Below are 54,080 nucleotides of genomic sequence, written 5' to 3' on the forward strand. Positions count from 1 at the left end.
CGGGGGGGGGCCGGGCGCCGGGGGGGGGGCCGGTTGGGGGGGGGGGGGGGGGGGGGGCGCTGCGGCCCCCCCCCACCGCCCCGGGAGGTCACTTGACCCGGCCGTACCAGACGCTCTTGGTCCAGATCTTCTGGAGCCGCACCACGTCCCCGGTCTTCGGGGAGTGCCAGATCTTGCCCTTACCGGCGTAGATCCCGACGTGGTAGACGTTCGACCCCGAGTGGAAGAACACCAGATCCCCGGCCTTGCGGCTGCCTGCGGAGATGTGGCGCGTCTTGTTGTACTGCTGGGCGGCGGTGCGCGGCAGCTTCTTGCCCGCCTTCTTGAACGAGTACAGCGTCAGCCCGGAGCAGTCGAACCTGTTCGGCCCGGCGGCCCCGTACCGGTACGGGGAGCCCTTCTTGGAGGCCGCGATCTGAAGTGCCTTCGTCGCCGGCGTGGCCGCCGCCGCGTCGGAGGCGACACCTGGGACCACGATCGAGCCGCCCACGGCGGCGATGGCGAACGCCGAGGCCGTACCGGCCCGAGCCATGAGCGACGGGACACGATTGAGCGCAGTCATGCGCAACCCTTCGTCAGCCGCCTGTGAAGGATGACCTGTCGGATTCGGGCTGGCGAAGTTGCCCGGCCGCTGCTGCGGCTTCACCCCAAGGGCTGCTCGGCCCGGCGCCTCCCCTTTCGGGGACGATCCGGTCCGGCGACCCGTCTTGCTCGGGTCCTCCACTCCTGCCGATGCACTTCTGTCGACTCGGGCATCCGGGCGGCGGCAGGACTCGGCGTCCGCCCGGACCGCCCCGCCGCTTGTGGCGGGGGCTTGTCGTCAGTCAGGGATCTTGGCGCACCGATGTCCGAAAATCCCAACGGAACCGGGGATTTGTGGGGTTACTCACCACTCACCCGTTCGGGTGGACACCCTGATGTTCGATCAGATGTCAAGGTGCCACAAGGCCTCCGACCAGCGCAGGAACCCTGGATTCCGCCCACTTCCTCCCCGCTCCGCGCAACTTCTGGGGGTCGGAGAAGCAGCCACCGGTACTCCGAACAGGGGTACGCCATTTGGTCCGTTTGAGTCGTGGCCCGGACGTCACGCACGTGGCGCCGACCGTCCGGACCGGACGGACACGGGTCAACTGTCGGAGAGCGGCGGCATCGTGACGCGCGCCGTGCGGCGCTCCCCGTCGAGCACGCGCAGCGCCCGCGCGAGCGTCGGCGCGTGCAGTTCGCTCTCGCCCCGCTGATGCATCAGCGTCAGCGCGTCCCGCAGCGCGGTCGCCCGGCTCACCAGCGCCTGGGCGGCCCGCAGCCCGCCGTAGGTGTCTCCGCGCCGGGCGGGGTTGATGCGGCCGAGCAGGTCGACCACCTCCAGGTAACGGTCGATCAGTTCGGCCTCGGCGCGGGTCAGCGCGGGCAGCGGCGGCAGGTCGGGAAGCATCGCCGGCTCACCTCGCGTCCGGCGCGCCGCCGGTGACCCTGCGGCCGGGCGCGACCCGGTCCACCAGGCCGTACTCCACGGCCTCCCGCGCGTCGAGGATCAGGTCCCGCTCGATGTCCGCGCTCACCTGCCGGGGGTCACGCCCGGTGTGCCGTACGAGCATCTCCTCCAGGCGGGATCGGGTGCGGGCCAGCTCCTCGGCCCGGACGACCAGGTCGCTCGTCCGCCCCTCGACCGGCTCGGGCAGCGCGGGCCGGCGGAGCACCACGCGGGCGCCCGGCAGCGCGGACCGCTTGCCCGGTGTGCCCGCGGCGAGCAGGACGGCGGCGGGGGAACCGGCCCGGCCGAGGCAGACGGTCGCCACGTCGCAGGCGATGTGGCGGAGCGTGTCGTAGACGGCGGACATGGCGCTGAACGAGCCGCCGGGGGAGTTGACGTACAGGGAGATGTCCCGGTCCGGGTCGCGGTGCTCCAGGTACATGAGCCGGGCCATCAGGTCGTTCGCCGCCGCGTCGTCGATCGGCGTCCCCAGGAGGACGATCCGCTCCTCCAGAAGCTTCGCGCAGGGGTCCAGCGTTCTGTGTCCCGCGCTCGTGCGTTCGGTGAACTCGGGCAGCACGGGGCGGGCGGACGGTCGGGTCATGAGAGCCCCTCCTTCGGCGTCTGTAAAAAATGTACAGGACGTACGTGACGTTAGAATGGGGTCATGGCCTACGAGATTCCGGTGACACAAGCCAGGGCTGAGCTCGCCGACCTGATCAACCGGGTGGTGTACGGCGGCGAGCGCGTCGTCGTGACGCGCCACGGCAAGCCCCTCGTCGCCCTCGTCTCCGCCGCCGACCTGGAGCGACTCGATGCGCTGGACGCGCTCGAGGCCTCGGCCGGGGAGCAGGTGGTCAGCTCCGTCTCGGCCGTCCGGGAGGTGGCGTCCGCTGCCCGTGAACGGCAGCGGTTCGGGATCGCGGCGGAACACCGCAGGCCCGATCCCTCCTAGGCGCCCTCCCAGGCACACGCAAAGACCGTGCGCCTCCGTTCGCTACGGCGGAGGCGCACGGTCGGTCCGTGTGGCGTACTGGGGGCGGGGGCGAGGGCGGTGCGGGTCAGCCCACGAGCGCGGGCTCCCGCTCCGGGGCCGGTCCGGCCTCCTTCCGCCGCTTCTCGAGCGCGTCGCCCAGCATGACCGCCCCCAGGCCCAGCACGGCCCACCAGGTGAGGGTCAGGGCCGGGCCGGTCGCCGCCGCGCCGTCGAAGAACGCCACGGAACGCAGCAGCGTGCTCCCCGCGCCCGGCGGCAGCCACTGGCCGATCGCCCCGACCGGCTCGGGCAGCATCTGCGGCGCCGAGGCCGCCCCGGAGAAGGGATTGCCGAGGAACATCAGCACGAACGCCATCGCCCCGATGCCCGCCGTGCCGAGAAGGGCGGCGCACCCGGCCACGGCCGCGCCCACCGCCAGCGTGGACAGTCCGAGGGTCGCCGCCTCCGCCCACCAGTCACCGGTGAGCACGCCGAGCCAGCTGTCGGCGAGGGCCGCCGCGACCACGCCCACCAGGGCAGCCGCGCCGACGAGCGCGAGCGCGGCGCGGAATCCGCGGAGCCCGAGCAGGGTCACCACCGCGCCCGCCGCGATACCGGCGATCGCCAGCGGCAGCACGCTCGCGTTGAGCGCCGCGCCGCGGGGATCCGCGGCCGGCGCGGCGACCACGTCCACCGTCCGCACCTCACCCCCGTCGGCGGCGGCCTGCCCGGTCACCGCCTGCTGCAACAACTGGGCGACGACGGGGCTCGCGGCCGAGGCCGTCAGCAGTTCGGGGCCCCGGGCGGTCACGACCACGGCGCCGTATACGGTCCGGTCCTCGACGGCGGCGCGGGCGGCGGCCTCGTCGGCGTAGTGGTGGATCTCGAAGGCGCCCTCCTGTCGCGTCAGCTTCTCCTCGATGCCCGCCGTGGCGGCGGGCGGACCGGCCACGCCGAGCGGGAGGTCGCGGGGCGCGGTGCGCGCCGCGGGCCACGCGAAGGCCCACAGGGCGAGCGCGGCGAGAAGCGGGACGAGGACGACGACCGCGATCGCGCGCAGGGCGGGGCCCCTGGGGGCGGGGGCGGAAGCGGTGGACATGGGGTTCCTCCGGAGGGCCAGGCATAAAGAAGGATCGTTCGTTTTAGATGGGCCACCACCGTGCGCCGCGCGAGCGGGACTTGTCAAGAAGGAACGTTCGTTTTAGCTTGGGAGTCATGGCACGCGTATCCCAGGCCCACCTCGACGCCCGCCGCCGGCAGATCCTCGACGCCGCCGCGCTCTGCTTCGCCCGCAACGGCTTCCACGCCACGTCCATGCAGGACGTGCTGAAGGAGGCCGACCTCTCGGCCGGAGCGGTGTACCGCTACTTCAGCGGCAAGGAGGAACTGATCGCCGCGATCGTCTCCGAGGTGCTCGGCGGGGTCCGGGCGGCCTTCGAGGAGGCCGCCCGGCAGAGCCCGCCGCCGCCCCTCGACCTCCTGGTGGCCTCGGTCCTCGGCCGCACCCTCGCCACCCGCGCCACCCTGATCCTCGATGGCGCGCCCGCCTTCCCGCGCCTCGTCGTCCAGGCATGGTCGGAGATCCCGCGCAACGCCGAACTGGCGGCCGTCCTGCGCGAGGGCTACGACGCGGTGCGCGCGGCCTGGGGGCGGATCGTCGAGAACCACCAGGAAGCCGGCCGGATGCGCGCGGACATCCCCCCGGACCACGTGGCCCGGACGATGATCGCCGTCGTCATGGGCTTCCTGGCCCAGCAGGCTCTCTTCGGCCCGGCCCCCGTCGACATCCTGCGTGACGGCCTGCGCGCCCTGATGAGCGTGCCGGGCGAGCAGCCGCAGCCTTCGCGATCACCGCTGGGTTAACGTCGTCGAAATGCGGTCCAACTAGCCTGCCCCTCCACGCCACCAGGCACTTTGCCGGATGGCCGCGGCAAACCGGGCCCCGCACGGTCCGGAGCGAGGATGTGAGGTGGGACGTGCAACTGACCCCGCACGAGCAGGAGAGGCTGCTGATCCATGTGGCGGCCGACGTCGCCGAGAAGCGCCGGGCCCGTGGGCTCAGGCTCAACCACCCCGAGGCCGTCGCCCTCATCACGGCGCACATCCTGGAGGGCGCGCGGGACGGCCGTACCGTCGCCGAGCTGATGGCCTCCGGCCGCAAGCTGCTCACTCGCGACGACGTCATGGAGGGCATCCCCGAGATGATCCACGACGTCCAGGTCGAGGCGACCTTCCCGGACGGCACCAAGCTCGTCACCGTCCACGACCCGATCGTCTGAGGGGGGCGTCGATGATTCCCGGAGAGTTCCTGTTCGCCTCGGGCCCGATCGTCTACAACGCGGGACGCGAGGTCACCCGGCTCACCGTCCTCAACGCCGCCGACCGGCCCGTCCAGGTCGGCTCCCACTACCACTTCGCCGAGGCCAACCCCGGACTGGAGTTCGACCGCGCCGCCGCGCGCGGCAAGCGGCTGAACGTCGCCGCCGGCACCGCCGTCCGCTTCGAACCCGGGATCCCCGTCGACATCGAACTCGTACCGCTCGCCGGCGCCCGGATCGTGCCCGGACTCCGCGGGGAGACCGGAGGTGCCCTCGATGCCTGAGATCTCGCGTGCCGCGTACGCCGACCTGTTCGGCCCGACCACCGGGGACCGCATCCGGCTCGCCGACACCGATCTGCTCATCGAGATCGAGGAGGACCGCTCCGGCGGGCCCGGTCTCGCCGGGGACGAGGCCGTGTTCGGCGGCGGCAAGGTCATCCGCGAGTCGATGGGCCAGGCCCGCGCCACCCGCGCGGAGGGCACCCCGGACACCGTGATCACCGGTGCCGTCATCGTCGACCACTGGGGAATCGTCAAGGCCGACGTCGGCATCCGCGACGGCCGCGTCACCGGCATCGGCAAGGCCGGCAACCCGGACACCATGGACGGCGTCCACCCGGACCTGGTGATCGGGCCGGAGACCGAGGTCATCGCCGGCAACGGACGGATCCTCACGGCCGGCGCGGTCGACGCGCACGTCCACTTCATCTGCCCCCAGATCGCCGACGAGGCGCTGTCCTCGGGCGTGACCACCCTGGTCGGCGGCGGCACCGGACCGGCCGAGGGCTCGAAGGCGACGACCGTCACGCCCGGCCCCTGGCACCTGGCCCGCATGATGGAGGCGATGGAGCAGTACCCGCTCAACATCGGCTTCCTCGGCAAGGGCAACACCGTCTCGCACGAGGCGATGCTCTCCCAGATCCGGGGCGGCGCACTGGGTCTGAAGCTGCACGAGGACTGGGGCTCCACCCCGGCCGTCATCGACGCCTCCCTCACGGTCGCCGACCGGACCGGCATCCAGGTCGCCATCCACACGGACACGCTGAACGAGGCAGGGTTCGTCGGCGACACCCTCGCGGCGATCGCCGGGCGGGGCATCCACGCGTACCACACCGAGGGCGCGGGCGGCGGGCACGCGCCCGACATCATGACCGTCGTCTCCCAGCCGCACGTGCTGCCGAGTTCGACGAACCCGACCCGGCCGTACACCGTCAACACCGCCGAGGAACACCTCGACATGCTGATGGTGTGCCACCACCTGAACCCGGCGGTGCCGGAGGACCTCGCCTTCGCCGAGTCCCGGATCCGGCCCTCCACGATCGGCGCGGAGGACATCCTCCACGACCTCGGCGCCATCTCGATCATCTCCTCCGACGCCCAGGCGATGGGCCGGGTCGGCGAGGTGATCCTGCGGACCTGGCAGACGGCGCATGTGATGAAGCGACGCCGGGGCGCACTGCCCGGGGACGGCAGCGCCGACAATCACCGCGTGCGCCGTTACATCGCCAAGTACACGATCAACCCCGCGCTCGCGCAGGGCCTGGCGAGGGAGATCGGCTCCGTCGAGACCGGCAAGCTCGCCGACCTCGTCCTGTGGGAACCGGCGTTCTTCGGCGTCAAGCCGCACCTCGTCATCAAGGGCGGACAGATCGCGTACGCGCAGATGGGCGACGCCAACGCGTCCATCCCCACCCCGCAGCCGATCCTGCCGCGTCCCATGTTCGGGGCGATCGGGCGGGCACCGGCCGCCAACTCGTTCAACTTCGTCGCGCCGTTGGCGATCGAGGACGGGCTCCCGCAACGCCTCCAGCTCGGCAAGAAGTTCCTCGCCATCGACTCCACACGAGCCGTGACCAAGGCCGACATGCGGGAGAACGACGCCCGCCCGCGGGTCGAGGTCGACCCCGACAGCTTCGCCGTGCGCATCGACGGCGAGCTGGTCGAGGCGACACCGGCGGCGGAACTGCCCATGGCCCAGCGCTACTTCCTCTTCTGATGGGCCGTCCGATGAGCCGTACGGTGAGTCTTCCGGTGAGTTTCCGATGAGCAGGGCGGCGCTTCTCGTCCTGGCCGACGGCCGCTTCCCCGCCGGCGGGCACGCACACTCCGGCGGGGCGGAGGAGGCCGTCAAGGCGGGGCGGATCACCGACGCGGCGAGCCTGGAGGACTTCTGCCGGGGCCGGCTGCACACGGCCGGACTCGTGGCGGCGGCGCTGGCCGCTGCCGCGGCGGCCGGCGCCGATCCGGTCGAACTGGACGCCGCCGCCGACGCGCGGACGCCGTCGCCCGCGCTGCGGGTGGCCGCGCGCCGGCTCGGACGACAGCTGATGCGGGCGGCGCGGGCCACCTGGCCGAGTGCCGAACTGGACGCCCTGGCCCGGGAGTTCCCCAAGGGGGCGCATCAGCCGGTGGTGCTCGGGCTGACGGCCCGTGCGGCCGGGCTCGGAGCTCCGGACGCGGCGTACTGCGCGGCGTACGAGAGTGTGAGCGGGTCGGCATCTGCGGTGGTGCGGCTGCTGAGCCTGGATCCGTTCGAGGCTACGGCCGTGCTGGCGCGGGTCGCTCCGGAGGTGGACCGGGTCGCCGATCGGGCTGTCGTCGCAGGGGTGGGGGTGCTGGGGGAGGGCGTCGGTGTGCTGCCTTCCGCGTCCGCGCCGTTGTTGGAGATCGGGGCGGAGGCGCATGCGGGGTGGGGGGTGCGGTTGTTCGCTTCATGAGGGGGTTTCGCCCCCGCCGCCCCTTCCCGTCCCGTCCCGGGGGCTGCGCCCCCGGACCCCCCTTTCGGCCTGCACGGCCTCGTCCTCGAACGCCGGACGGGCTGGAAATGCCGAGTCAGTCACAAAGGAGTCGTCATGCATCTTGATCATTCCCATCACGGGCCCGCCGCCGTCAGTGCCGACGCTCGTCGGGCCGATGGGGCTCGTCGGGCTCTTCGGCTGGGGCTCGGGGGGCCCGTGGGGTCCGGAAAGACGGCGACCGTCGCCGCGCTCTGTCGGGCGTTGCGTGATGAGTTCTCGCTGGCTGTCGTCACCAACGACATCTACACCCGTGAGGACGCCGAGTTCCTGTTGCGGGAGGCCGTGCTGCCGCCCGAGCGGATCACGGCCGTCGAGACAGGGGCCTGTCCGCACACCGCCATCCGGGACGACATCTCCGCCAACCTCGAAGCGGTGGAGGACCTGGAGGACGAGGCCGGGCCGCTGGATCTGGTGCTCGTCGAGTCCGGTGGGGACAACCTCACCGCCACCTTCTCCAAGGGCCTCGTGGACGCGCAGATCTTCGTCATCGACGTCGCCGGCGGGGACGACATCCCCCGCAAGGGCGGTCCCGGCGTCACCACCGCCGACCTGCTCGTCGTCAACAAGACCGACCTCGCGCCGTACGTCGGCTCCGACCTCGCCCGGATGGCCGCCGACGCCAAGGCGCAGCGCGCCGAACTGCCCGTCGTGTTCCAGTCGTTGAGGAGTGAGGACGGGGTCCGGGAAGTCGCCGCGTGGGTGCGGGAGCAACTCGCCGCGTGGACGGCGTGACATGAGCGGTGTGCACGCCACCGCGCGGATCCGGGCGCGCGAGGACGGCCGCGGGGGCACCGCCCTGCCCGTGCTGGAGAGCGACGGGCCGCTCGCACTGCGGCGGACCCGCGGTGACGCCGGCGAGGCCCGCGTCATGCTGGTCGGCGCGATGAGCGGGCCCCTCGGCGGCGACCGCTTCGCCGTCGAGGCCGACGTCGGGAGCGGCGCCCGGCTGCGCGTCGGCTCGGCCGCCGCCACCATCGCCCTGCCCGGCCAGGTCAAGGACGAGGCCCACTACGCCGTACGCCTCGACGTCGCCGACGGTGGCGAACTGCACTGGCTGCCCGAGCAGTTGATCTCCGCACGGGGCAGCGACCTGTACGTCACCACCCGCGCCGACCTCGCCCCCGGCGCCCGGCTCGTCCTGCGCGAGGAGCAGGTGCTCGGCCGGGCGGGCGAGGAACCCGGCCGCCTCACCAGCCGGCTGGTCGTCCGGGTCGGCGGGCGCGCCGTCCTCGACCAGGAACTCAGCAGCGGGCCGGGCGCTCCCGGCGGCTGGGACGGCCCCGCCGTCCTCGCGGGACATCGCGCCGTCGGACAGATCGTCGTCGTACGGCCGGAGTTCACCGACGGGCCCGTCACCGCCCGGATGCTGGGCGAGAGCGCCACGCTCGTGCCGCTGGCCGGGCCCGCCGCCCTGGTCACCGCGGTCGCGCCGGACGGCCTGCGGCTGCGGCGTGTTCTGGACGAGGCCCTCAAGTCCCTGAGCTGACCCCGCCGTTCATCCGGTGAGCGGGACCCGCTTCTCCGGTTATCGGATTGGCAAAGAAGGTCAACGACACCTGTTCTCAGGCACCTCACAGCAGCAAGGATCCCCGTACTGACGTTCTGAAACCGACGAACTGAGATACGGGGAGGGCCCACTTGAGGGACATACGACCGACCAGACGGACGGCGGCGCTCGGCTCGGCCGGCGCACTCGTCGCCGCGACGCTGGTCGCCGGCGCCGTCATGGCACCGACCGCGAGCGCGACCAGCGACCGGTCGGGGCAGGACCGCGAGATGCGCGGCGCCGCGATCGCCGCCGAGCGGGCCGCGAAGGCCGGCATCGACTGGCAGGACTGTCCGGCCGACTGGGGGCTGGAGAAGCCCATCCAGTGCGGCTATGTGACCGTGCCGCTCGACTACGCCAAGCCCAACGGCAAGCAGATCCGGATCGCCGTCGACCGCATCGGCAACACCGGCACCGAGGAGGAGCGCCAGGGCGCCCTCGTCTACAACCCCGGCGGCCCCGGCGGCTCCGGCCTGCGCTTCCCGCGCCGGGTCACCACCAAGGCCCCCGTCTGGGCCAACATCGCCAAGGCCTACGACTTCGTGGGCTTCGACCCGCGCGGTGTCGGCCACTCCGCGCCCATCTCCTGCGTCGACCCGCAGGAGTTCGTCAAGGCGCCCAAGGCCGACCCGGTCCCGGACACCGAGGCCGACAAGCGCGCCCAGCGCAAGCTCGCCCGCGAGTACGCCGAGGGCTGCTACGAGCGCAGCGGCGACATGCTGCCGTACATGACCACGCCGAACACCGTGCGCGACCTCGACGTCGTCCGGGCCGCCCTCGGCGAGAAGAAGCTGAACTTCCTCGGCGTCTCCTACGGCACCTACCTCGGCGCCGTCTACGGCACCCTGTTCCCGGGGCACGTGCGCCGGATGGTCGTCGACAGCGTGGTGAACCCCTCGCGCGAGAAGATCTGGTACCAGGCCAACCTCGACCAGGACGTCGCCTTCGAGGGCCGCTGGAAGGACTGGCAGGACTGGGTCGCCGCCAACGACGCCACCTTCCACCTCGGCACCACCCGCGCCGCCGTCCAGGCCAAGTGGCTCGACCTGCGCGCCACCGCCAAGAAGAACCCCCTCGGCGGCGTCGTCGGCCCCGCCGAGCTGATCTCCTTCTTCCAGAGCGCCCCTTACTACGACTCCTCGTGGGTGCCGGTCGCCACCGTCTTCAGCAAGTACGTCGCCGGTGACACCCAGGCCCTCATCGACGCCGCCGCCCCCGACCTGTCGGACACGGCAGGCAACGCAAGTTCGGAGAACGGCAACGCCGTCTACACGGCCGTCGAGTGCGCCGACGCCAAGTGGCCCACCAGTTGGACCAGGTGGGACCGCGACAACACGCGTCTGCACAAGGACCACCCGTTCATGACCTGGGCCAACGCCTGGATGAACCTGCCGTGCGCCACCTGGCCGGTCAAGCAGCAGACGCCGGTGAACGTCAAGAGCCACAAGAACCTGCCTCCCGTGCTCATCGTGCAGTCCGAGCGGGACGCGGCCACGCCCTACGAGGGCGCCGTCGAACTGCACGAGCGCTTCAAGGGCTCACGCCTGATCACCGAGACGGACGCCGGCTCCCACGGCGTCACCAGCCTGGCCAACTCCTGCATCAACACCCGGGTGGACACCTACCTCCTCACGGGCAAGCTGGACACCGCGGACGTGACCTGCGCCCCGCACGCCACGCCCAAGCCGTGAGCAGCGGCTGACACGACAGTGAGGGGCGGCCGGATCATCCCGGCCGCCCCTCACCCGTACCGCTGTGCCGCCCTACCGTCCGTCCGGCGTCAACGCCTCGGCAGCCGGGGGAACCTGCGCGCCTTCTCCTTCGCCGCCGCCGCTTCCTCCGCCTTCACCTCGGCCGCGTACCGGTCGACGTACTCCTGTCCCGACAGCGTCAGGATCGCGTACATGATCTCGTCGGTGATCGCGCGCAGGACCGCCTTCTCCCCTTCCATGCCGGCGTAGCGGGAGAAGTCGAGGGGCTCGCCGAAGCGGATCGTCACGGGGTGGATGTTCGGGATCTTCTTGCCGGGCGGCTGGGCCTCGAAGGTGCCGATCATCGCGCAGGGCACGACGGGCACCCCGGCCCGCAGGGCCATCACCGCGACGCCGACCTTGCCCTTGTAGAGGCGGCCGTCGTGCGAGCGCGTGCCCTCCGGGTAGATGCCGAGCAAGTCGTCCCCGCTCAGCACGCCGAGGCCCTCACGGATGGCGGCCTGGCCCGCGTCCTTGCCGGAGCGGTCGACCGGGATCTGCCCCGCGCTGCGGAAGAAGGCCGCGGTCAGCCGGCCCTTGACGCCGGGGCCCGTGAAGTACTCGGCCTTCGCCAGGAACGTGATGCGCCGCTTGAGGATCGCCGGCATCAGGAAGTGGTCGGAGAAGGACAGGTGGTTGCCCGCGATGATCGCCGCTCCCGACGCCGGCACATGTTCGAGTCCCTCGATGCGGGGCCGGAACACCAGGCGCAGCAGCGGTCCCAGCACCACGTATTTCAGGAGGTAGTAGAACAACGGGTGGCTCCTCAATCCGGCGGATCGGCTCAACCGCCGTGTTCCAGCAGGTCAACCGGCATGGTGTGGGGTGCAAGTCTAGGCGGGGCCCGGTGCGGCCGGAACCCGCGCGCGGCGACGTCACGAGCCGTGCCGCACCCCGCTGTCGGCTCTCACCGCCGGACGATGACCAGGGACGTGTCGTCGGTCGCGCCTGGTGCACCCCGACGGCCGCGTGGAGTTCCTGGATCGGTCCCCCCGTTCGACGCCCGCCCCGCCCCCCGGCCGCAGGCGGTCACCGCCTACACCTCGGGCTCGCTGCTGACCCTGTACACCGACGGCCTGGTGGGACGGCGGCGCGAGGACACCGGCCTCGCCCGCCTCGCCGACTCCCCCACCCGGCACCGGGACGCCGCCCCGGAGGAACTCGCCGACGCCGTCCTGCTGGAGCTGCTGCCGCACGGGGGCCGGGGATTGCCGCGTCGCGGACCCGGCGCCGTCCACGACGTGGGCGTAGCGGCCCAGGCGTCCAGTGCCTGGGCAGGGCCTGGAACACCGCCGTGTAGTCGATCGCCGAGTCGTCCATGGCCGCGCCCCGTCTGCCGGCACTGCGCCATGTTCGTACGCTGTGCTGCGGAAGCTCCGTCAGACGCCGGGGTCGGTGAGTGACTGCTCGGCCCAGATGATCTTGCCGTCGGGGACGAAACGCGTGCCCCAGCGCCGCGTGACCTGCGAGACCAGCAGCAGACCGCGGCCGCCCTCGTCGGTGGTGCGGGGATGGCGCACGTGCGGGGTCGTGGCACCGCCGTCGTGGACCTCGCAGACCAGGGTGCGCTCGCGGATCAGGCGCAGCCGGATCGGGCCGCTGGCGTACCGGATGGCGTTGGTGACCAGCTCGCTGACGACCAGCTCGGTGGTGAACGACAGCTCCGCCAGGTCCCACTCCGCGAGCCGGCGGGCCGCGGCCTTGCGGGCCTCGGCGACCGCGGCCGGATCGGCGGGCAGCTCCCACTGCGCGACCCGGTCCGGGGGCAGCCGACGCGTGCGGGCCATCAGCAGGGCCACGTCGTCGTGCGGGCGGTCCGGGACCAGCACGTCGATCACCGTCCGGCAGCGCAGCTCGAGGGAGTCCGTCCTCGCCGCCAGCGCCCGCACCAGCCGCTCCCGTCCGGCGTCCGGCGTCCACTGATCACCCTGGGACAGCAACCCGTCCGTGTGCAGCGCCAGCGTGCTGCCCTCCGGCAGCAGCAGCTCGGCCGACTCGAACGGCGGTCCGCCCGCCCCGAGCGGCGGCCCCTGCGGCAGGTCGACGAACGTGATCGTGCCGTCGGGCAGGACGACCGCCGGGGCGGGATGTCCGGCGGCGGCCATGGCACACCGCCCGTCCACGGGGTCGTACACCACATAGAGACACCCGGCCCCCACGGCCCGCGCCGGCTCCCCGTCGCCGTCCTCCGATCCTCCTTCGTCCTCCTGGGCCGTGCGGGACACCAGGTCGTCGAGGTGGGCGAGGACCTCGTCGGGCGGCAGCTCCAGGGCGGCCAGGGTGCGGACGGCGGTGCGCAGCCGCCCCATGGCCGCGGCGGCGTCGATGCCGTGCCCCTGCACCTCGCCCACGACGAGGGCCACCCGGGCTCCCGACAGCGGGATGAGGTCGTACCAGTCGCCGCCGAGACCCGTCAGTACGTCGGCCGGCCGGTAGCAGGCGGCCACCTCGACCGCCTCCTGCTCGGGCAGCCGGTGCGGGAGCAGACTGCGCTGGAGCACCAGCGCCGCGTCGCGCTCGCGGGTGTAGCGGCGGGCGTTGTCCACGCAGACGGCGGCGCGCGAGACGAGATCCTCGGCCAGCGTCACATCGTCCTCGTCGAAGGGCTCCTGCGTGGAACGGCGCAGGAACGTGGTCACGCCCAGGATGGCGCCGCGCGCCCGCACGGGCACGACCAGCACGCTGGGCGGCCCCGCCCCGGTGCCCACCGGGGGCAGGTCGGGACTCCACTCCGCGGCTTCCGGCCCGAGCCGGTCCGCGCGCCAGGCCCGCCCGGTGACCAGACAGCGTGCCGCGGGTGACCCGGCCGGATGGGACACGACGACATCGGCGCCGGCGCCCGTACCACCGCCCGCCGACCGCAGCCCCGCCCGGCGCAGCTCCACGGACCCGTCCGGCCCCTCGGCCCGCCCCACCACGGGCTCGGCACCCCGCAGCACCGACTCCAGCAGATCCACGGCTACGGCGTCGGCGAAACCCGGCACCACCACGTCGGCGAGCTCCTGCGCGGTCCGGGCGATGTCCAGGCTGCGGCCGATGTGCCGGCCGGCCCGGTCCAGGAGGGCGAGGCGCTGCCGTGCGCGGTGCCGGTCGGTGATGTCCACGACCGTGTAGTAGACGCCCATCGGCCGGCGGCGGTCGTCGTCGAGGCGGGTGAACGACAGCATGTGTGCCGTCTCCCGGAACGGCGCGGCCCGCAGGCGCCCGACGTGCTCGTAGCCGACGACGGGCTCGCCGGTCTCCAGCACCTGCCGCATCCGTGCCTCGACCGCGTCCGCGTCGAAGCCCGGCTGGACGTCCGCCAGCCGCAGCCCCAGCCGGCTCTCGGGCGCGCCGCCGCCGAACTGGGCCAAGGTCGCGTTCGACCACACGAACCGCAGGTCCGTGTCCACGATCGCGATACCGATCGGCGAACCGGCGACCATCTGCTCCAGCACGGAGCGGCTCATGCTCCAGCCGTGGGCTTCGCCCATCTCGTTCACCAGGACCAGCCAGCGCCCCGGCCCGCCGGGCTCGTCCGCCGACGTGATCCGCGCCATCACCGGCACCGGATGCTGGTCCTTGCGGCGGGCCGACAGCAGTCCGGCCCACCCGCCGGACCGACGGCACAGCTCCAGTACGTCCGGCACCCGCGCGGCGTCCCCGACGGTCAGCAGCCCGGCCAGATCCTTGCCCACCGCCTCCGCGGCCGTATAACCGAACAGCCGCTCGGCGTCCCTGGTCCAGCTGGTCACCACACCCCGCGCGTCGAGCAGCAGCGGCACGGCATCCGCCACATCGAACCACCGACGGGCATCATCGCCCACGTCGTGACCGCCCACGGCCGCCCTCTCCGTCGCTGAGAGTCCTGAGAGTCCTCTACCACCTCTCGACTCCATCTTCACCCTGCACCCGCAGGAGGGCCCTCCGGCGGTCAGCGGAACACCACGATGAGCGGCCGGTGGGGGGCAGCGCATCTGCCTCCGGCGGAGAGCGGGGTACGGCGCGCACGGCCGGGGCGCGGGCCCCGGCGGGGCCGAAGGGCCGGCGCTCCCGAGGTGATTGCCGAACGGCTTCCGCGTGTCACGCCCGCCGGGGGCGTGCGCACACAACCCCATGGCGCCGCAGTGGGCGCAGCCCTTCGTGGCCGATGGGGCGAAGCCCCAGCGGCGAAGGTCAGGCGACCTCGCTGCCCCTCCCGCCGCAGCCGTGCGCCGCGCGCAACCCATCCCGCCGCAGCCGGGCTGCCGCGCGGTCCGCGTAGCCCTTCCGGTTACTGGGGGTGGTGTGCCTGCGGAGGTGAGGGGCGGCGATCCCCGTCGGCACGCCCGCCGTCGGCGTGCGCCGCGCGTATCCGTCATCGCGGCGCAGCCACACGCAGCCGGGCTGCCGCGCACCGGGCATAGCCGTTGGGGCTCCTGGGGGTGGTGTGCCTGCGGAGGTGAGGGGCGGCGATCCCCGTCGGCATGCCTGCCGTCGGCGTGCGCCGCGCGTATCCGTCATCACGGCGCAGCCACACGCAGCCGGGCTGCCGCGCACCGGGCATAGCCGTTGGGGCTCCTGGGGTGGTGCGCCTGCGGAGGTGAGGGGCGGCGATCCAAGCCGGCACGCCCGCCGCAGGCGATCCCGCGGCGCAGCCGCACCCCCTCCACTCCCGCCCACCGGGCGCAGCCCTCGGGGCCGAAGGGGCGGAGCCCCTGGGAGACGGGAATGGGCAGGGGCGGCGGGGGCGAAGAACCCGCGAGGGAGCCGCCCCGCGAGCCCTCGCCTACCCCCCCAACACCCTCCCCAACGCCCCCAGCGCCATCCCCAGCTCCTCCTCCGTGATCGTCAGGGGCGGGGCCAGCCGGATGGTCGAGCCGTGGGTGTCCTTGACCAGGACGCCCTCCGCCAGCAGCCGTTCCCCGATCTCCCGGCCGCTTCCGATCGCCGGGTCCACGTCGACCCCCGCCCACAGCCCACGCGCGCGGAACCCGACGACACCCCGGCCGACCAGCCCGGTCAGCCCGTCCCGCAGGACACCCCCGAGTGTGGCCGCCCGCTCCTGGAACTCACCGGTCTCCAGGAGCGACACCACCGCCGTCCCCACCGCCGCCGCCAGCGGGTTCCCGCCGAACGTCGACCCGTGCGAACCCGGTTGCAGCACGGCCAGCACGTCCCGCCGTGCCACGACGGCGGACACCGGCACGATCCCCCCGCCCAGCGCCTTGCCGAGCAGCAGCACGTCGGGCACGACCTCCTCGTGTTCGACGGCCAGCGTCCGGCCGGTACGGCCCAGCCCGGACTGGATCTCGTCGGCGATGAGGAGGCACCCCCGGCGCCGGGTCAGTTCCCGCACCCCGGCCAGGTAGCCGTCGTCCGGGATGACGACCCCGGCCTCGCCCTGGATCGGCTCGATCAGGACGGCCGCGGTCGTCTCGTCGACAGCCGCCTCCAGCGCCGCGAGGTCGTTGTACGGCACGATCCGGAACCCCGGCGTGAAGGGCCCGAACCCGGCCCGCGCCGTCTCGTCGGTGGAGAAGCTGACGATCGTCGTCGTACGGCCGTGGAAGTTCTCCGCGGCGACGACGATCGTCGCCCGGTCGGCCGGCACCCCCTTCACCTCGTAGGCCCACTTGCGGGCCACCTTGATCGCGCTCTCGACGGCCTCGGCGCCGGTGTTCATGGGCAGCACCATGTCGAGCCCGGTCAGCGCGGCGAGCCGTTCCGCGAACTCGGCGAGCCGGTCGTTGTGGAAGGCGCGCGAGGTGAGCGTCAGCCGGTCGAGCTGCCGGTGCGCGGCCTCGACCAGCGCCGGGTGCCGGTGCCCGAAGTTCAGCGCCGAGTATCCGGCCAGCATGTCGAGGTAGCGGCGGCCCTCGACGTCCTCCACCCACGTCCCCTCCGCGCGCGCGACGACCACGGGCAGTGGGTGGTAGTTGTGCGCGAGGACGGGCTCCTCGGCCCGGATCAGGTCGGTGGACGTACGCGTACGAGCGGGTGCGGTCATGAACGGATCTCCTGGGTGCAGCACTTGATGCCACCGCCGGCCTTCTGGAACTCGGAGAGGTCGACGGGGACGGGGACATAGCCGCGCTCGGCGAGCCGGCCGGCGAGCGCCTCGGCGCGCGGGGCGATGAAGACGTTGCGGCCGTCGGAGACGGAGTTCAGCCCGAACGTCATCGCGTCGTCACGGGTGGCGAGCACCGCGTCCGGGTAGAGCCGGGCGAGCACCTCACGGCTGCCGGGCGAGAACGCCTCCGGGTAGTACGCGATGTTCTGATCGTCGAGCACGAACAGCGCGGTGTCCAGGTGGTAGAAGTGCGGGTCCACCAGCGTCAGGCTGACCACCGGGTGCCCGAAGAACTCCTGCACCTCCCGGTGCGCCTCCCGGGTCGTACGGAATCCGGTGCCGGCCAGCATGTACCGGCCGGTCCACACCAGGTCGCCCTCGCCCTCGCAGACGGACTCCGGCCGGTGGACGTCGAAGCCCGCCGTCCTGAACCACGTGTCGTAGTGGCCGGACTCGGGGCGCCGTTCGGGCGCGTGGAAGAGGGAGCCGAAGACGCGGCCCCCGACGACGACCGCGGAGTTCGCGGCGAAGACCATGTCGGGCAGCCCGGGGGCGGGCTCGACGGTGTCGACGGTGTGGCCGTGCGCACGGTAGGCGCGGATCAGCGCCTGCCACTGCTCGTGCGCCAGGTCGATGTCGACGGGGGAGTCGGGACGCATCCAGGGATTGATCGCGTACTGCACGGCGAAATGTCTGGGTTCACAGACGAGGAAGCGCCGAAGGCTCGGCACACGGCTGACGGTCACAGAGGGGTTCCTCCGCTGTTCCTGCGCTGTCGACTTGGGGTGACACCACGGTAGAAAGCGACCGCGACGCCCGACAAGGAAGAAGGGCTGCGTGTTCGCGCAGGAATGCTGCGTGTTTCGCGCGCTCAGCGCATGTCTGCTGCGTCGTCCGGGTCGGCGCTGGGTGCCGCGTGGGTCGCGCCCGCCTCCGGGCTCTCCGGCAGCAGGTGCGACAGCACCATCACACTGATCGTCTTGCGGATGAACGGCTCCACCCGGATGCGTTCCAGCACCTCCTCGAAGTGCCCCACGTCCCGCGCCCGCACATGCAGCAGCGCGTCCGCACCGCCGGTCACCGTCATCGCCGCGGTGATCTCGGGATGGTTGCGCACCACCTCCGTGAGCCGCCGAGGCGGCGCCGCCCCCTCGCAGTACACCTCCACGTACGCCTCCGTACGCCAGCCCAGCGCCGACGGCTGCACCGTCGCCGTGAACCCGGTGATCACGCCGCTGTCCCGCAGCCGGTCCACCCGGCGTTTGACCGCCGTCGCCGACAGCCCGATCGCCGTGCCGATCTCGGCGAAGCTCGTCCTGGCGTTCGCCATCAGCGCGGTGAGGATCTTCCGGTCGAGTTCGTCGAAAGGGGCGGGGCCGCTGTTCATGCGGGCACTGTATCCAGCGGATACGTCCGCACCCCGGTACATGTCCAGCCGTACGGATCGCCCCTACACTCCACCTTCATGCTGCGCGCCCTCGCCGTCGACGACGAACGCCCCTCGCTGGAGGAGCTGCTGTACCTGCTCACCGCGGATCCCCGGATAGGGAGCGTGGAGGGCGCCGGTGACGCGACGGAGGCGCTGCGCCGGATCAACAGGGCCCTGGAGTCCGGCCCCGACGGCCCGGAGGCCATCGACGTCGTCTTCCTCGACATACAGATGCCCGGCCTCGACGGCCTGGACCTGGCCCGGCTGCTCACCGGTTTCGCCCGCCCGCCCCTGGTCGTGTTCGTCACCGCCCACGAGGACTTCGCCGTCCAGGCCTTCGACCTGAAGGCCGTCGACTACGTCCTCAAACCGGTCCGCAAGGAACGCCTCGCCGAGGCCGTCCGCCGAGCCGCCGAACTGCGCGGCACCGCCCCGCGCATCCCCGTCCACGAGCCCGACCCCGACCAGATACCCGTCGAGCTGGGCGGGGTCACCCGGTTCGTCTCCGTCGACGACATCACCCACGTGGAGGCCCAGGGCGACTACGCCCGCCTGCACACCGACCGCGGCAGCCACCTCGTCCGCATCCCGCTGTCCACCCTGGAGGAGCGCTGGCGCGCCCGCGGCTTCGTCCGCATCCACCGCCGCCACCTCGTCGCCCTGCGCCACATAGGCGAACTCCGCCTGGACGCGGGCACCGTCAGCGTCGTCGTCGGCGGCGAGGAACTCCAGGTCAGCCGCCGCCACGCCCGCGAACTGCGGGACCTGCTGATGAGGAGGCCGTGACGGTGCCCCACCAGGACCCCGCCGAGCGCCGCGTCGTCGTCACCGGCCCGCCCCGCCGCACCCGCCGTACCTCCGGCTACTACCGCCCGCGCACCGAGATCGACGAGCAGACCACCCTCGGCCACACCTACGTCCGCTCCCTGATGCGCACCCAACTGCGCGCCGCCCTCACCGTGTTCGCCGTGCTCGTCCTCCTGGTCGGCCCGCTGCCCCTGCTGTTCGCGGCGATGCCGGACGCCCGCCGCCTGGAATGGGCGGTCCTCGGCTTCGGCCTGTACGCCCCGCTGGTGCTGCTCGCCCGCTGGTACGTCCGCCGCGCCGAACGCAACGAACGCGACCTCGTGCGCCTGGTCGAGGACCGATGAACTCCACGTTCGCCGTCCCCGCGGTTGCCCTGGTCGTCGTGGCGACCGTCCTCGTCGGCGCCTTCGGCCTGCGCATCTCCCGCACGACCTCCGACTTCTACGTCGCCTCCCGCACCGTCGGCCCCCGCCTCAACGCGGCCGCCATCAGCGGCGAGTACCTCTCCGCGGCCTCCTTCCTCGGCATCGCCGGACTGGTCCTCGTGCAGGGCCCGGACATGCTCTGGTACCCGGTCGGCTACACCGCCGGCTACCTGGTCCTGCTCCTCTTCGTCGCCGCCCCGCTGCGCCGCTCCGGCGCCTACACCCTCCCCGACTTCGCCGAGGCCCGCCTCGCCTCCCAAGCGGTACGACGGCTCGCGGGCGCCTTCGTCGTCGGCGTCGGCTGGCTCTACCTGCTGCCCCAGCTCCAGGGCGCCGGACTGACCCTGACCGTGCTGACCGGGGCGCCCGACTCCCTCGGCGGACTGATCGTCGCCGTCGTCGTCACCGCGACCGTCGCCGCCGGCGGCATGCGCAGCATCACCTTCGTGCAGGCCTTCCAGTACTGGCTCAAGCTCACCGCCCTCCTCGTCCCCGCCCTCTTCCTAATCCTCGCCTGGCAGGCCGACGGTGCGCCCCGGCACGTCTTCGAGGAGCCGCCCGCCTTCCGTGACCAGCGGGCCGTCCGCGTCGACACCACCCTCGACCTGAAGCTGGACCGGCCCCTGACCGTGACGGTGACCGGCACGGTCGACGGCCACCGGCACGAGCAGGCCGCCCTGCGCCTCCCCGCCGGCACCCACCGCATCGAACAGGGCGCGCGCCTCACCTTCACCCCTGGCACCCCCGTCCCCACCGCCGAGCGCGGCAGCAACGGCGGCATGTCCACCACCCTCGCCGCGGGCCGCGAGGAACGCCCCCTGTACGCGACGTACGGCCTGATCCTCGCCACCTTCCTCGGCACGATGGGTCTGCCGCACGTCGTCGTCCGCTTCTACACCAGCCCGCACGGCGTCGCCGCCCGCCGCACCACCGTCGCCGTCCTCGGCCTGATCGGCGCCTTCTACCTGCTGCCGCCCGTCTACGGCGCCCTCGGCCGGCTCTACGCCCCGGAACTCGCCCTCACCGGCGACGCCGACGCCGCCGTCCTGCTGCTGCCCGACCGCATGATCGGCGGCCTCGGCGGCGACCTGCTCGGCGCGCTGGTCGCGGGCGGCGCCTTCGCGGCGTTCCTGTCCACCGCGTCGGGCCTGACCATGGCCGTCGCGGGCGTCCTCACCCAGGACGTCCTGCCCACCCGCGGCGTACGGCACTTCCGGCTGGGCACCGGCCTCGCCATGGCCGTACCGCTCGCCGCGAGCCTGCTGGTGGGCGGGCTGCCGGTGGCCGACGCGGTGGGACTCGCCTTCGCGGTGTCCGCGTCCTCGTTCTGCCCGCTGCTCGTCCTCGGCATCTGGTGGCGCCGGCTGACCCCGCCGGGCGCGGCCGCCGGGATGCTCGTGGGCGGCGGCTCGGCCTTCGTCGCCGTCGCCGCGACCATGGCGGGCCTGCCCGTCACGGGCGGCCTGCACGCCCTGCTGGCCTGGCCGGCGCTGTGGTCGGTCCCGCTGGGCTTCCTCACCATGATCCTGGTGTCCCTGGCGACCCCGGGCCGCGTCCCGCCCGGTACGGCGTCGATCCTGGCCCGCTTCCATCTGCCGGAGGAACTGCGCGCGGCGGAGGTCAAGGCATGAGCGGCTTCCTGGCGGGCCTGTGCATCGCGATCCTCCCCTGCCTCGCCGTCGGCTTCTGGCTGGGCCGGCGCACCGCCCGCCCGCAGAGCCTCGGCGACCTCGGCACCCCCGTCGAGCACGCCACCTTCCAGACCCTGCACACCGCCTCCCTCGCCGCCCCACCGCTGCGGGCCGGCCTCACCGAGGAGACGGCCCGCAAGTCCGCCGGCCGGCTGCGCACCCTGCTCGGCACGGACGCCCTCTGCCTGACGGACCGCGAACAGCTCCTGGCCTGGGACGGCGTGGGCGCCCACCACCGTACGGAGATCATGGCCCGGCTGGCCGGCCCGCTGGACACCGGCCGCGGCGAGGCCTTCCCGCTCACCTGCGACGCCCCCGACTGCCCGGTCCGCTGGGCCGTGCTCACCCCGCTCACCGTCGACGACCGGGTGCACGGCGCCCTCGTCGTCTGCGCGCCCCGCGAGTCGGCCGTGCTGGTCCGGGCCGCGGGGGAGGTGGCCCGCTGGGTGAGCGTCCAGTTGGAGCTGGCCGACCTCGACGACTCGCGCACCCGCCTCATCGAGGCCGAGATCAAGGCCCTGCGCGCCCAGATCTCCCCGCACTTCATCTTCAACTCGCTCGCGGTGATCGCCTCGTTCGTCCGCACCGACCCGGAGCGGGCCCGCGAGCTGCTCCTGGAGTTCGCCGACTTCACCCGCTACTCGTTCCGCAGGCACGGCGACTTCACCACCCTCGCCGACGAGCTGCACGCCATCGACCACTATCTGGCGCTGGTCCGGGCCCGCTTCGGCGACCGGCTCTCGGTCACCCTCCAGATAGCCCCGGAGGTCCTCCCGGTGGCCCTGCCCTTCCTCTGCCTCCAGCCGCTGGTGGAGAACGCCGTCAAGCACGGCCTGGAGGGCAAGTCGGACAAATGCCATATCCAGATCACCGCGCAGGACGCCGGCGCCGAGGCCCTGGTCGTCATCGAGGACGACGGCGCGGGCATGGACCCGGCCCTGCTGCGTCGCATCCTGGCCGGCGAGGTCAGCCCGTCCGGCGGCATCGGGCTGTCCAACGTCGACGACCGGCTCCGCCAGGTGTACGGCGACGACCACGGCCTCGTGATCGAGACCGCGCCGGGAGCGGGCATGAAGATCAGCGCCCGGCTGCCGAAGTACCAGCCGGGCGTCCACTCGGCGGCCCGCCTCACACCGGGGTGAGCCGCCCGCCGATCACGTCGCTCAGTCGCTCACGTCGTGCGTGTGGCGACCATCGCGAGCGTGATCAGTCCGAGCACGACCCAGCCGAACCACAGCCAGCCGTTGCTGCCGAGCGCCACCGTGTAGGCGGTCACCACGACGAGGCCGCCGATGGTGAGCACCCCCATGGTCCTCGTGGAACCGTCCGCCGAACCGTTCATGGAACCGGGCATCGTGACACCCTCCTCCGGCACACCCCCCACAGGGTGTGTCCCCCTCCATGGTGCCCTGGTTCCGGTCCTTCAGCCCCGGCGAACGCTCGACATCGTCCGTTCAACGGCGTCCGCTCAGCGAGGCCAGGTAGGCGTTGTACGCCTCCAGCTCCTTGTCGCCGTCCCGGTCGGCCGCCCGGTCCTGGCGCTTGGCCTGCCGCTGCTCGGAGCGGTACCACTGGAACAGCAGTGCGATCAGTACCAGTACCGAGGGGATCTCGCTGAACGCCCAGGCGATACCGCCGGCCGCGTTCTGGTCGGCGAGGGCGTCGATGCCGAGGGAGGCGGGCGGGTTCTCGAACGTCTTCACCATCGGCGTGGACGCCATCATCAGCGCGATGCCGAAGAACGCGTGGAACGGCATCCCGGCGAACAGCTCCAGCATCCGCATCAGGTAGCCCGGCCGGTTCGGCCCCGGGTCCACGCCCATGATCGGCCAGAAGAAGACCACACCGACGGCGAGGAAGTGCACCATCATCGCCGCGTGCCCGATGCCCGAGCCCATCAGGAAGTCGAAGATCGGCGTGAAGTACAGCGCGTACAGGCTCGCGATGAACAGCGGAATGGTGAACGCGGGGTGTGTGACGATCCGCATGTACCAGCTGTGCAGCAGCATCAACAGCAGCTCACGCGGTCCCTTGCGGCCCTTGCCTGCGGTGGGCAGGGCGCGCAGCGCCAGGGTGACCGGGGCGCCGAGCAGGATCAGGATCGGCGTCAGCATGCTGATCACCATGTGCTGCACCATGTGCACGCTGAACATGACCATGCCGTAGTCGTTCAGCTTCGTGCACATCACCAGCATGATCGTCAGCACACCGGTGACGTACGCCACCGTCCGCCCCGCGGACCACGCGTCCCCGCGCCGCCGCAGCCGGACGACACCCCAGGCGTACAGCCCGAGCGCGGCCAGACAGGCGACGAGGAAGAACGGGTCCGGTGACCACTGAAGACCCCGCCCCAGCGTGAACGGCGGCAGATCCATGGTCATGCCGTGCCCGCTGTGATCCATCCGCCGGCTCCTGATTCGTGGGGGGTTGTACGTTTCCTGCGCCCCAAGACTAGAACCGCCCCCGGCGACGCACGTCACCGGGGGCAGAGACAGGGGCACCCACCGGGAGCCCGGACGGCTAGAGCACGCACTCCGCTTCGGCGTACCGGTCCTCGGGCACCGTCTTCAGCGTTTCGACGGCTTCCGCCAGTTCCACCATCACGATGTCCGTCCCCCGCAGGGCCGTCATCTTCCCGAACTCGCCCCGGTGCACGGCCTCCACCGCGTGCCACCCGAACCGGGTGGCGAGCACCCGGTCGTACGCGGTGGGCGTGCCACCCCGCTGGACATGCCCGAGGATCACCGGCCGGGCCTCCTTGCCGAGCCGCTGCTCCAGCTCGATGGAGAGCTGCCGGGCGATCCCGGCGAACCGCTCGTGCCCGTAGATGTCCTTGCCGCCCTCGTCGAAGGCCATGGAGCCGGGCGCCGGCTTGGCCCCCTCCGCGACGACGACGATCGCGAACCGCTTCCCCGCCTCGAACCGCTCGCCGACCCGCCGGGCCAGCTCCTCGATGTCGAAGGGGCGCTCCGGTACGACGATGGCGTGGGCGCCGGCCGCCATGCCGGAGTGCAGCGCTATCCAGCCGGTGTGCCGCCCCATGACCTCCACGACGAGGACCCGCTGGTGGGACTCGGCGGTGGTCTTGAGCCGGTCGAGCGCCTCGGTGGCGACGCCCACGGCCGTGTCGAAGCCGAAGGTGACGTCGGTGACGGCGATGTCGTTGTCGATGGTCTTCGGCACGCCGACGATGGGCAGGCCGCTGTCCGACATCAGCCGGGCCGCCTTGAGGGTGCCCTCACCGCCGATCGGGATGATGGCGTCGAGGCCGAGTTCCTCGACGTGTCCGCGGGCCCGCTCCACGCCGTCCCGCAGTTGCGAGGGCTGGACGCGGGAGGAGCCGAGGATCGTGCCGCCGCGGGCGAGGATGCCGCCCACCGCGTCGAGGTCGAGCTTGAGGTAGTCGCACTCCAGGAGGCCCTTCCAGCCGTCCCGGAAGCCGATGACCTCGTCGCCGTGGTCCACGACGGCACGGTGCACGACGGACCGGATGACGGCGTTCAGGCCGGGGCAGTCGCCGCCGGACGTGAGGACACCAATGCGCATAGCCCGAACAACCTTCTCCACGTGGGCCGGATCCGGACCGCATTGTCCGGCTCGAACCCCGCCACCCTAGCGGCAGGAGGGGGCGGGGCCGAAGCACACGTCCGCCTGCTGGACGTGCCTGCTCACCTGTGCGGACGTACCGTCATTCGGGCTGCTGACGGCACCCCGAAGATCGGGTGAACACACAGGTCACGCGGGCTGCCGCGCAGAGCCTGCTAGGCGGGCTGCTGCGCGGACGCGATGCGCTCGTTGCGCAGGGCCTCGTACCAGCGGTCGTCGGTCGGCGGGAGCGCGTTCACATCGAGCGCCAGCTTCAGCAGCAGGTCCGCGATGAGCGGGTTGCGGGCCAGCACCGGACCGTGCATGTAGGTGCCGAAGACGGTGTCGTTGTACGCGCCCTCGGTGCCGTCGCCGGTGCCGTTGCCCTTGCCGATCTGGACGCGGGCGAGCGGGCGGGCGGTCGGGCCGAGGTGGGTGATGCCCTGGTGGTTCTCGAAGCCGGTGAGCGAGGGCAGACCGAGGCGCGGGTCGATGTCCGCCAGGACGTCGCCGACGCACCGCTCGCCCTCACCGCGGGTCGTGGTGACGTCCAGCAGACCGAGGCCGGGCTCGCGCTGACCGAGGTCGTTGACGAACTCGTGGCCCAGGATCTGGTAGCCGGCGCACACCGCGAACACGATCGCGCCGTTCTGCACCGCCTGGTACAGGTGCCCGTCACGGCGCAGCCGCTCGGCGGCGAGCCGCTGCGGCCGGTCCTCACCGCCGCCGATCAGGTAGATGTCGCCGGAGGTCGGGATCGGCTGGTCGCTGCGCACGTCCAGCCGGGCCACGTCGAGCCCGCGTTGCCGCGCCCGCCGCTCCACGACCAGGACGTTGCCCTGGTCGCCGTAGGTGCTGAGCAGGTCCGGGTAGATCCAGACGACCCGCAGTTGGTTGTCACTCATCACGTGAAGGTTCCTCGGGTCAGTTGCCGACGCGGCGGCGCAGGTCCTGGAATGCGGTGTAGTTCGCGATGACCTCGATACGGCCGGGCGGCGCCAGCTGCACGGCCTGGTCGACGTTCTCGCACACCTGGAAGTGCTGGTTGGCGACCTCCAGGCGCACCGCGAGGTCCAGCTTGCGGTCACCCACGACGAAGATCGGGTGGCCGGTCAGCCGGGTGTAGTCGACGTCCCACAGCCAGGACGTGTCGGTGCCGTCGGCGCCGCGCGCGTTCACCGAGAGGATGACCGGCGTGGGCGGCGGATCGATCAGGCTGAACGTCTCCAGCCAGCCCGCCGGATTCTTCGCCAGCAGCAGCCGCAGGTCGCGCTGCATGAACTGGACCACGTCGTAGCGTCCGGCGACCGCCTGCACCTGGTACATCCGCTCCAGCGCGACCTGCGGCGGCACGCCGAAGACGGCGGCGACGGCGGCCGAGGAGGCGGCGTTGGCCTTGTTGGCGCGGCCCGGCAGCTGGAGGTGGATCGGCCAGGCGGAGCCGTGCGGGTCGAGGACGTGGTCGCCGGAGAGCGCCCAGCTCGGCGTCGGCCGCCGGAACCCGCACTCGCCGCAGAACCAGTCGTCCCCGGGGCGCTGCATCACACCGCCGCAGGACGGGCAGGACCAGGCGTCGTCCTTCCACATCTGCCCGGCGGCGACCCAGATCACGTTGGGGGAGGAGGACGCGGCCCACACCACCAGCGGATCGTCGGCGTTGGCGATGACGACGGCCTTGGAACCGGCCAGTCCCTCGCGCCAGTTCTCGGCGAGCATGCGGGTCTCGGCGGCGCGGTCCAGCTGGTCGCGGGAGAGGTTGAGCAGCGCGATGCACTTGGGGGCGGTGTCGCGGGCGACACCGGCGAGGTACTTCTCGTCGACCTCGATCACGGCGTACTTGGCGTCCGAGCCGCCCGCGAGCGCCGAGGTGATGCCGGCGGGCATGTTCGCGCCGAGCGCGTTGGACACGACCGGGCCCGCGGCCCGCAGGGCCTCCGCGATGAGACGGGTGGTCGTGGTCTTGCCGTTGGTCGCCGAGACGAGGATGACGTCCAGGTTCTGGGCGAGCCGGGCAAGGAGGTCGGGGTCGAGTTTCAGCGCCACCCGGCCGCCGATCACCGAACCGCTGCCGCGTCCCGCGGCACGCGATGCCGCAGCGACCGCCTTGCCCGCGGTCACGGCGATCTTGGCCCGCGGCGTGAGCGGGTCCGAGTTGCCTGCCATCAGTTCTCGATCCTCCTTGCGTACGCGCCGCGCCTGAAGCCTGACGGCAACGTGGTAGGTGGTCAGCCTATCGAGATCCATTCGCAGTCCCGAATCCCGGCACCGTCTCACGCTGCGCACGGCATGCGCGTGTCAGAAAGGACCGTACCCTTGCCGCCATGCGACAAGGTTCCATCCCGGGCGCCCACGGGCGCGTCCGGCCCCTCACCCTGCTCGGCGATCCGGTCCTGCGGCAACCCTGCGCGGAGGTCACCGAGTTCGGTCCGGAACTGGCCCGCCTCGTCGAGGACCTCTTCGCCACGATGTACGCGGCGGAGGGCGTCGGCCTCGCCGCCAACCAAGTCGGAGAGTCCTTGCGGGTGTTCGTCTACGACTGCCCCGACGACGAGGACGTCCGCCACCTCGGCCATCTCGTGAACCCACGCCTGGTGGAGGCCGACGGTGTGGTGATCCGCGGCCCGGAGGGCTGCCTGTCCCTGCCGGGCCTGGAAGCGGGGACGGAGCGCCACGACCACGCGCTGGTCGAGGGTTTCACGGTGACGGGCGAGCCGGTCACCGTCCACGGCACGGGATTCTTTGCCAGATGCTTGCAGCACGAGTGCGACCACCTGGAGGGGCGGGTGTACGCGGACCGCGTTCAGGGCTGGCGCAAGAGGCGGCTGATGCGCCAGGTGACGCGGGCGTCCTGGGGTGGGTGAGCGGACGTACCGGGGGCGCGGGGCGGCCGGGTCAGAACCCGGGACCGCCCACCTTGTCGCCCGCAGCCGCGAGGCGGCCCCACAACAGGTCGGCGAGGCCGCGCACCAGTTCGGCCCGGGAGCAGGGCCGTTCACCCAGCCACCAGTCACCGGCCGCGTGCATCATGCCGACGATCCCGTGCCCCCAGACGCGGGCGAGCTGCTGGGTCCCGGGTCCGAGGTCCAGCCGCTCCTCGATGACCTGGGCCAGCTCCTCGCCCATCCGCCGCAGTACGGGAGCCGAGTGCTTGCCGACGTCGAAGCCCTGCTCGCCGGGGGCACCGTCCGACGGGTGCATCAGGAAGCGGTAGACCTGTGGGCGGGCCTCGATGGCCGCGAGGTAGGTGTCCAGCGTGGCCTCGACCCGTTCCCGGCGTTCGGCGGGAGCGTCCAGCGCGGCCCGCAGCGAGGCGAGCAGTGCGTCGGTGTGCCGCTTGGCGAGAGCGGCGTACAGTCCGCCCTTGTCGCCGAAGTGGCGGTAGAGGATCGGCTTGGTGATGCCGGCCTCCGCCGCGATGGCGTTCATGGAGGCCTGGGGCCCGTCTCGGAGCACCACTCTGTCGGCGGCCTCCAGCAGCTCGCGCCGTCGGCGGTCGGCGGACCTCTGCTGCTCGGTCCGCTGCGTGGTGTCCATGTGCTCTCCCCACCCGTGCTGATTCGGTGACGCCTGCGCAAACTAACACCTGGCGGCGGCCCGACATCGAACGGGCTGCCGAGCTGTCATCAGGAGTTGACTTTTCCTACCGACCGGTAACAGACTCGCGTTACCGCTAGTAACACACACGTTCCGCCGCTGGAGGGGACATGGCCGAGTTCACCATGGAGCTCAACGACGAACAGAAGGAGGTCCGGGACTGGCTGCACGGCTTCGCGGCCGATGTCATCCGCCCCGCGGCCGCCGAATGGGACGAGCGTGAGGAGACTCCCTGGCCGGTCATCCAGGAGGCCGCGAAGGTGGGCATCTACTCCCTCGACTTCTACGCCCAGCAGTACTTCGACCCTACGGGCCTCGGCATCCCGATGGCGATGGAGGAGCTGTTCTGGGGAGACGCGGGCATCGCCCTCTCCATCGTCGGCACCGGCCTCGCCGCCGTGGGCGTCCTCGCCAACGGCACCGAGGAGCAGATCGGCACCTGGATCCCCCAGATGTACGGCGACCCGGCCGACGTCAAGGTCGCCGCCTTCTGCTCCTCCGAGCCCGACGCCGGCTCCGACGTCGCCTCCATGCGCACGCGTGCCGTGTACGACGAGGCCAAGGACGAGTGGGTGATCAACGGCACGAAGACCTGGGCGACCAATGGCGGCATCGCCAACGTCCACGTGGTCGTCGCGGTCGTCGACCCGGACCTGGGCTCCAAGGGGCACGCCTCCTTCATCGTCCCGCCGGGCACGCCCGGTCTCGCCCAGGGCCAGAAGTTCAAGAAGCACGGCATCCGCGCCTCGCACACCGCCGAGGTGATCCTCGACAACGTGCGCGTCCCCGGCTCCTGCCTGCTCGGCGGCAAGCAGAAGCTCGACGAGCGGCTGGCGCGGGCTCGCGAGCGGGCCAGGGCGGGCGGCGGCGAGAGGGTGAAGAACGCCGCCATGGCGACGTTCGAGGCCTCGCGTCCGGCGGTTGGCGCGATGGCCGTCGGCACGGCCCGCGCGGCGTACGAGGTCGCCCTCGACTACGCGAAGACGCGCGAGCAGTTCGGCCGCCCGATCATCGACAACCAGGGTGTCGCCTTCCAGCTCGCGGACATGCGCACGCAGATCGACGCGGCGCGGCTGCTGGTGTGGCGCGCGTCGTGGATGGCGGTCAACGGCCGGCCGTTCACCGCGGCCGAGGGTTCCATGTCGAAGCTGTACGCCAGCGAGACGGCGAAGACGGTGACGGCGCAGGCCGTCCAGATTCTCGGCGGCAACGGCTACACGCGGGAGTACCCGGTGGAGCGGATGCACCGCGACAGCGCGATCTACACGATCTTCGAGGGCACGAGCGAGATTCAGCGACTGGTGATCGCCAGGACCTTGTCGGGGATGCCGATCCGGTAGCCGCCGGGGGCGGGAACGGTGCGACGTGGTCCGCGGGTTGTGGCGGGCCGGTCGCGCGGTTTCCCGCGCCCCTGGACACCTACGGCGCGCCTCCGCTGCTGTGCGCGATGCACGCCACATCGATGCGGTCGGCCAGCTTCGCGAGTTCGATGGTCAGCGCGGCGACCGTGTCCTCGTCCAGCCCCTCCGCCCCGGCCTCGACGAGATGCAGCCACCGACCGCCCAACGTGCGGAGCAGCTTGCTCACGTCGGCCGCGGCCACCTGGAGGGTCCCGCGGTCATCGACGATCAGAGGCAGAGTCACTTCGCGGTTCACAACCGGGATCGTAGCCGCGCGGCGCTCACGCACCGTGCCAAACCGTCGTGATGTTGCAGAACTCGCGGATTCCGTGCCCGGACAGCTCACGCCCGTACCCGGACCGCTTGACCCCGCCGAACGGGAACGCCGGATGGGACGCGGTCATCCCGTTGACGTACACCCCGCCCGCCTCCAGATCCCGTACGAAACGGTCCACCTCGGACGCCTCCCGGGTCCATACGTTGGAACTCAGCCCGAAGGGGGAGTCGTTGGCGATGAGCACCGCCTCGTCCAGGTCGGCCGCCCGGTACAGGGTCGCCACCGGCCCGAAGGCCTCCTCGCGGTGGATGCGCATCTCGCGGTCGATGCCGGCCAGGACGGTCGGCGGGTAGTACCAGCCGGGCCCGTCGGGACGTTCGCCCCCGCACAGGACCGTGGCGCCGCTGCGCCGGGCGTCGTCCACCAGTTCCTCCAGGTCGGCGCGGCCCCGCTCGCTCGCGAGGGGCCCGACCTCCGTCCCCTCCTCCAGCGGGTCGCCGACCTTCAGCGCCTTCATCCCATCGGTGAAGCGTTCGGCGAAGCGGTCGTACACGTCCGAGTGGACGATGAACCGCTTGGCGGCGATGCACGACTGCCCGTTGTTCTGCACGCGCGCGGTCACCGCGACCTCGGCGGCCCGGTCGACGTCCGCGGAGGGCATGACGACGAACGGGTCGCTGCCGCCCAGCTCCAGCACCGTCTTCTTGACCATCTCGCCGGCGGTGGAGGCGACCGCGCGGCCCGCGGGCTCGCTGCCGGTCAGGGTGGCCGCCTTGATCCGCTCGTCGCGCAGGATCTCGTCGACCGCGCCGGAGCCGATCAGCAGGGTCTGGAAACAGCCCTCGGTGAAGCCCGCCCGGTGGAAGAGGTCCTCCAGGTAGAGGGCGGTCTGCGGAACGTTCGACGCGTGCTTGAGCAGGCCGACGTTGCCCGCCATCAGCGCGGGCGCGGCGAAGCGGACGACCTGCCACAGCGGGAAGTTCCACGGCATCACGGCGAGCACCGGGCCCAGCGGCCGGTAACGGACCAGGGCGTGGGAGGCGCCCGAGTCCTTGACGTCGGACTCGGCGGGCCGCTCGTCGGCGAGGAGTTCCGGCGCGCGCTCGGCGTACCAGCGCATCGCCTTCGCGCACTTCGCGGCCTCCGCGCGGGCCTGCTTCACCGGCTTGCCCATCTCGGTGGTCATCACACGGCCGATCTCCGCCTGGTCCTCGTCGAGGAGGTCGGCGGCCCGGTTCAGCAGCCGGGCGCGGTCGGCGAACGCCGTCGTGCGGTACGTGCGGAACGTGGCCTCGGCGAGCTGGATCCGTCGTTCCAGCTCCTCCTCGTCCATCGCCTCGTACGTCCTGAGCGTCTCGCCGTTCGCCGGGTTCACCGTCGCGATGGGCATGACCGACCTCCTGGAGTGCTGGCTGTGCTTCGACCTTCGCGCGTCGCGGTGGACCCCGCAACGCGTGCGCGTCCGCTCAGCCCGAGTGCTCCGCCAGCCGGTCGAGAAACGCGGCCTGCGCCCTCACGATCAGCTCGCGCGCCCGGTCCAGGCCGTACCAGGCGACCCGGTCCAGCTCGGGGAACTCCTGCGTCCGCCCGGAGCGCGGCGGCCACTCCATCACGAAGGTGCCGGGCTCGATCGCCGCCGGGTCGAGGTCCGCCTCGATCGCCCAGGCCGTCACGATCTTGCCGTTGGTCTGCCGGACGTCGCCGAGCGGGAACGCCTGGCCGTCCGGCGGGGCCACCCCCAGCTCCTCCCGGAACTCGCGGCGGGCGGCCTCCCAGGCCGGCTCGTCGGGCTCGTACTCGCCCTTCGGGACGGTCCAGGCGCCGGCGTCCTTCTTCGCGAAGTACGGGCCGCCCATGTGCCCCAGCAACACCTGCGGACCGTCGGCAGTGTGCCGGAACAACAGCAGACCCGCGCTGCGCCGTGCCGTCACGGACGTACCTCCGGGTGCGCGGCGAGCAGTGTCTCCACCGTGTCCGCCTCCTCCGCGCGCTTGTCCTCGCGGTAGCGGACCACGCGGGCGAAGCGGAGGGTGACGCCCGCCGGGTAGCGGGTGGAGCGCTGGAGGCCGTCGTAGGCGATCTCGACGACGAGTTCGGGCCGTACGGTCACCACCCAGCCGTCGTCCTCGACGGCCAGCTCCTGGAGACGGTCGGTCTGCCAGGTGAGCATGGCGTCGGTCATCCCCTTGAAGGTCTTGCCGAGCATCGCGAAGCCGCCGTCGGCGGTGCGGGCGCCCAGGTGGAGGTTGGAGAGCCTGCCGGTGCGCCGGCCGTGGCCCCACTCGGCGGCCAGGACCACCAGGTCGAGCGTGTGCACGGGCTTGAACTTCAGCCAGGACGCGCCGCGCCGGCCCGCGCTGTAGGGGGCGTCGAGGGACTTCACGACCACGCCCTCATGCCCCCGGGCCAGGGTCTCCTCCAGGAAGTCCTCGGCCGCCTGGAGGTCCGCCTCGCCCGCCAGGACCGTCCGGCGTACCCGCATCGGCTCGGGTACCAGCCCGGCCAGCTCGGCGTGCCGCTCGAAGAAGGGCAGGTCGAGCAGGTCCCGGCCGTCGACCGACAGCGCGTCGAAGAAGACGGGGGAGACCGGAACCGCCGCGGCGGCCGTGGCCACGTCCACCCGGGAGCCGACGCGGCCCGCGGTCTCCTGGAAGGAGCGGGGCCGGCCGGAGTCGTCGAGGGCGATGACCTCGCCGTCCAGGATGAACCGCTCGCCGTTCAACTCCAGGGCTGCCGAGGTGAGTTCGGGCAGCCGGTCGGTGATGTCGTCGAGGGTGCGGGTGTAGACCCGTACGGTGTCGCCGTCCCGGTGGACCTGGACGCGGATGCCGTCCAGCTTCTCCTCCACCGCGCAGGCGCCCAGCTTGCCGACGGCCTCGGCCACGGAGGACGCGGTGTGCGCGAGCATCGGCAGCACCGGGCGGCCGACGGTGAGCCGGAACCGTTCCAGTGCCGGGGGCCCGTCCGTGAGCAGCGCCTGGGCCACGGTCTGGAGCGAGCCGGCCAGCATCACCGCCCGCCGCACGTCCGCCGGGGGAGCGTCGGTCGCCTCCGCGAGGCCCTCCACCGCCACCGCGTCCAGGGCGCCCTGCCGGACCTCGCCGGTGATCAGGGCGATCAGGAAGCGCTGCTCGTCCTCGGTGGCCGCGCCCATCAACTCGCCGACGAGCCGGGCCCGTTCGGCCTGCGAGCCGGGGCCCGACAGCCCGCCCAGCGCGGTGAGCCGGGCGTCCACCTCGCGTACGGTCAGCGTCGGCGCGGCGGCCGGGGCGACGGGTCGGCTCAGCGCCTTCCAGCCGATGCCGAGCCGCCCCTGCGGGAGCCGCCCGGCGAGATAGGGGATCACGATCGGCACGTCGTCCGCCTGCGCGTCCCGGAACAGTGCGGCGAGCAGAGCGATCTTGCGGGAGCGCGCCGAGGTGGCGGCGACCTCCCGGGACACGTCGGCGAGCCGGGTCAGCAGCATGCAGCCATGGTGCAACGCCGGCGTGACGACTACACCTGGACGGCCGCGTCCAGATCGCTCATCAGCAGCTCCCCGTTGATCGCGGCGCCGGCCCGGTAGCCGCGGCTCGCCGCGTTGATCACCTGTTCGGCGAAGCCGGAGGCGTTGCCCGCCGCCCACAGGCCCGGCACGGTGGTCAGTCCCCGGCCGTCCACCACGGGGTAGACGCCGAACGGTGTCTCGGTCATCTCGGCGCCCAGCCGTGCCAGGAGGTCGGTCTGCGGAACCGCCCTCGGTGCGACGAACAGCGCCTCGCGGGCGTGTACGGTCCCGTCCCCCAGCCGGACGCCGGTGAGCCGGTCGTCCTCGACGACCAGCCCGGCCACCTCTCCGGGGACCACGTGGACACCGGCCGCGGCGAGCCGGCGCAGGTCCTCGGTGGACAGCTCCGCCTCGGTGACCGTGTGCAGGAACAGCGTCACGTCCTTCGACCACTGGGTCACGATCAGCGCCTGGTGCACGCTCATCGGGCTGGTGGCGAGGACCCCGAAGGCCTGGTCGCGGACCTCCCAGCCGTGGCAGTACGGGCAGTGCAGGACGTCCCGCCCGAACCGCTCGGCGAGGCCCTCGACCGGGGGCAGCTCGTCCTTCAGGCCGGTGGCGACGACGACCTGGCGGGCCCGCACGGTCCGCCCGCCCGCCAGCGTCACCGTGAAACCCTGGTCCCGGGTGGCGTCCACCGCCCGGTCCCGGACCAGCTCCACGCCGTACCGGGCGACCTCCTCCCGCCCGGTCGCCAGGAACTCCGCCGGGGACATCCCGTCCCGCGACAGGTAGCCCTGCATGTGGGCGGCGGGCGCGTTGCGCGGCTCGCCCGCGTCGACGACCAGGGTGCGGCGCCGGGCCCGGCCCAGCACCAGGCCCGCGGACAGGCCCGCGGCGCCGCCGCCGATGACGATCACTTCGTAGCTGTCCGCCCGCGCGGTGTTCTCGGTCATGTCTGACCACCTCCACGTCCGACCGTCGCGCGACCACTGCCACATTGACAAACAAGTTTGCCGAAACTGCAATGGGATCCATGAGTGACGACGGCAGGACCGACGACGTGGACGACATGGACGACGACATGGGCACCGTGCTCGCCGAGGTCGGGCCCCGGCTGCGCCGGATCCGCAAGGAGCGCGGCGCCACGCTGGCGGGGCTGTCCGAGGCGACCGGCATCTCGGTGAGCACCCTGTCCCGGCTGGAGTCGGGGCTGCGCAAGCCCAGCCTGGAGCTGCTGCTGCCGATCGCGCGGGCCCATGAGGTGGCACTCGACGAACTGGTGGGCGCCCCGTCGGTGCGCGACCCGCGGGTCCGGGCGCAGCCGGTCGTGCGTTACGGCCGCACGCACTGGCCGCTGACCCGTCAGCCCGGCGGCCTCCAGGCGTTCAAGGTGCTGGAGCCGCAGCGCAGACTCGACCCGGACCCGCGTACGCACGAGGGGTACGAGTGGCTGTACGTGCTGTCCGGGCGGCTGCGGCTGGTGCTGGGCGAACACGACGTGGTGCTGTCGGCGGGGGAGGCCGCCGAGTTCGACACGCGGGTGCCGCACTGGTTCGGGTCGACGGGGGAGGGGCCGGTGGAGTTCCTCAGCCTCTTCGGGCCGCAGGGGGAGCGGATGCATGTGCGGGCGCGGCCCAAGGGAGCGTGACGCATCCGACGCGCCCCGTGCGGGGCTGTTGCCCGCCGACTGTTCCCTGATCGGCAAGCGACCGCTTAGTATGCGATCGACCCCGGTCAGACGACGCAGTCCCGTGGAGGCTCCGCATGCAGGCATGGCAGGTGCACGAGAACGGCGAGCCGAGCGAGGTGATGCGGCTCTCGGACATCGAGCGGCCCACGCCCGGCGACGGCCGGATCCTGCTCAGGGTGCGCGCCGCGAACATCAACTTTCCGGACGTGCTCATGGTCCGCGGCCACTACCAGGTCAGGCCGCCGCTGCCGTTCACACCGGGCGTGGAGATCTGCGGCGAGACCGAGGACGGCCGCCGCGTCATCGCCAACCCCGCGCTGCCGTACGGTGGTTTCGCCGAGTACGCCGTCGCGGACGCCGCCGCTCTGCTGCCCGCCCCGGACTCGCTGGACGACGCCGAGGCCGCCGCGCTGCACATCGGCTACCAGACGGGCTGGTTCGGCCTGCACCGCCGGGCCCGCCTGGAGGCCGGTGAGACGCTCCTCGTGCACGCCGCGGCGGGCGGGGTCGGCAGCGCCGCCGTACAGCTCGGCAAGGCCGCCGGTGCCACCGTCATCGGGGTCGTCGGCGGGCCCGGCAAGGCGGCCGTCGCCCGTGAGCTGGGCTGCGACGTGGTGATCGACCGGCGCGCCGAGGACGTGGTCGGCGCCGTCAAGGAGGCCACCGGCGGCCGGGGCGCCGACGTGATCTACGACCCGGTCGGCGGCGAGGCCTACACCCAGTCCGCCAAGGTCGTCGCCTTCGAGGGCCGCATCGTGGTCGTCGGCTTCGCGAGCGGGACGATCCCCAGCCCCTCGCTCAACCACGCCCTGGTGAAGAACTACTCGATCCTCGGCCTGCACTGGGGCCTGTACAACACCAAGAACCCGAAGCTGGTGCAGCACTGCCACGAGCAGCTCACCGACCTGGCCTCCCGTGGCGTGATCAAGCCGCTGGTGAGCGAGCGCGTGCCACTGGACGGGGCCGCCGCCGCCGTCCAGCGGGTCGCGGACGGTGTCACCACCGGCCGGGTCGCCGTCGTACCGCAGAACGGAGCCGCCGTATGACCGACGCAGCCGAACTCCGGCGCCGCACCGCCGAGTTGCTGGCCGAGCACCCGCCGGCCACTACCGGCCGACCCGACTTCCTCAAGGCCCGCTTCGACGCCGGCCTCGCCTGGGTGCACTACCCCGAGGGACTCGGCGGACTCGGTGCCCCGCGCTCCCTCCAGGCCGTCGTGGACGCCGAGCTGGAGGCCGCGGGCGCCCCCGACAACGATCCCCGGCGCATCGGCATCGGCCTGGGCATGGCCGCGCCGACGATCCTCCAGTACGGCACCGAGGAGCAGAAGCGGCGCTTCCTGCGGCCCCTGTGGACCGGGGAGGAGGTCTGGTGCCAGCTGTTCAGCGAGCCCGGCGCCGGCTCCGACCTGGCCGCCCTGGGCACCCGGGCCGTCCGGGAGGGCGAGGACTGGGTCGTCAACGGGCAGAAGGTGTGGACGTCCAGCGCCCATGTCGCCCGCTGGGCCATCCTCATCGCCCGCACCGACCCGGACGTGCCCAAGCACCGGGGCATCACGTACTTCGTGTGCGACATGACCGACCCCGGCGTCGAGGTCCGCCCGCTGCGGCAGATCACCGGCGAGGCCGAGTTCAACGAGGTCTTCCTCACCGGCGTCCGCATCCCCGACGCCCACCGGCTCGGCGAGGTCGGCGACGGCTGGCGAGTCGCGCAGACCACCCTGAACAACGAACGCGTCGCCATCGGCGGCATGCGGCTGCCCCGCGAGGGCGGCATGATCGGCCCCGCCGCCAGGACCTGGCGCGAGCGTCCCGAACTGCGCACCCACGACCTGCACCAGCGACTCCTGAAGCTGTGGGTGGAGGCCGAGGTCTCCCGGCTCACCGCCGAGCGGCTGCGCCAGCAGCTCGTCGCCGGCCAGCCCGGACCCGAGGGCGCCGGCATGAAACTCTCCTTCGCCCGCCTCAACCAGGAGATCAGCGGCCTGGAGGTAGAACTCCTCGGCGAAGAGGGCCTGTTGTACGACGACTGGACCATGCGCCGGCCCGAACACGTCGACTTCACCGGCCGCGAGGCGGGCTACCGCTACCTCCGGTCCAAGGGCAACAGCATCGAGGGCGGGACCACCGAGGTGCTGCTCAACATCGTCGCCGAGCGCGTCCTGGGCCTGCCCACCGAGCCGCGCACCGACAAGGACGTCGCCTGGAAGGACCTGGCCCGATGACAGATCTTCTCTACACCGAGGAGGAAGAGGCCCTCCGCGCAGCGGTCCGCGACCTGCTCGGCGACCACTCCGACGCGGCCGGCGTGATCACTCGCACCGAGTCGGACGCCCCGCACGACCTCCGGCTGTGGAAGGCCCTCACCGACAAGATGGGCCTCGCCGGTCTGCTGGTGCCCGAGGAACTGGGCGGCCAGGGCGCCACCCACCGGGAGGCCGCCGTCGTCCTGGAGGAACTGGGCCGCGCGGTCGCCCCCGTTCCGTACCTGACGAGCGCGGTCGTCGCCACCGAGGCGCTGCTCGCATTCCCCCACTCCCGGCTTCGCTCGAGCGGGGGGACCCCCATCGCCGACGACCTGCTCGGCGGACTGTCGGAGGGCACGACGGTCGCCGCGCTCGCCGTCGGGCTGCACACCGCGCCGGGCGCCGCCTTCCCGGCCGTACGTCTGGAGAACGGCGCCCTGCACGGGGAACTGACCGGCGTCGCCGACGCGGCCTTCGCCGACCTGCTGCTCGTGCCCGCGGACGACGGCGGGCTGTACGCGGTCGACGCCGCCGCCGCGACCGTCACCCCACAGGTGTCCCTGGACCTGACCCGGCCGCTCGCCACGGTCGCCCTCGCCGCGGCGCCAGGCCGCCGGCTCGGGGACGCCGCACCCGCCGTGCGCCGGGCCCTGCGCGCCGGTGCCGGACTGCTCGCCTCCGAGCAACTCGGCGTCGCCGAATGGGCGCTGACCGAGACCGTGGGCTATCTGAAGGAACGCAAGCAGTTCAACCGGCCCGTCGGTGGTTTCCAGGCGCTCAAGCACCGGCTCGCCCAGCTGTGGCTGGAGGTCGTCAATCTGCGCGCCGCCGCCCGGGGCGCGGCCGACGCGCTCACGACCGGCGAGGACGTCGACGTGGCGGTCGCCGTGGCGCAGGCGTACGCGGCGTCGGTCGCCGTCCACGCCGCCGAGGAGGCGGTCCAGTTGCACGGCGGCCTCGGGATGACCTGGGAGCACCCGGCCCATCTGTACCTGAAGCGCGCGAAGGCCGACTCGATCGCCTACGGCACCGCGGGCGCCCACCGCGACGCCCTGGCCGAACTCGTCGACCTGCGGGCCCCCTGACGGACCCTCGGTGAAGCCCGCCCCACCTGGGGCGGGCTTTTCCGTGCGCTCGCGCGGAAGGAGTGAACACCCGGCGGCAGTCCGGCCAACTACTGGCATGCACAGGTTCATCGCGGCCCGGCCGGACTCATACTCCCTGTGGTTCACACCCGTCCCACAGGGAGGCAGAGCATGGCCCTCATCACCCGCCGCAGAGCCCTCACCACGGTCGGCGCCGCCCTCACGGCAGTGCTCGCGTCGCCCGCCGGCAGCGCCTTCGCCGACGAACAGAAGCACCGTCCGCACCCGTTGTGGCACGCCCACGCCCACAACGACTACGAGCATCCCCGCCCCCTGCTCGACGCCCTCGGCCACCGCTTCGGCAGCGTCGAGGCCGACATCTTCCTCGTCGACGGCCAACTGCTCGTCGCCCACGACCCGGTGGACCTCGACCCGGCCCGCACCCTCGAATCCCTCTACCTCGCCCCGCTCGCCGCCCGCGTCAGGGCCAACGGCGGTAACGTCTACCGGCATTCGCGCACCCCGCTGCAACTGCTGATCGACATCAAGACCGAGGGCTCCTCCACGTACCTCGAACTCGACCGTCAACTGCGCCGCTACAAGCATCTGTTCACCACCTACGACCACGGCCGGGTGCGCCGCGGACCGGTCACCGCCGTCATCTCCGGCGACCGAGCGGCCCGGGTGCCGATGACGGCACAGACCGTCCGCCGCGCCTTCTACGACGGCCGCCTCGCCGACCTCGGCAGCACCGACGTCTCCTTCGCCTCGCTGATCAGCGACAACTGGGCGCTCAACTTCACCTGGCTGGGCGTCGGCGCCTTCCCGGAGGCGGAACGGCAGAAGCTGCGCGCCATCGTCCGGGCCGCGCACGACCGCGGACAGAAGGTGCGCTTCTGGGCCACGCCCGACCTGGCGGGCCCCGCCCGGGACGCACTGTGGGGCGAACTGCTCGACGCCGGTGTCGACTACCTCAACACCGACGACCTGGCCGGCCTGGAGGCCTTCCTGGACGCCCGCGGGACGGCGTAACCGCGACCGATCGCCCAGGCCGCTCTCCCCGGCCGAATCCGGGAACCACTCGTTCGGCGGACAGGTCAGCCGCACGGACGAAGCCTCCGCTACGCCACACTTGCGGCCGAATGCCGCGAAAGCGGACGTGGCGGAGGAGGTTGACGTGGCCGTTTCCATTTCCGTGGTGCTGTTGCTGCTGATCCTGGCGGTGATCTTCCTGCGCAACGGCGGGCTCAAGGTCTCGCACGCGTTGGTCTGCCTGCTGCTCGGCTTCTTCCTGGCGGGCACGAGCATGGCCCCCACCATCCACAGCGGCCTCACGGCGACCGCCGACATCGTCAGCAGCCTGCGTCCGTGAGGCCCTGCGGGCTCATCGGCTGAACGGCCCCCTGCGGGCAGGGTTCACTGTGTGAACACGCCGATGCCGTTCGGCACGGCGCGTTCCGTCCCGTCGGAGGGGTGGTTGCGCACCGACACCCTGGCCGCGCCCGGCGCGCGCGCCACCAGGGTCGAGGAACCGCCGCCGTCCAGGCTGAAGCCCTCGGTCGCACCGAGGCTCTTGAGGGTGGCCGCGACCTCGGCGATCGTCAGTCCCTTGCGGTACGCGGGCGCGCCGTCGACCGCGAACAGCAGGACGCGCTGTCCGCCGTTCGCGATGCCCACCGCGGTGCGCACCGCCGAGGTCCGCGTGTCCAGGCCCGGCAGCGGCTTCCCGCCGGTGAGCACCGGATAGCCGCCGAGGGCGAAGCGGTAGGCGCGCTGCGAGGCGGCCGTCAGGCCGTACCGCACCGACACCCGTTGCCCCTTGACCAGCGTCCGCAGGCGCTGCGCGCCCGCCTCCCGGCCGACGAGCACCGTCGTGCCCGCCGCGACGGCGCCGCTGCCCGGCGTGGCCGACGCCGACACCACCCGGCCCTGCCTCACCGTCACCTCGTAGGTGCTGGTGCTGCACGGCGCGGCCCGTTCGGTGTCGGTGCCGCAGGTGGCCCGCGCCCGCGAGACGCTGCCCCAGTCGGACGTGTACGCGCCGATGGAGTTCTCCGCCAGCGCGTACTGGTTGAGCCCGCGCAGCGGCAGCCGCCGGCCGAAGGTGGTGACCGTGCCGGTCAGGGCCAGGCTGTCCAGCCGGGCCCGCCCGTCACCGCTCACCCCGAGCACGTCGTCGGTGTCCGTGCCCGGCGGCAGTTCGGGGCCGAACCGCTGCCCCGTCGGGACGGCGGCCTTGAGCACCCTGCCGTTCGCGATCGCCGGACCCACGCTCGCCCCGGTCGCGGCGACGCCCGGATGCTGCGTCTCGGTGATGTTGAAGAAGTCCCCGTTGATGCCGGCGACGGCCTTCTGGGCGGTGGCCTGCTGGGTGATGGTCGCGCGGGACGCGACCTTCCCCGGATGCAGCAGGCCCAGCCGTACGCGGGTGTTGGCCAGGTCGACGCTGAGCACGTGCACGTGCGTCACGCCCGCCCCCGCCGTCAGGTCGTACTGCCGGTACACCACGCCGGCCGCGATGGTGGTCCCCGTCGCCGCGCCGGCCGGTGCCGCCCCCGTCAGGGCCGAACCGGCCAGCGTGCCGAGTGCCGTCAGCAGCGTCAGCGACGCTCTGCGCGTGCGGGACCGTCTTTGACTCGGTGTCACATACCCCCCTGTCTCGTGTGGGCGGCAACTTTCTCACGCAGGTGGGGGAGGGCTGCGGCGGGGTGGGCGTGAACGCCACAAGAACGGGTGAGGAAAGGCGCGAATCCGGGTGTCTTCCCGTCATCCCGGCCCGTACGGGGCCCGGTTCCGTGCTAGTCGGTCGGCTCCGCCGACAGCGGCGCGGCGAAGCAGCGCAGGGGAACCACCTGGTCGGGACCCCATCGCTGGTTCACGAGGCCCAGGTCCTGCCAGCCGAGCCGGGCGTAGAAGGCCGCGGCCGGGTCGGCAGCCACCACATCCAGCACCGGGTGCAGCCCGCGCGACCGGGCCTCCCCGACGGCCCGCTCCATGAGGGCCGCTCCGCCGCCGAGTCCGCGTGCCTCGGGCGCCAAGAACAGCCGGTTGACGCAGACCGACGGCGTTCCGCCGCCGCGCGTCGCCCACAACTCCGGTGCGGGATCGCCCTCCTCGCCCCGGCACAGCGCCGCGTGTCCGACGATCCGTCCGTCCCGTTCGGCCACCCAGGCCGTCAGGAGGGTCGGCGGGGTGAGCCAGTCGGCGGGCTCGGCGGGCCAGTTGACCGGGTAGCCGCTGTGCGCGTGCACCAGCGCGAGAGCGCCCACACAGGCGTCCAGGTCGGCCGGCACCCGGAGCCGGACGGAGAGGGCCGGGGATGCGGCGGAGTCGGAGGTCACCGCCGTATGCAAGCACGGCGCCGCGCCACGGAGCCACGGGATTGCGGGCGACGCGACGGAGCGAGCGGCTGCCGGCGGCTCATCCCCGAGCGCGGAGGTACCCCTCCAGCTCGGCGGCCCCGGTCAGCATCACCCGGCCGCGGGCGGACAGCCGGGCACGCCAGTCGGTCAGCGCGGCCTCCAGCGGCTGAAGTCCGCCGGCCGACCGCACCTGGGCGATCAGCGGGGCGATCTGCTCCGGCAGATAGCCGCCGCGCCGGAGTTGGTGGGCCAGCCGGGCGTCCCGTACGTCGGCCTCGTCGAAGACGCGGTACCCGGTCCGCGGGTCGCGGCGGGGGCGCACCAGCCCGGCGCGCTCCCACTTGCGGAGGGTGGCCGGGCGGACGCCGAGCTGGTGCGCCAGCGGCCCGATGAAGGTGCCGGACGGTGTGGACGGCGCGGTGTCGGGTTCCAGGTCGCGGAGGGCGTTCTCCACGGCTCGCAGCGTCCGCCGGTCCTCCAGGAGCTGGGCGTGGCTCTCGTCGACGAGGCGGAACGCCTCGTCGGCCGCGCCCTCGTTCACCGCCCGCATGATCGACGCCGCCGCCCGGTGGCCGTGGCCGGGCACCAGGGCGAGGAAGGCGCTCAGGGCCCGCGCGTGCAGCGGCGTATAGGTGCGGTAGCCGTACGGGGTGCGTCCGGCGGCCGGGAGGATGCCGGCCTCCTCGTAGTTCCTGACGGCCTGGGTGGACAGACCGTGCGCGCGAGCCAGGTCGACCGGCCGGAGCCGCTCACCGCTTTGAAGGTTCCGCCCCATGGTCCTGCCGATATCGCGGGAAAGTTTCCACCGAAGGTTCAAAGATACCGTTGAAGCCATGGTTACCGACATCAAGGACACCGTGCGTGCTGTCGAGGCCGCGGCTGTCAGGGAGCTGCTCCCGGCCCTGCCCCGGCTGCTCGCCCTGGGCGAGCCCACCCACGGCGAGGACACGCTCCTCGACCTCCGCAACGACCTCTTCCGGCAGCTCGTCGAGCAGGAGGGCTACCGGACGATCGCCGTCGAGAGCGACTGTCTGGCGGGCCTGCTCGTGGACGACCACGTCACCTCGGGCACGGGCGCCCTCGACGAGGTAATGGAGCGCGGGTTCAGCCACGGCTGGGGCACCTCCGCGGCCAACCGCGAACTCGTGCGCTGGATGCGCGCCCACAACGAAGGCAGGCCCGCGTCCGAGCAGGTCCGCTTCGCCGGCTTCGACGGCCCCCTGGAGATCGCCGCCGCCGCGAGCCCCCGGCAGTCCCTCACCGCCCTGCACGGCCATGTCGCGGCCCGGGTGGACCCGGACCTGCTGCCCTGTACCGCGGAGACACTCGACCGCCTGCTCGGCGCCGACGACCGGTGGACCGAGCCCGCCGCGATGACGGACCCGGCGCGGTCGGTGGGGAGGTCGGCGCAGGCCAGGGAACTGCGGCTGCTCGCCGACGACTTGGTGGCACTGTCCGACATGCAGACACCGCACCTGATCGCGGCGGACTCCCGGGACGAACGGGACCGGGCGCGCCTGTACGGGCGTACGGCCACCGGCCTGCTGCGCTACCACTACTGGATGGCCGACCCCTCACCGAGCCGCCTGAACCGGCTGGTCGGCCTGCGGGACCTGATGATGGCCGGCAACCTCCTCGCCCTCGTCGAACGGGGCCCGGTGCTGGTCCACGCCCACAACTCCCATCTCCAGCGGGAGAGGAGTTCGATGCGGATGGGCGGGATGCCGCTGGAGTGGTGGAGCGCGGGCGCGATCGTGAGCGCCCATCTGGGCCGCGAGTACGCCTTCCTGGCCACGGCCCTCGGCACGATCCGGCACCAGGGGGTGGACACCCCGCCGCCGGACACCGTCGAAGGACTCCTGTACGCGCTCCCGCAGGACCGCTGCCTCGTCGACGCCGCCAGGCTGGACGACGCCCTCGGCGACCCGCTCCCCGCGCCCCGCGTCTCAACCTGGTTCGGCTACGCCCCGCTCGACCCGGCCCACCTGGCGGACAGCGACGGGATCGTGTTCGTCAAGGACGTCCCGCGCCGCTAGCCGGTGCCGCGACCGGGGTTCAGGACCGGACGAGCGGCGTGTCCACCAGGTGCTCGGCGAGGAACCAGGCCTGGAGTTCGCCGGTGCGGATCACCTGGGAGACCAGAAGGTCGTTGGTGCCGTCGTCGCCCAGCTCGCCGGTGCGGGAGGCCGCGTCATGGGCGTCGGTCAGGATCGTCTCGTGGGCCGCCAGCAGCCGCGACAGCATCGCCGGGACCTCCTCCACGCCGTCCGGGGGACGCGGGATCGAGGTGATCTCCGCGACGTGCCGGGTGTCGCCCAGCGCGACCCCGCCGAGGGTCTGCACCCGCTCGGCGAGGGTGTCCACGAGGGCCAGCTGTTCGTCCGCGTGCTTGTCCAGCAGCAGATGCAGCTGGTAGAAGGTCGCGCCGCGCAGCAGCCAGTGGTGCTTCTTGTAGAGGCCGTAGAGGATCTGCGTGTCCGCGAGGATCCTGTTCAGACGCTGGCAGGAGTACATGCGCGCGTCGTGGGCCAGGCCCAGCGGGAACTGCTTGACGGTCCCGAACTCCTGGATGACCTCGCCCTTCTGGTGCAGCCACGGCTGACTGCTCAGGGGGTGGGAATCGGTGCTCACGGGTGCCTCCTGCGGTGCGGTGCCGAACGTACGAGCCGACGCTAGGCCGGCCGGCGGCGCGCGAGTTGTCCGTCGGCGCACGCGCCCGCGTCCCTGAGCGCACCGGGTCGTCGGCGGTGGACGGCCGTGCGCTGTCGGGCCGGGGTCCGTGCGCTCAGGGGCACGGCGGGTGCCGTCGGCGGCCCTAGCGTCGGCGGCCCGCGGCCGGTACGACGGCCGTACGCACGAAGGAGAGGGCGCGGGCATGAACGAGCAGGTGGACGTGGTCGTCGTAGGCCTGGGACCCGGCGGCGAGCAGGTCGCGGGCACGGTCGCCGAGGCGGGGCTCGAGGTCGTCGGCGTCGAGGCGGAACTCGTCGGCGGGGAGTGCCCGTACTGGGGCTGTGTGCCGAGCAAGATGATGATCCGGGCCGCCAACGCGCTGGCCGAGGCGCGGCGCGCCCCCGCCCTGGCGGGGGCGGTGTCGGTGGTCCCGGACTGGACGAAGGTCGCCGACCGCATCCGCCGCGAGGCCACCGACGACTGGAACGACCAGGTCGCCGCGGACCGGCTGGAGGGCAAGGGCGGCCGGCTGGTCCGGGGGGTGGGGCGGCTCGCGGGCCCGCGTCGGGTGACGGTCGGCGACCGTACCTTCGAGGCCCGCCGCGGTGTCGTGCTCGCGACGGGCGGCCGGCCCCGGATCCCTCCGGTGGAGGGTCTGGCCGGCACGCCGTACTGGACCAACCGGGACGCGATGGCCGCCAAGGAGCTGCCCGCGTCGATGATCGTCCTCGGCGGGGGCGCCATCGGGGCCGAACTCGCCCAGGTCTTCGCCCGGTTCAGCTGCCGCGTCACCGTCGTCGAGGGGCAGGAGCGGCTGCTGTCCCAGGAGGAGCCGGAGGCCGGTGAGCTGGCCGCCGAGGCGCTGCGGGCCGACGGAGTGACGGTCCTGACCGGCGTACGGACGCGTCAAGTGACGTACGACGGGCGGGAGTTCGGGGTCGACGTCGGCGCCGGTGAGCCGCTGCGGGCCGAGCGGCTGCTCGTCGCCACCGGGCGGTACGCCGACCTCGGCGCGCTCGGCGTGGACACGGTCGGGCTCGATCCGGCGGCCCGCGCGGTGCCGACGGACGGGCGGATGCGGGCGGCGGACGGGCTGTGGGCGGTCGGCGACATCACCGGCCGCGGGGCCTTCACCCATGTCTCCATGTACCAGGCGCAGATCGCCGTCCGGGACATCCTGGGCCACCCGGGCCCCGAGGCGGACTACCGCGCGCTGCCCCGTGTGACGTTCACCGACCCGGAGATCGCGGCCGTGGGCCTGACCGAGCGGCAGGCGCGGGAGCGGGGACTGCGGGTCCGTACGTCCCTGGTACCGCTGTCCGCCTCCACCCGCGGGTGGATCCACGGCCCCGGCGGCGAAGGCTTCCTCAAGCTGGTCGAGGACGCCGACCGGGGTGTCCTGGTCGGCGCGACCTCGGCGGGGCCGGCCGGCGGGGAGCTGCTGTACGGCCTGAACGTCGCCGTGCACGCCGAGGTGCCGGTGGCCACGCTCCAGCACATGATCTACACGTACCCCACGTTCCACCGCGCCGTGGAACCGGCACTGGCGGCCCTGCGCTGACCCCTCCCTGTCAGCGCACGGGGTGCCTGCTCATGACGGACACCCGGTTGAAGGCGTTGATGGTGACCGCCACCCAGATCACCGCCGAGATCTGGTCCTCGGTGAGGGCCTCCCGGGCGTCGGCGTACGCGGCCTCCTGCGCGGCGGCGTCGGCCGGGAAGGTGGTCGCCTCCGCCAGCGCCAGGGCGGCGCGCTCCAGTGGGCTGAACAGTCCGGTGTCCCGCCACGCGGCGAGCACGCCGAGCCGCCGGGGCGAGTCGCCTGCGCGCAGGGCGGCCTTGGTGTGCAGGTCGAGGCAGAACGCGCAGCCGTTGAGCTGCGAGACCCGTAGATTGACCAGTTCGACGACGGTGCGCTCCAGGCCCGCCTCGGCGGCGGTCGTGCGCACGGCCTCGGAGGTCTGGAGGAGTGCGTGGTAGGCCTTGGGGCTCTGCTTGTCGATGAAGATCCGTCGAGTCATAGTTGAATATAAAACATTCTTGGGAGGGTCGGGGATGGACCGGGCGAGAGGTGGCGCACAGTGAGCAAGGACGAGGTTCTCACCCCCGCCTGACGTGCCGCCGGGCGGCCCCCGGGTGCGGGTGGGGGCGGCAGCCCGGTGGCGGTGCGGCCACGTCGGGCGGGTCACCGCATCCGTCACCGCGTCGGCGCCACCCTCTCCCGCCTCCGGTGCGAGATCGTCCCGCGCACCCTCCAGGACCGACCGCCACCCCGGCCTCGCCCGAAGGGCGTTGTCAGTGGTGGGAGGCAGGATGGCGGGTATGACGACACCTGCCGCACAGATCGTGGATGCCGCCGCCTACGCGCAGGCGGTCGAGGACGCCGTGAGGGCGTCCGCCGCCTATTACACCGGGGGCACCTCGGCGCTGGACGACGACGCCTACGACCGCCTGGTGCGGGGTATCGCCGCCTGGGAGGCCACCCATCCCGAGCAGGTGCTGCCCGACTCGCCGACCGGCAAGGTGGCCGGCGGTGCCGTGGAGGGCGACGTCCCGCACACGGTCGCGATGCTCAGCCTGGACAACGTGTTCTCGCCGGAGGAGTTCACCGCCTGGGCCGCGTCACTGGCCCGGCGCGTCGGCCACGAGGCGGAGCGGTACAGCGTCGAGCCGAAGCTGGACGGCCTGGCGATCGCGGCCCGCTACACCCGGGGCCGTCTGACCCGGCTGATCACGCGGGGCGACGGGACGGCCGGCGAGGACGTCACGCACGCCGCCGGCACCGTCGAGGGCCTGCCCGAGCAGCTGACCGAGCCGGTCACGGTGGAGGTGCGCGGCGAAGTCCTCATGACGACCGCCCAGTTCGAGCACGCCAACGAGGTCCGCACCGCGCACGGCGGCCAGCCGTTCGCCAACCCGCGCAACGCCGCCGCGGGCACCCTGCGCGCCAAGGACCGCGCCTACACCGTGCCGATGACCTTCTTCGGCTACGGCCTGCTGCCCCTCGCCGACACCGGGGCGGGCCTCGCCGCCGCCCTCGGCGAGGCCGCCCACAGCGACCTGATGGCCCGCGCAGCGGTGCTCGGCGTGAACACGACCGCCACGACCGCCGTGCCCGGCGTCACCGCGGACACCGTGGGGGACGTCCTGGCCCGGGTGCGGGAGATCGCCGGACTCCGCCCCGAGCTGCCGTTCGGCATCGACGGGATCGTCGTCAAGGCCGATCTTGCCGCCGACCAGCAGGCCGCCGGATCGGGCTCCAGAGCACCACGCTGGGCGATCGCCTACAAGCTGCCGGCCGTGGAGAAGATCACCCGCCTCCTGGCGGTGGAGTGGAACGTGGGCCGTACCGGCATCATCGCGCCCCGCGCCGTCCTCGCCCCGGTGGAGATCGACGGCTCCACCATCACCTACGCCACCCTCCACAACCCGGCCGACATCACCCGCCGCGACCTGCGCCTGGGCGACCACGTCATGGTCCACCGGGCCGGGGACGTCATCCCCCGCATCGAGGCCCCGGTCGCCCACCTGCGCACCGGCGAGGAACAGCCGATCGTCTTCCCCGAGGTCTGCCCGCGCTGCGGATCGGCCATCGACGCCAGCGAGCAGCGCTGGCGCTGTGAGAGCGGCCGCAACTGCCACCTCGTCGCCTCCCTCTCCTACGCCGCGGGCCGCGATCAGCTCGACATCGAGGGCCTCGGCCACACCCGCGTCGTGCAGCTCGTCGAGGCGGGTCTGGTCGCCGATCTCGCCGACCTGTTCACCCTGACCCGCGAGCAGCTCCTCGGCCTGGACCGGATGGGCGAGACCAGCACCGACAACCTCCTCGCCGCGCTCGACACGGCCAAGGGCCGGCCGTTGGCGAGGGTGCTGTGCGCGCTCGGCGTGCGCGGCACGGGCCGCTCCATGTCCCGCCGTATCGCCCGCCACTTCGCCACCATGGACCATCTGCGCGCGGCCGACGCGGAAGCGGTCCAGCGGGTGGACGGCATCGGCACCGAGAAGGCCCCGTCCATCGTCGCGGAACTGGCCGAACTCGCACCGCTCATCGACAAGCTGGCCGCGGCCGGCGTCAACATGACCGAGCCCGGCGCCACTCCTGTCGCCCCTGTGGCCGAGGAGACCGACGGCACCACCGAACCCGCCGAGGCCACCGGATCAACCGCGCCGGCCGGCGGGCCGCTGGCCGGGATGACGGTGGTGGTCACCGGCGCGATGACGGGCCCACTGGAGAAGCTCAGCCGCAACGAGATGAACGAACTCGTCGAGCGCGCGGGCGGCCGCTCCTCCTCCAGCGTCTCCAAGAAGACCAGCCTGGTCGTCGCCGGGGAGGGCGCCGGCTCCAAGCGCGCCAAGGCGGAGACCCTCGGCGTGCGCCTGGCCACCCCCGACGAGTTCGCCGTCCTCGTCGCCGACCTCATCGGCTGACCGCGACCGCCCCGGCGGAGCCGGGCTCACCCGGCTCTGTCCGGCGGGTTCAGTAGTTCTTCCACTCGTCGAGCACGTACTCCAGCACGGTCGGCTCCATCAGCGTGCTCGGCCGTACGTCCTCGCGGCGGCGGTCGACGGGGAACACCGTGGCCGCCTGTAGGACCGAGTCGTCCAGGTAGCGCAGGCGCGGGGCGTCCTTGGCCAGGCTCAGCGGCGGGGCAGTGGTGCCGCCGCGGGTGGCCAGCACGAAGCCCCAGTTGCCGAAGCTCGGCACGTCGACCTGGAACTCGGTGGTCGTGTACCCGGCCGCCTCGACGGTCGCGGCGATCGACCAGAACGTCTTCGGCGCGAAGAACGGCGACCCGCTCTGCACCACGACCTGGCTCCGCGGCGTCAGGACGTGGCCGAGCAGGGTGTAGAACTCCACCGAGTACAGCTTGGCCAACGCGGCCGTGTCCGGGTCCGGGAAGTCGATGATCACCGCATCGTACCGCTGCCGGGCGGTGCGCAGCCAGTTGAAGGCGTCGGCGTTGACCACCTGGACCCTCGGGTCGGCGAACGCCCCGTCGTTCAGCTTGCGCAGCGGCTCGAAGTCACGGGCGAGCTTGGTCATCGCCGGGTCCAGCTCGACGAGCGTCACCCGCCGCACGTCGTCGTACCGCAGGACCTCGCGCAGGGCGAGCCCGTCACCGCCGCCCAGGATCAGCACCTCGCCGCGTCGTCCGGACAGCGCGGGGTGGACGAGCGACTCGTGGTAGCGGTACTCGTCGACGGAGCTGAACTGGAGGTCGCCGTTGAGGAAGAGGCGCGTGTCGTCACCGCCGGTGAAGGCGGTGGAGCGGGTGACGACGATGTCCTGGTAGGGCGTCGTCTCGGCGTGCACGATCGGGTCCTGGTACATCTGCTGGCGCGCGGTGACCTCCAGGTCGTCCGCGAGCACGTACGCCGTACCGAGCACGGCCAGTACGGCCGTCGCGCCGGAGAGGAGGCCGACCTGGACGAAACGCCGGGTCTGCCTGCGGAAGATGAACAGGACCACGACGACGCCGGCCACCGCGTTGACCGCCCCGACCACCAGCGCGCCCCGCAGCTGTCCGAACGTCGGCAGGAGCAGCAGCGGGAAGCACAGCCCGCCGACCAGCGCCCCGATGTAGTCGACGGCGAACATGTCGGCGACGGCACTGCCCGCCTCCTGCCGCCGGATCCGTTGCAGCAGCGTCATCAGCAGCGGGATCTCGGCCCCGATCAGGAGACCGACCACCAGCGTGATCACGATCATCGCCGGGGTGTAGAGCTGGAGCCAGGCGAACGCGGCGTACAGCACCAGCACGGACAGCCCGCCGACCAGCGCGAGTACGCCCTCGACGACGGCGAAGGCGCCGACCGCGCGGCGGCGCAGCGGTTTGGCGGCGAGCGAGCCGAGCCCCATCGCGAAGACCATCACGGAGATGACCACGGAGGTCTGGAGGACGGAGTTGCCGATCAGGTAGCTGCCCAGTGCGGTGAGCGCCAGCTCGTAGACGAGGCCGCAGGCGGCACAGAGGAAGACGGCGAGCAGCAGGAGGAAGCGCGCCCCCCGGGTGTGCCGGACGGCCGGGGGGCGGGAGGGTGCCGCGGTGTCGCGGCCCCGGAGTGCGGTGGTGCTCACGGGTGCGGTGCTTATGACAGTGCCGCGCCGACCATGAAGGCGGTGCCGAGGTACATCCCGGCCTGCACCCAGGCGGCCGGGTGCGGACGGCCGTCGCTGCTGTCGTCGAGGGCGACCGCGCCCATCTGGCCCGGCGTGAGGTGCCCGATCACGATGCCGACCAGCGTCATCACCAGCACTCCGGCGAGCCCGTAGAGAAGCGTGCTCATCAGGCCGTAGCCGAGGCCCTCTTCGGACTCGCTGGCCCGGATGGCCTCCATGATGACGAGGCCGACGGCGATCGACTGACTGCCCAGCAGAACGGCCGCGCCGCGGTTGCGGTCCACCCAGACCACGTGGAACAGCTTGCCGGGCGTGACGAGGTCGAGGGCGATGAAGCCGACGGCCATCACGGCGACGCCCACCACTCCGTAGAGCAGGGCCTGGCCCGTCGACTCGAAGATCTCGGTCACTGTGTTGCCTTTCTTGACGGCGTCGTCAGGGTCTGGTGGTGAGTCACACGTGGGGCAGGTCCGCCGGTGTCACTTGCCTTCGCCGGGGCCGCCGCCGCGGAAGCTGTCGCTGTCCGGGTTGGGCCAGTACGTGAGGTGCCGGCTGTGCCGGTGATAGCCGTTGCGGTAGTCCTCGATCTCGATCCGGCTGCCGCTCCGGTACGGCGACACCGTGACCATGTCGTCGCCGTAGCGCAGGAACTCCATGCTCTCGCCGGACGAGCGGTCGAGCGCCTGACGGTGGCCGTGGATGGCGTCGGCGACCTGGGTCGGGGACTTGCTCGGGACGACCCAGTCCGCGCCGCTCTCGGTGTACTTGTCGCGGATCCAGCCGCGCGGTACCCCGTCCTTGCCGTCGGAGGAGCAGGCGGTGAGCAGGGCCACGGCCAGCACGGCCGCCACCGTCGCGCGGACGAGTCGGGCGCTCTTCATCGGGCCTCCAGCCGTGTGTACGTCGATACGATCTGGCCGTGCTGCGGATAGGTGTGCCAGGTGCGCCAGACCAGCCCGCCGGAGCCGCCGCGGACGCCGTGCGGTCCGTCGGCGGCCTCGACGAGGACGGCCGTCAGCGCGTCCGGTGAACCGGGGAAGATCCCGCACAGGCTGTCGGGGTTCGCGGCGACCTCACGGCGGATCCCCGCCACCCGGTCGCTGAAGCTCGCGGGGTCCAGTCGCCGGGTGTCGGCCGTGAAGTCGTAGTTCCAGCCCGGCAGTTGGCGGGTGAACGTCCCGGGCAGACCCTTCACGGAGCCCAGCAGACACGCCACGGTCTCCCGTACGGGGCCGGCGAAGACCTGGTGCGAGGCGCCGAGCAGCCGCAGGCGTACGTCGAGCCCGCCCACGGTCGTCTCGTGCTCGGCCAGGGCCGGCCGCTCGTCCAGGTCCAGGGAGAAGCAGAGCTGGTCCGCGTCCGTGTCCAGATAGGGAGCGTCCAAGGCTATGGCGTGCAGGTGGATCCCCCCGGTCAGATCTTGCTATAAGCGGCGCCGAGTATGGCACATGTGGCGCAGGGGGTTTGACCAGCGGGGGCAGGAACGATCGACTCCGATCCCCGGCGCTGCCCGCCGAAGCGCCTGCGGGGCCCTACCCTACGCGGTCCGGCGCGAGGCCTGATCGCCTCACTGGGAGGCGGAGTTCGAGCAGGCGGCAGGGGCTGCCCGGAGTTTCCCGTCGTCGCCCGAAGAGGCAGCCGGGAGACTCCGGACAGGCCCTACGCGGCTCGGGGCGGCCGGAGCCGTGCTCACCGAGGGGCAGGCCGGGCGCGGACCCAGCCGAGCAGCAGCACCGAGCACACCGCCGCGAACGCACACCAGGTGGACACGAACTCCAGCCGCCACAGCGCCCAGCAGACCAGCGCGCCCCCGGCGACGAAGACGCCCAGCGTCAGCAGCCGCCGGTCGCCGGACAGCAACAAGGAGCCCACCGTGGCCAGGAGGTAGCCCGCGATGAGGAGAACGGGGTGGGACAGGTCGGTCACGTAGCCGATCGTGTGTCCCCGGATCTCAGCGGTGACCGGGCCGACGGCCAGCCCGTACGCGAGCCCCGCGGCCGTCACGACACCGACCGCGAGAACGGCGCCCAGCCGACGCCGGGCGTGCGGCGGGGCGGCGCACCACACTCCCGCGGGCACCCACACCGCCAGCAACGGCAGCGCGATGACGGCCCAGACGACGGTGGCGGGCCCGCCGCCACCGCCCGCGTCCCAGACCATCGCCTCGACGATCTGATGGGCGCCGAGCAGGAGCGGCAGCGCGGCGAGCGGCAGGTCCCGCACGCCACGCACCCGCGTGACACAGACCAGTCCGACGGCGGTGACACCGGCGCCCGCCACCAGATCGGCCGTCGCACTCCAACACATCGCGCCACCATCGAGTCGACCGTCGTGAGCCTCAGCCCCGCTGTGCGGGCCACGCTACGTCGGGTCCGGCCGAGGTCGCGGATGACGGCGCCGGGCCGCTCCGGTCAGCCCTGGGGCTCGCTGATGTTCACCATCCAGGGGATGCCGAAGCGGTCGGTGCACATGCCGAACACGTCGCCCCACATCTGCTTCTCCAGCGGGACGGCCACCGAGCCGTCGGCGGACAGCTTCTCCCAGTAGCCGCGCAGCTCGGCGTCGTCGTCGCCGCTGAGGCTGACGGAGAAGTTGTCGCCCTGCGTGACGCTCATGCCGGGCGGGGTGTCCGCACCCATCAGGGTGAAGCCGCTCGGGGTCTCCAGCATCGCGTGCATGATCTGGTCGGCCTCCGGCGTGTCCTGCTGCCCCGACTCCCCGTAGGTGTTGAGGGCCAGGGTGCCGCCGAAGACGTCCTTGTAGAACTCCATAGCCTGCCGGGCATTGCCGCCGAAGCTGATGTACGGGTTGAGGCGCGAGGCCATGACCACCTCCACGAAACGGGCTGAACGGTCAGATCCGGGCAGACTAGCGCGGGCCACCGACAGCGGCCCGTCGGCCCGGAGGGGCGCGCTGTGGGCCACGCGGGCGACCGGTCGCCCCGCAACACGCCACCGGACGGCCGATACCGCCGGGCCGCCGACCCCTCGAGCCTATTGTCCGGAATATGAAGAAATGCCATTTCGTGTATCTCGCGTGCACCGCCGCGGTCGTGGGGGCGGGCCTCGGCGCCGCTCCGGCGTCCGCCGGCCACATGACCCATGTGGTCCACGCGGGACAGTCGATCCAGAAGACGGTGGACGCCGCCGCGTCCGGAGACACGGTGCTGATCACCCCGGGCACCTACCGGGAGAGCGTCACGGTGACCACGCCCGGACTGACCCTGCGCGGCGTGGGCCGGGGCGTGGTGATCGAACCGGCCGCCGGCAAGGCCACCGGCACCTGCGCCGCGGGCGGCAACGGCATCTGTGTG

At 72.5% G+C, this 54,080-nt stretch carries 57 protein-coding genes, 1 pseudogene and 1 riboswitch (1 of these 59 only partly in view); of the genes and pseudogenes, 26 read left to right on the forward strand and 32 right to left on the reverse strand.

Features of this window, described 5'->3' with window-relative positions; translation table 11 throughout:
- Nucleotides 1-88 precede the first annotated feature (88 nt).
- The 3 genes from ACFWJX_RS29415 to ACFWJX_RS29425 all read right to left on the reverse strand — a co-directional run bounded on the left by ACFWJX_RS29415 (nucleotide 89) and on the right by ACFWJX_RS29425 (nucleotide 2,075).
- Nucleotides 89-562 (reverse strand): C40 family peptidase, encoded by a 474-nt coding sequence (locus ACFWJX_RS29415; protein WP_383249057.1) that lies wholly within the window; start codon nucleotides 560-562, stop codon nucleotides 89-91.
- A 3-nt stretch (nucleotides 563-565) separates the two neighbouring features.
- Nucleotides 566-710: riboswitch (cyclic di-AMP (ydaO/yuaA leader) on the reverse strand.
- 416 nt (nucleotides 711-1,126) lie between these two features.
- Nucleotides 1,127-1,432: a hypothetical protein gene (locus ACFWJX_RS29420; protein WP_383249059.1), complete on the reverse strand. Its 306-nt coding sequence runs from the start codon at nucleotides 1,430-1,432 to the stop codon at nucleotides 1,127-1,129.
- Between the two features lie 7 nt (nucleotides 1,433-1,439).
- Nucleotides 1,440-2,075 (reverse strand): ATP-dependent Clp protease proteolytic subunit, encoded by a 636-nt coding sequence (locus tag ACFWJX_RS29425; RefSeq protein ID WP_383249061.1) that lies wholly within the window; start codon nucleotides 2,073-2,075, stop codon nucleotides 1,440-1,442.
- A 63-nt stretch (nucleotides 2,076-2,138) separates the two neighbouring features.
- Here ACFWJX_RS29425 and ACFWJX_RS29430 point away from each other — a divergent pair, with 63 nt between their 5' ends.
- A complete protein-coding gene (locus ACFWJX_RS29430; RefSeq protein WP_383249063.1) occupies nucleotides 2,139-2,426 on the forward strand; it encodes a type II toxin-antitoxin system Phd/YefM family antitoxin in 288 nt (95 codons plus the stop codon).
- A 106-nt stretch (nucleotides 2,427-2,532) separates the two neighbouring features.
- On the opposite strand, the gene ACFWJX_RS29435 is transcribed toward ACFWJX_RS29430, so the two are convergent.
- Complete coding sequence (locus ACFWJX_RS29435; RefSeq protein ID WP_383249065.1) at nucleotides 2,533-3,546, reverse strand: ABC transporter permease; 1,014 nt, start codon at nucleotides 3,544-3,546, stop codon at nucleotides 2,533-2,535.
- 116 nt (nucleotides 3,547-3,662) lie between these two features.
- Here ACFWJX_RS29435 and ACFWJX_RS29440 point away from each other — a divergent pair, with 116 nt between their 5' ends.
- The 8 genes from ACFWJX_RS29440 to ACFWJX_RS29475 all read left to right on the forward strand — a co-directional run bounded on the left by ACFWJX_RS29440 (nucleotide 3,663) and on the right by ACFWJX_RS29475 (nucleotide 10,802).
- Complete coding sequence (locus ACFWJX_RS29440) at nucleotides 3,663-4,310, forward strand: TetR/AcrR family transcriptional regulator (protein ID WP_383249067.1); 648 nt, start codon at nucleotides 3,663-3,665, stop codon at nucleotides 4,308-4,310.
- A 113-nt stretch (nucleotides 4,311-4,423) separates the two neighbouring features.
- Entirely contained in the window at nucleotides 4,424-4,726 is a 303-nt protein-coding gene (locus ACFWJX_RS29445; RefSeq protein WP_067256018.1) for an urease subunit gamma, read from the forward strand.
- 11 nt (nucleotides 4,727-4,737) lie between these two features.
- A complete protein-coding gene (locus ACFWJX_RS29450) occupies nucleotides 4,738-5,049 on the forward strand; it encodes an urease subunit beta (protein WP_383249069.1) in 312 nt (103 codons plus the stop codon).
- On the forward strand, nucleotides 5,042-6,763 hold the full coding sequence (locus ACFWJX_RS29455) for an urease subunit alpha (RefSeq protein WP_383249071.1): 1,722 nt from the start codon (nucleotides 5,042-5,044) through the stop codon (nucleotides 6,761-6,763). Before ACFWJX_RS29450 ends, ACFWJX_RS29455 begins: the two co-directional genes overlap by 8 nt.
- 46 nt (nucleotides 6,764-6,809) lie before the next feature.
- Nucleotides 6,810-7,484 carry an urease accessory protein UreF gene (locus ACFWJX_RS29460; RefSeq protein WP_383249073.1) on the forward strand — a complete coding sequence of 225 codons (675 nt, stop codon included), beginning with the start codon at nucleotides 6,810-6,812 and terminating at the stop codon, nucleotides 7,482-7,484.
- 135 nt (nucleotides 7,485-7,619) lie between these two features.
- Nucleotides 7,620-8,297, forward strand: a complete 678-nt coding sequence (gene ureG, locus ACFWJX_RS29465) for an urease accessory protein UreG (protein ID WP_383249075.1) — start codon at nucleotides 7,620-7,622, stop codon at nucleotides 8,295-8,297.
- A gap of 1 nt (nucleotide 8,298) precedes the next feature.
- Entirely contained in the window at nucleotides 8,299-9,051 is a 753-nt protein-coding gene (locus tag ACFWJX_RS29470) for an urease accessory protein UreD (RefSeq protein WP_383249077.1), read from the forward strand.
- Between the two features lie 152 nt (nucleotides 9,052-9,203).
- Entirely contained in the window at nucleotides 9,204-10,802 is a 1,599-nt protein-coding gene (locus ACFWJX_RS29475) for an alpha/beta hydrolase (RefSeq protein ID WP_383249079.1), read from the forward strand.
- An 89-nt stretch (nucleotides 10,803-10,891) separates the two neighbouring features.
- Here ACFWJX_RS29475 and ACFWJX_RS29480 read toward each other — a convergent pair whose 3' ends face one another.
- Nucleotides 10,892-11,617, reverse strand: a complete 726-nt coding sequence (locus ACFWJX_RS29480; RefSeq protein ID WP_383249081.1) for a lysophospholipid acyltransferase family protein — start codon at nucleotides 11,615-11,617, stop codon at nucleotides 10,892-10,894.
- 193 nt (nucleotides 11,618-11,810) lie between these two features.
- Between ACFWJX_RS29480 and ACFWJX_RS29485 the strand changes: the two are divergent.
- Nucleotides 11,811-12,064 (forward strand): annotated as a pseudogene (locus ACFWJX_RS29485) (SpoIIE family protein phosphatase); the annotation flags it as partial.
- A 177-nt stretch (nucleotides 12,065-12,241) separates the two neighbouring features.
- On the opposite strand, the gene ACFWJX_RS29490 reads toward ACFWJX_RS29485, so the two are convergent.
- The 5 genes from ACFWJX_RS29490 to ACFWJX_RS29510 form a co-directional block, all read right to left on the reverse strand.
- Entirely contained in the window at nucleotides 12,242-14,683 is a 2,442-nt protein-coding gene (locus tag ACFWJX_RS29490; RefSeq protein WP_383249083.1) for a SpoIIE family protein phosphatase, read from the reverse strand.
- Between the two features lie 334 nt (nucleotides 14,684-15,017).
- Nucleotides 15,018-15,245 carry a hypothetical protein gene (locus ACFWJX_RS29495; protein ID WP_383249085.1) on the reverse strand — a complete coding sequence of 76 codons (228 nt, stop codon included), beginning with the start codon at nucleotides 15,243-15,245 and terminating at the stop codon, nucleotides 15,018-15,020.
- 364 nt (nucleotides 15,246-15,609) lie between these two features.
- Nucleotides 15,610-16,830 (reverse strand): ornithine--oxo-acid transaminase, encoded by a 1,221-nt coding sequence (rocD, locus tag ACFWJX_RS29500; protein ID WP_383249087.1) that lies wholly within the window; start codon nucleotides 16,828-16,830, stop codon nucleotides 15,610-15,612.
- Nucleotides 16,827-17,639 carry a dimethylargininase gene (gene ddaH, locus ACFWJX_RS29505; protein WP_383249089.1) on the reverse strand — a complete coding sequence of 271 codons (813 nt, stop codon included), beginning with the start codon at nucleotides 17,637-17,639 and terminating at the stop codon, nucleotides 16,827-16,829. Before ddaH ends, rocD begins: the two co-directional genes overlap by 4 nt.
- Nucleotides 17,640-17,764: 125 nt before the next feature.
- Nucleotides 17,765-18,280 carry an Lrp/AsnC family transcriptional regulator gene (locus ACFWJX_RS29510; protein ID WP_383249091.1) on the reverse strand — a complete coding sequence of 172 codons (516 nt, stop codon included), beginning with the start codon at nucleotides 18,278-18,280 and terminating at the stop codon, nucleotides 17,765-17,767.
- 78 nt (nucleotides 18,281-18,358) lie between these two features.
- On the opposite strand from ACFWJX_RS29510, the gene ACFWJX_RS29515 reads away from it, so the two are divergent.
- From ACFWJX_RS29515 to ACFWJX_RS29530, 4 genes are read left to right on the forward strand one after another with little or no spacing between them, the layout of a single operon-like run.
- On the forward strand, nucleotides 18,359-19,108 hold the full coding sequence (locus ACFWJX_RS29515) for a LytR/AlgR family response regulator transcription factor (RefSeq protein WP_383249093.1): 750 nt from the start codon (nucleotides 18,359-18,361) through the stop codon (nucleotides 19,106-19,108).
- Complete coding sequence (locus ACFWJX_RS29520; RefSeq protein ID WP_383249095.1) at nucleotides 19,105-19,473, forward strand: hypothetical protein; 369 nt, start codon at nucleotides 19,105-19,107, stop codon at nucleotides 19,471-19,473. The genes ACFWJX_RS29515 and ACFWJX_RS29520 overlap by 4 nt, the downstream gene beginning before the upstream one ends.
- Nucleotides 19,470-21,185, forward strand: coding sequence for a cation acetate symporter (locus ACFWJX_RS29525; RefSeq protein ID WP_383249097.1), 1,716 nt, complete (start codon nucleotides 19,470-19,472; stop codon nucleotides 21,183-21,185). The genes ACFWJX_RS29520 and ACFWJX_RS29525 overlap by 4 nt, the downstream gene beginning before the upstream one ends.
- Nucleotides 21,182-22,387: a sensor histidine kinase gene (locus ACFWJX_RS29530; RefSeq protein ID WP_383249099.1), complete on the forward strand. Its 1,206-nt coding sequence runs from the start codon at nucleotides 21,182-21,184 to the stop codon at nucleotides 22,385-22,387. Before ACFWJX_RS29525 ends, ACFWJX_RS29530 begins: the two co-directional genes overlap by 4 nt.
- A 29-nt stretch (nucleotides 22,388-22,416) precedes the next feature.
- Here the strand turns inward: ACFWJX_RS29530 and ACFWJX_RS29535 are convergent, their stop codons facing one another.
- The 5 genes from ACFWJX_RS29535 to ACFWJX_RS29555 all read right to left on the reverse strand — a co-directional run bounded on the left by ACFWJX_RS29535 (nucleotide 22,417) and on the right by ACFWJX_RS29555 (nucleotide 26,993).
- Nucleotides 22,417-22,599 carry a hypothetical protein gene (locus ACFWJX_RS29535; RefSeq protein WP_073491145.1) on the reverse strand — a complete coding sequence of 61 codons (183 nt, stop codon included), beginning with the start codon at nucleotides 22,597-22,599 and terminating at the stop codon, nucleotides 22,417-22,419.
- Nucleotides 22,600-22,699: 100 nt separating this feature from the next.
- Entirely contained in the window at nucleotides 22,700-23,647 is a 948-nt protein-coding gene (locus tag ACFWJX_RS29540; protein WP_383249101.1) for a cytochrome c oxidase assembly protein, read from the reverse strand.
- Between the two features lie 118 nt (nucleotides 23,648-23,765).
- Entirely contained in the window at nucleotides 23,766-24,791 is a 1,026-nt protein-coding gene (locus ACFWJX_RS29545) for a 6-phosphofructokinase (RefSeq protein ID WP_086768472.1), read from the reverse strand.
- Nucleotides 24,792-25,006: 215 nt separating this feature from the next.
- On the reverse strand, nucleotides 25,007-25,735 hold the full coding sequence (locus ACFWJX_RS29550) for a type 1 glutamine amidotransferase (protein ID WP_073491088.1): 729 nt from the start codon (nucleotides 25,733-25,735) through the stop codon (nucleotides 25,007-25,009).
- 19 nt (nucleotides 25,736-25,754) lie between these two features.
- Nucleotides 25,755-26,993, reverse strand: coding sequence for a MurT ligase domain-containing protein (locus tag ACFWJX_RS29555; protein WP_383249104.1), 1,239 nt, complete (start codon nucleotides 26,991-26,993; stop codon nucleotides 25,755-25,757).
- Between the two features lie 158 nt (nucleotides 26,994-27,151).
- Between ACFWJX_RS29555 and def the strand changes: the two genes are divergently transcribed.
- On the forward strand, nucleotides 27,152-27,691 hold the full coding sequence (gene def / locus ACFWJX_RS29560; RefSeq protein ID WP_383249106.1) for a peptide deformylase: 540 nt from the start codon (nucleotides 27,152-27,154) through the stop codon (nucleotides 27,689-27,691).
- 31 nt (nucleotides 27,692-27,722) lie between these two features.
- Here the strand turns inward: def and ACFWJX_RS29565 are convergent, their stop codons facing one another.
- The gene (locus ACFWJX_RS29565) at nucleotides 27,723-28,364 is read right to left on the reverse strand and encodes a TetR family transcriptional regulator (protein WP_094103205.1); all 642 of its coding nucleotides are present in this window, start codon (nucleotides 28,362-28,364) and stop codon (nucleotides 27,723-27,725) included.
- Between the two features lie 170 nt (nucleotides 28,365-28,534).
- On the opposite strand from ACFWJX_RS29565, the gene ACFWJX_RS29570 reads away from it, so the two are divergent.
- Nucleotides 28,535-29,764 carry an acyl-CoA dehydrogenase family protein gene (locus ACFWJX_RS29570; protein WP_073491092.1) on the forward strand — a complete coding sequence of 410 codons (1,230 nt, stop codon included), beginning with the start codon at nucleotides 28,535-28,537 and terminating at the stop codon, nucleotides 29,762-29,764.
- 79 nt (nucleotides 29,765-29,843) lie between these two features.
- Here ACFWJX_RS29570 and ACFWJX_RS29575 read toward each other — a convergent pair whose 3' ends face one another.
- The 5 genes from ACFWJX_RS29575 to ACFWJX_RS29595 all read right to left on the reverse strand — a co-directional run bounded on the left by ACFWJX_RS29575 (nucleotide 29,844) and on the right by ACFWJX_RS29595 (nucleotide 34,544).
- On the reverse strand, nucleotides 29,844-30,080 hold the full coding sequence (locus ACFWJX_RS29575) for a DUF6213 family protein (protein ID WP_057580803.1): 237 nt from the start codon (nucleotides 30,078-30,080) through the stop codon (nucleotides 29,844-29,846).
- Nucleotides 30,081-30,105: 25 nt separating this feature from the next.
- Entirely contained in the window at nucleotides 30,106-31,491 is a 1,386-nt protein-coding gene (locus ACFWJX_RS29580; RefSeq protein WP_383249109.1) for an NADP-dependent succinic semialdehyde dehydrogenase, read from the reverse strand.
- 76 nt (nucleotides 31,492-31,567) lie between these two features.
- Nucleotides 31,568-32,032: an NUDIX domain-containing protein gene (locus tag ACFWJX_RS29585; RefSeq protein WP_383249111.1), complete on the reverse strand. Its 465-nt coding sequence runs from the start codon at nucleotides 32,030-32,032 to the stop codon at nucleotides 31,568-31,570.
- The gene (locus tag ACFWJX_RS29590) at nucleotides 32,029-33,567 is read right to left on the reverse strand and encodes an ATP-dependent DNA ligase (protein ID WP_383249113.1); all 1,539 of its coding nucleotides are present in this window, start codon (nucleotides 33,565-33,567) and stop codon (nucleotides 32,029-32,031) included. The genes ACFWJX_RS29585 and ACFWJX_RS29590 overlap by 4 nt, the downstream gene beginning before the upstream one ends.
- A gap of 29 nt (nucleotides 33,568-33,596) precedes the next feature.
- The gene (locus tag ACFWJX_RS29595; protein ID WP_383249115.1) at nucleotides 33,597-34,544 is read right to left on the reverse strand and encodes an NAD(P)/FAD-dependent oxidoreductase; all 948 of its coding nucleotides are present in this window, start codon (nucleotides 34,542-34,544) and stop codon (nucleotides 33,597-33,599) included.
- A gap of 80 nt (nucleotides 34,545-34,624) precedes the next feature.
- On the opposite strand from ACFWJX_RS29595, the gene ACFWJX_RS29600 reads away from it, so the two are divergent.
- From ACFWJX_RS29600 to ACFWJX_RS29625, 6 genes are all read left to right on the forward strand, one after another.
- Nucleotides 34,625-35,239: a helix-turn-helix domain-containing protein gene (locus ACFWJX_RS29600; RefSeq protein WP_383249117.1), complete on the forward strand. Its 615-nt coding sequence runs from the start codon at nucleotides 34,625-34,627 to the stop codon at nucleotides 35,237-35,239.
- A 116-nt stretch (nucleotides 35,240-35,355) separates the two neighbouring features.
- A complete protein-coding gene (locus ACFWJX_RS29605; protein ID WP_383249118.1) occupies nucleotides 35,356-36,327 on the forward strand; it encodes an NADPH:quinone oxidoreductase family protein in 972 nt (323 codons plus the stop codon).
- Nucleotides 36,324-37,505, forward strand: coding sequence for an acyl-CoA dehydrogenase family protein (locus tag ACFWJX_RS29610; protein ID WP_383249120.1), 1,182 nt, complete (start codon nucleotides 36,324-36,326; stop codon nucleotides 37,503-37,505). The genes ACFWJX_RS29605 and ACFWJX_RS29610 overlap by 4 nt, the downstream gene beginning before the upstream one ends.
- Entirely contained in the window at nucleotides 37,502-38,611 is a 1,110-nt protein-coding gene (locus ACFWJX_RS29615) for an acyl-CoA dehydrogenase family protein (RefSeq protein WP_383249122.1), read from the forward strand. Before ACFWJX_RS29610 ends, ACFWJX_RS29615 begins: the two co-directional genes overlap by 4 nt.
- 171 nt (nucleotides 38,612-38,782) lie before the next feature.
- Nucleotides 38,783-39,643: a phosphatidylinositol-specific phospholipase C/glycerophosphodiester phosphodiesterase family protein gene (locus ACFWJX_RS29620; protein ID WP_383249124.1), complete on the forward strand. Its 861-nt coding sequence runs from the start codon at nucleotides 38,783-38,785 to the stop codon at nucleotides 39,641-39,643.
- A gap of 145 nt (nucleotides 39,644-39,788) precedes the next feature.
- On the forward strand, nucleotides 39,789-39,983 hold the full coding sequence (locus tag ACFWJX_RS29625; protein WP_383249126.1) for a hypothetical protein: 195 nt from the start codon (nucleotides 39,789-39,791) through the stop codon (nucleotides 39,981-39,983).
- Nucleotides 39,984-40,027: 44 nt separating this feature from the next.
- Here the strand turns inward: ACFWJX_RS29625 and ACFWJX_RS29630 are convergent, their stop codons facing one another.
- From ACFWJX_RS29630 to ACFWJX_RS29640, 3 genes are all read right to left on the reverse strand, one after another.
- Nucleotides 40,028-41,257, reverse strand: coding sequence for a phosphodiester glycosidase family protein (locus ACFWJX_RS29630; RefSeq protein WP_383249128.1), 1,230 nt, complete (start codon nucleotides 41,255-41,257; stop codon nucleotides 40,028-40,030).
- A 152-nt stretch (nucleotides 41,258-41,409) separates the two neighbouring features.
- Entirely contained in the window at nucleotides 41,410-41,952 is a 543-nt protein-coding gene (locus tag ACFWJX_RS29635; protein ID WP_383249130.1) for a GNAT family N-acetyltransferase, read from the reverse strand.
- 79 nt (nucleotides 41,953-42,031) lie between these two features.
- Nucleotides 42,032-42,748 (reverse strand): TioE family transcriptional regulator, encoded by a 717-nt coding sequence (locus tag ACFWJX_RS29640; RefSeq protein ID WP_383249132.1) that lies wholly within the window; start codon nucleotides 42,746-42,748, stop codon nucleotides 42,032-42,034.
- A gap of 58 nt (nucleotides 42,749-42,806) precedes the next feature.
- Here ACFWJX_RS29640 and ACFWJX_RS29645 point away from each other — a divergent pair, with 58 nt between their 5' ends.
- Nucleotides 42,807-44,009: an erythromycin esterase family protein gene (locus ACFWJX_RS29645; protein WP_383249134.1), complete on the forward strand. Its 1,203-nt coding sequence runs from the start codon at nucleotides 42,807-42,809 to the stop codon at nucleotides 44,007-44,009.
- 19 nt (nucleotides 44,010-44,028) lie between these two features.
- Here ACFWJX_RS29645 and ACFWJX_RS29650 read toward each other — a convergent pair whose 3' ends face one another.
- Nucleotides 44,029-44,604 (reverse strand): Dps family protein, encoded by a 576-nt coding sequence (locus tag ACFWJX_RS29650; protein ID WP_383249136.1) that lies wholly within the window; start codon nucleotides 44,602-44,604, stop codon nucleotides 44,029-44,031.
- A 244-nt stretch (nucleotides 44,605-44,848) separates the two neighbouring features.
- Between ACFWJX_RS29650 and ACFWJX_RS29655 the strand changes: the two genes are divergently transcribed.
- Nucleotides 44,849-46,207, forward strand: coding sequence for a dihydrolipoyl dehydrogenase family protein (locus ACFWJX_RS29655; RefSeq protein ID WP_383249138.1), 1,359 nt, complete (start codon nucleotides 44,849-44,851; stop codon nucleotides 46,205-46,207).
- 10 nt (nucleotides 46,208-46,217) lie between these two features.
- Here the strand turns inward: ACFWJX_RS29655 and ACFWJX_RS29660 are convergent, their stop codons facing one another.
- Entirely contained in the window at nucleotides 46,218-46,667 is a 450-nt protein-coding gene (locus tag ACFWJX_RS29660; protein ID WP_383249139.1) for a carboxymuconolactone decarboxylase family protein, read from the reverse strand.
- Between the two features lie 301 nt (nucleotides 46,668-46,968).
- Here ACFWJX_RS29660 and ligA point away from each other — a divergent pair, with 301 nt between their 5' ends.
- Nucleotides 46,969-49,074, forward strand: coding sequence for an NAD-dependent DNA ligase LigA (gene ligA, locus ACFWJX_RS29665; RefSeq protein ID WP_383249141.1), 2,106 nt, complete (start codon nucleotides 46,969-46,971; stop codon nucleotides 49,072-49,074).
- Between the two features lie 49 nt (nucleotides 49,075-49,123).
- On the opposite strand, the gene ACFWJX_RS29670 is transcribed toward ligA, so the two are convergent.
- The 6 genes from ACFWJX_RS29670 to ACFWJX_RS29695 form a co-directional block, all read right to left on the reverse strand.
- Nucleotides 49,124-50,725: a polyamine aminopropyltransferase gene (locus ACFWJX_RS29670; protein WP_383249143.1), complete on the reverse strand. Its 1,602-nt coding sequence runs from the start codon at nucleotides 50,723-50,725 to the stop codon at nucleotides 49,124-49,126.
- An 11-nt stretch (nucleotides 50,726-50,736) separates the two neighbouring features.
- On the reverse strand, nucleotides 50,737-51,177 hold the full coding sequence (locus ACFWJX_RS29675; protein ID WP_383249145.1) for a DUF350 domain-containing protein: 441 nt from the start codon (nucleotides 51,175-51,177) through the stop codon (nucleotides 50,737-50,739).
- Between the two features lie 69 nt (nucleotides 51,178-51,246).
- Nucleotides 51,247-51,648, reverse strand: a complete 402-nt coding sequence (locus ACFWJX_RS29680; protein ID WP_383249147.1) for a DUF4247 domain-containing protein — start codon at nucleotides 51,646-51,648, stop codon at nucleotides 51,247-51,249.
- Nucleotides 51,645-52,151, reverse strand: coding sequence for a DUF2617 family protein (locus tag ACFWJX_RS29685; protein WP_383249148.1), 507 nt, complete (start codon nucleotides 52,149-52,151; stop codon nucleotides 51,645-51,647). The genes ACFWJX_RS29680 and ACFWJX_RS29685 overlap by 4 nt, the downstream gene beginning before the upstream one ends.
- A 305-nt stretch (nucleotides 52,152-52,456) precedes the next feature.
- A complete protein-coding gene (locus tag ACFWJX_RS29690; protein ID WP_383249150.1) occupies nucleotides 52,457-53,074 on the reverse strand; it encodes a DUF6629 family protein in 618 nt (205 codons plus the stop codon).
- Nucleotides 53,075-53,178: 104 nt separating this feature from the next.
- Nucleotides 53,179-53,592 carry a VOC family protein gene (locus ACFWJX_RS29695; RefSeq protein WP_383249152.1) on the reverse strand — a complete coding sequence of 138 codons (414 nt, stop codon included), beginning with the start codon at nucleotides 53,590-53,592 and terminating at the stop codon, nucleotides 53,179-53,181.
- 182 nt (nucleotides 53,593-53,774) lie between these two features.
- On the opposite strand from ACFWJX_RS29695, the gene ACFWJX_RS29700 reads away from it, so the two are divergent.
- On the forward strand, nucleotides 53,775-54,080 hold the 5' portion of the coding sequence (locus ACFWJX_RS29700; RefSeq protein ID WP_383249154.1) for a nitrous oxide reductase family maturation protein NosD. The gene runs 753 nt beyond the window's last position; 306 of the gene's 1,059 nt are visible here — the first part of the coding sequence; the start codon lies at nucleotides 53,775-53,777; the stop codon falls past the right edge of the window.

Origin of the sequence: Streptomyces sp. NPDC058335 (assembly GCF_042723915.1) — a bacterium.
Lineage (GTDB): Bacteria > Actinomycetota > Actinomycetes > Streptomycetales > Streptomycetaceae > Streptomyces.

What these genes read in the sequence shown, in the direction of transcription:
- ACFWJX_RS29415 (WP_383249057.1), bottom strand. Translation starts at nt 562, where the DNA reads ATGACTGCGCTCAATCGTGTCCCGTCGCTCATGGCTCGGGCCGGTACG.
- ACFWJX_RS29420 (WP_383249059.1), bottom strand. Translation starts at nt 1,432, where the DNA reads ATGCTTCCCGACCTGCCGCCGCTGCCCGCGCTGACCCGCGCCGAGGCC.
- ACFWJX_RS29425 (WP_383249061.1), bottom strand. Translation starts at nt 2,075, where the DNA reads ATGACCCGACCGTCCGCCCGCCCCGTGCTGCCCGAGTTCACCGAACGC.
- ACFWJX_RS29430 (WP_383249063.1), top strand. Translation starts at nt 2,139, where the DNA reads ATGGCCTACGAGATTCCGGTGACACAAGCCAGGGCTGAGCTCGCCGAC.
- ACFWJX_RS29435 (WP_383249065.1), bottom strand. Translation starts at nt 3,546, where the DNA reads ATGTCCACCGCTTCCGCCCCCGCCCCCAGGGGCCCCGCCCTGCGCGCG.
- ACFWJX_RS29440 (WP_383249067.1), top strand. Translation starts at nt 3,663, where the DNA reads ATGGCACGCGTATCCCAGGCCCACCTCGACGCCCGCCGCCGGCAGATC.
- ACFWJX_RS29450 (WP_383249069.1), top strand. Translation starts at nt 4,738, where the DNA reads ATGATTCCCGGAGAGTTCCTGTTCGCCTCGGGCCCGATCGTCTACAAC.
- ACFWJX_RS29455 (WP_383249071.1), top strand. Translation starts at nt 5,042, where the DNA reads ATGCCTGAGATCTCGCGTGCCGCGTACGCCGACCTGTTCGGCCCGACC.
- ACFWJX_RS29460 (WP_383249073.1), top strand. Translation starts at nt 6,810, where the DNA reads ATGAGCAGGGCGGCGCTTCTCGTCCTGGCCGACGGCCGCTTCCCCGCC.
- ureG (WP_383249075.1), top strand. Translation starts at nt 7,620, where the DNA reads ATGCATCTTGATCATTCCCATCACGGGCCCGCCGCCGTCAGTGCCGAC.
- ACFWJX_RS29470 (WP_383249077.1), top strand. Translation starts at nt 8,299, where the DNA reads ATGAGCGGTGTGCACGCCACCGCGCGGATCCGGGCGCGCGAGGACGGC.
- ACFWJX_RS29495 (WP_383249085.1), bottom strand. Translation starts at nt 15,245, where the DNA reads ATGCCCGGTGCGCGGCAGCCCGGCTGCGTGTGGCTGCGCCGCGATGAC.
- rocD (WP_383249087.1), bottom strand. Translation starts at nt 16,830, where the DNA reads ATGACCGCACCCGCTCGTACGCGTACGTCCACCGACCTGATCCGGGCC.
- ACFWJX_RS29510 (WP_383249091.1), bottom strand. Translation starts at nt 18,280, where the DNA reads ATGAACAGCGGCCCCGCCCCTTTCGACGAACTCGACCGGAAGATCCTC.
- ACFWJX_RS29515 (WP_383249093.1), top strand. Translation starts at nt 18,359, where the DNA reads ATGCTGCGCGCCCTCGCCGTCGACGACGAACGCCCCTCGCTGGAGGAG.
- ACFWJX_RS29525 (WP_383249097.1), top strand. Translation starts at nt 19,470, where the DNA reads ATGAACTCCACGTTCGCCGTCCCCGCGGTTGCCCTGGTCGTCGTGGCG.
- ACFWJX_RS29530 (WP_383249099.1), top strand. Translation starts at nt 21,182, where the DNA reads ATGAGCGGCTTCCTGGCGGGCCTGTGCATCGCGATCCTCCCCTGCCTC.
- ACFWJX_RS29535 (WP_073491145.1), bottom strand. Translation starts at nt 22,599, where the DNA reads ATGCCCGGTTCCATGAACGGTTCGGCGGACGGTTCCACGAGGACCATG.
- ACFWJX_RS29540 (WP_383249101.1), bottom strand. Translation starts at nt 23,647, where the DNA reads ATGGATCACAGCGGGCACGGCATGACCATGGATCTGCCGCCGTTCACG.
- ACFWJX_RS29545 (WP_086768472.1), bottom strand. Translation starts at nt 24,791, where the DNA reads ATGCGCATTGGTGTCCTCACGTCCGGCGGCGACTGCCCCGGCCTGAAC.
- ACFWJX_RS29550 (WP_073491088.1), bottom strand. Translation starts at nt 25,735, where the DNA reads ATGAGTGACAACCAACTGCGGGTCGTCTGGATCTACCCGGACCTGCTC.
- ACFWJX_RS29555 (WP_383249104.1), bottom strand. Translation starts at nt 26,993, where the DNA reads ATGGCAGGCAACTCGGACCCGCTCACGCCGCGGGCCAAGATCGCCGTG.
- def (WP_383249106.1), top strand. Translation starts at nt 27,152, where the DNA reads ATGCGACAAGGTTCCATCCCGGGCGCCCACGGGCGCGTCCGGCCCCTC.
- ACFWJX_RS29565 (WP_094103205.1), bottom strand. Translation starts at nt 28,364, where the DNA reads ATGGACACCACGCAGCGGACCGAGCAGCAGAGGTCCGCCGACCGCCGA.
- ACFWJX_RS29570 (WP_073491092.1), top strand. Translation starts at nt 28,535, where the DNA reads ATGGCCGAGTTCACCATGGAGCTCAACGACGAACAGAAGGAGGTCCGG.
- ACFWJX_RS29580 (WP_383249109.1), bottom strand. Translation starts at nt 31,491, where the DNA reads ATGCCCATCGCGACGGTGAACCCGGCGAACGGCGAGACGCTCAGGACG.
- ACFWJX_RS29590 (WP_383249113.1), bottom strand. Translation starts at nt 33,567, where the DNA reads ATGCTGCTGACCCGGCTCGCCGACGTGTCCCGGGAGGTCGCCGCCACC.
- ACFWJX_RS29595 (WP_383249115.1), bottom strand. Translation starts at nt 34,544, where the DNA reads ATGACCGAGAACACCGCGCGGGCGGACAGCTACGAAGTGATCGTCATC.
- ACFWJX_RS29600 (WP_383249117.1), top strand. Translation starts at nt 34,625, where the DNA reads ATGAGTGACGACGGCAGGACCGACGACGTGGACGACATGGACGACGAC.
- ACFWJX_RS29605 (WP_383249118.1), top strand. Translation starts at nt 35,356, where the DNA reads ATGCAGGCATGGCAGGTGCACGAGAACGGCGAGCCGAGCGAGGTGATG.
- ACFWJX_RS29610 (WP_383249120.1), top strand. Translation starts at nt 36,324, where the DNA reads ATGACCGACGCAGCCGAACTCCGGCGCCGCACCGCCGAGTTGCTGGCC.
- ACFWJX_RS29615 (WP_383249122.1), top strand. Translation starts at nt 37,502, where the DNA reads ATGACAGATCTTCTCTACACCGAGGAGGAAGAGGCCCTCCGCGCAGCG.
- ACFWJX_RS29620 (WP_383249124.1), top strand. Translation starts at nt 38,783, where the DNA reads ATGGCCCTCATCACCCGCCGCAGAGCCCTCACCACGGTCGGCGCCGCC.
- ACFWJX_RS29640 (WP_383249132.1), bottom strand. Translation starts at nt 42,748, where the DNA reads ATGGGGCGGAACCTTCAAAGCGGTGAGCGGCTCCGGCCGGTCGACCTG.
- ACFWJX_RS29645 (WP_383249134.1), top strand. Translation starts at nt 42,807, where the DNA reads ATGGTTACCGACATCAAGGACACCGTGCGTGCTGTCGAGGCCGCGGCT.
- ACFWJX_RS29655 (WP_383249138.1), top strand. Translation starts at nt 44,849, where the DNA reads ATGAACGAGCAGGTGGACGTGGTCGTCGTAGGCCTGGGACCCGGCGGC.
- ACFWJX_RS29660 (WP_383249139.1), bottom strand. Translation starts at nt 46,667, where the DNA reads ATGACTCGACGGATCTTCATCGACAAGCAGAGCCCCAAGGCCTACCAC.
- ligA (WP_383249141.1), top strand. Translation starts at nt 46,969, where the DNA reads ATGACGACACCTGCCGCACAGATCGTGGATGCCGCCGCCTACGCGCAG.
- ACFWJX_RS29680 (WP_383249147.1), bottom strand. Translation starts at nt 51,648, where the DNA reads ATGAAGAGCGCCCGACTCGTCCGCGCGACGGTGGCGGCCGTGCTGGCC.
- ACFWJX_RS29690 (WP_383249150.1), bottom strand. Translation starts at nt 53,074, where the DNA reads ATGTGTTGGAGTGCGACGGCCGATCTGGTGGCGGGCGCCGGTGTCACC.
- ACFWJX_RS29695 (WP_383249152.1), bottom strand. Translation starts at nt 53,592, where the DNA reads ATGGCCTCGCGCCTCAACCCGTACATCAGCTTCGGCGGCAATGCCCGG.